Annotated in this window: 47 protein-coding genes (2 of these 47 cut by a window edge); 27 read left to right on the top strand and 20 right to left on the bottom strand. The window is 55.2% G+C overall.

The annotated features are described in order from the left end of the window. A protein-coding gene (locus tag D9N13_RS21095; RefSeq protein WP_290593948.1) for a penicillin-binding protein 1A crosses the window boundary here: on the bottom strand, window positions 1-609 show its 5' portion. Its footprint begins 1,908 nt before the window's first position; the window shows 609 of its 2,517 coding nt (coding positions 1-609); its start codon is at window positions 607-609; its stop codon lies off the left edge, out of view. A 209-nt stretch (window positions 610-818) separates the two neighbouring features. Here D9N13_RS21095 and D9N13_RS21090 point away from each other — a divergent pair, with 209 nt between their 5' ends. The 11 genes from D9N13_RS21090 (at window position 819) to hemE (ending at window position 16,374) form a co-directional block, all read left to right on the top strand. Next, the gene (locus D9N13_RS21090; RefSeq protein ID WP_290593947.1) at window positions 819-1,883 is read left to right on the top strand and encodes a pilus assembly protein PilM; all 1,065 of its coding nucleotides are present in this window, start codon (window positions 819-821) and stop codon (window positions 1,881-1,883) included. Then, on the top strand, window positions 1,883-2,440 hold the full coding sequence (locus D9N13_RS21085; protein WP_290593946.1) for a PilN domain-containing protein: 558 nt from the start codon (window positions 1,883-1,885) through the stop codon (window positions 2,438-2,440). Before D9N13_RS21090 ends, D9N13_RS21085 begins: the two co-directional genes overlap by 1 nt. A 2-nt stretch (window positions 2,441-2,442) precedes the next feature. Beyond that, window positions 2,443-3,036 (top strand): type 4a pilus biogenesis protein PilO, encoded by a 594-nt coding sequence (locus D9N13_RS21080; RefSeq protein ID WP_290593945.1) that lies wholly within the window; start codon window positions 2,443-2,445, stop codon window positions 3,034-3,036. A 1-nt stretch (window position 3,037) separates the two neighbouring features. Then, window positions 3,038-3,568 (top strand): pilus assembly protein PilP, encoded by a 531-nt coding sequence (locus D9N13_RS21075; protein ID WP_290593944.1) that lies wholly within the window; start codon window positions 3,038-3,040, stop codon window positions 3,566-3,568. A gap of 71 nt (window positions 3,569-3,639) precedes the next feature. Continuing rightward, window positions 3,640-5,703: a type IV pilus secretin PilQ gene (locus tag D9N13_RS21070; protein WP_290593943.1), complete on the top strand. Its 2,064-nt coding sequence runs from the start codon at window positions 3,640-3,642 to the stop codon at window positions 5,701-5,703. Window positions 5,704-5,706: 3 nt separating this feature from the next. Next, the gene (aroK, locus tag D9N13_RS21065; RefSeq protein ID WP_290593942.1) at window positions 5,707-6,228 is read left to right on the top strand and encodes a shikimate kinase AroK; all 522 of its coding nucleotides are present in this window, start codon (window positions 5,707-5,709) and stop codon (window positions 6,226-6,228) included. 112 nt (window positions 6,229-6,340) lie between these two features. Further along, window positions 6,341-7,426 (top strand): 3-dehydroquinate synthase, encoded by a 1,086-nt coding sequence (gene aroB / locus D9N13_RS21060; RefSeq protein ID WP_290593941.1) that lies wholly within the window; start codon window positions 6,341-6,343, stop codon window positions 7,424-7,426. A gap of 8 nt (window positions 7,427-7,434) precedes the next feature. After that, a complete protein-coding gene (locus tag D9N13_RS21055) occupies window positions 7,435-8,976 on the top strand; it encodes an SPOR domain-containing protein (RefSeq protein ID WP_290593940.1) in 1,542 nt (513 codons plus the stop codon). Between the two features lie 223 nt (window positions 8,977-9,199). Beyond that, window positions 9,200-13,657, top strand: a complete 4,458-nt coding sequence (gltB, locus tag D9N13_RS21050) for a glutamate synthase large subunit (RefSeq protein WP_290593939.1) — start codon at window positions 9,200-9,202, stop codon at window positions 13,655-13,657. Between the two features lie 48 nt (window positions 13,658-13,705). After that, window positions 13,706-15,124, top strand: coding sequence for an FAD-dependent oxidoreductase (locus D9N13_RS21045; RefSeq protein WP_290594285.1), 1,419 nt, complete (start codon window positions 13,706-13,708; stop codon window positions 15,122-15,124). 185 nt (window positions 15,125-15,309) lie between these two features. Further along, window positions 15,310-16,374, top strand: a complete 1,065-nt coding sequence (hemE, locus tag D9N13_RS21040; protein ID WP_290593938.1) for a uroporphyrinogen decarboxylase — start codon at window positions 15,310-15,312, stop codon at window positions 16,372-16,374. A 103-nt stretch (window positions 16,375-16,477) separates the two neighbouring features. Here hemE and D9N13_RS21035 read toward each other — a convergent pair whose 3' ends face one another. Then, on the bottom strand, window positions 16,478-16,927 hold the full coding sequence (locus D9N13_RS21035) for a PaaI family thioesterase (RefSeq protein WP_290593937.1): 450 nt from the start codon (window positions 16,925-16,927) through the stop codon (window positions 16,478-16,480). A 109-nt stretch (window positions 16,928-17,036) separates the two neighbouring features. Here D9N13_RS21035 and D9N13_RS21030 point away from each other — a divergent pair, with 109 nt between their 5' ends. Beyond that, window positions 17,037-18,122: a polysaccharide deacetylase family protein gene (locus D9N13_RS21030; protein WP_290593936.1), complete on the top strand. Its 1,086-nt coding sequence runs from the start codon at window positions 17,037-17,039 to the stop codon at window positions 18,120-18,122. Window positions 18,123-18,212: 90 nt separating this feature from the next. Here the strand turns inward: D9N13_RS21030 and D9N13_RS21025 are convergent, their stop codons facing one another. Together D9N13_RS21025 and D9N13_RS21020 are read right to left on the bottom strand one after the other, a co-directional pair. After that, window positions 18,213-19,013 carry a crotonase/enoyl-CoA hydratase family protein gene (locus tag D9N13_RS21025; protein ID WP_290593935.1) on the bottom strand — a complete coding sequence of 267 codons (801 nt, stop codon included), beginning with the start codon at window positions 19,011-19,013 and terminating at the stop codon, window positions 18,213-18,215. An 86-nt stretch (window positions 19,014-19,099) separates the two neighbouring features. After that, on the bottom strand, window positions 19,100-19,744 hold the full coding sequence (locus D9N13_RS21020) for a TetR/AcrR family transcriptional regulator (RefSeq protein WP_290593934.1): 645 nt from the start codon (window positions 19,742-19,744) through the stop codon (window positions 19,100-19,102). A gap of 205 nt (window positions 19,745-19,949) precedes the next feature. Between D9N13_RS21020 and D9N13_RS21015 the strand changes: the two genes are divergently transcribed. Together D9N13_RS21015 and D9N13_RS21010 are read left to right on the top strand one after the other, a co-directional pair. After that, window positions 19,950-21,173 carry a DAPG hydrolase family protein gene (locus tag D9N13_RS21015; protein ID WP_290593933.1) on the top strand — a complete coding sequence of 408 codons (1,224 nt, stop codon included), beginning with the start codon at window positions 19,950-19,952 and terminating at the stop codon, window positions 21,171-21,173. 107 nt (window positions 21,174-21,280) lie between these two features. After that, window positions 21,281-22,114 (top strand): alpha/beta hydrolase, encoded by an 834-nt coding sequence (locus tag D9N13_RS21010; RefSeq protein WP_290593932.1) that lies wholly within the window; start codon window positions 21,281-21,283, stop codon window positions 22,112-22,114. Here the strand turns inward: D9N13_RS21010 and D9N13_RS21005 are convergent, their stop codons facing one another. The 9 genes from D9N13_RS21005 to D9N13_RS20965 form a co-directional block, all read right to left on the bottom strand. After that, window positions 22,115-23,680 (bottom strand): SpoVR family protein, encoded by a 1,566-nt coding sequence (locus D9N13_RS21005; protein ID WP_290593931.1) that lies wholly within the window; start codon window positions 23,678-23,680, stop codon window positions 22,115-22,117. A gap of 16 nt (window positions 23,681-23,696) precedes the next feature. Continuing rightward, window positions 23,697-24,986, bottom strand: coding sequence for a YeaH/YhbH family protein (locus D9N13_RS21000; protein WP_290593930.1), 1,290 nt, complete (start codon window positions 24,984-24,986; stop codon window positions 23,697-23,699). Window positions 24,987-25,013: 27 nt separating this feature from the next. Next, entirely contained in the window at window positions 25,014-26,936 is a 1,923-nt protein-coding gene (locus D9N13_RS20995) for a PrkA family serine protein kinase (RefSeq protein ID WP_290593929.1), read from the bottom strand. 399 nt (window positions 26,937-27,335) lie between these two features. After that, the gene (locus tag D9N13_RS20990) at window positions 27,336-28,145 is read right to left on the bottom strand and encodes a symmetrical bis(5'-nucleosyl)-tetraphosphatase (protein ID WP_290593928.1); all 810 of its coding nucleotides are present in this window, start codon (window positions 28,143-28,145) and stop codon (window positions 27,336-27,338) included. Beyond that, window positions 28,145-28,531: a Co2+/Mg2+ efflux protein ApaG gene (apaG, locus tag D9N13_RS20985; RefSeq protein WP_290593927.1), complete on the bottom strand. Its 387-nt coding sequence runs from the start codon at window positions 28,529-28,531 to the stop codon at window positions 28,145-28,147. Before apaG ends, D9N13_RS20990 begins: the two co-directional genes overlap by 1 nt. Window positions 28,532-28,598: 67 nt before the next feature. Beyond that, entirely contained in the window at window positions 28,599-29,420 is an 822-nt protein-coding gene (gene rsmA, locus D9N13_RS20980; RefSeq protein ID WP_290593926.1) for a 16S rRNA (adenine(1518)-N(6)/adenine(1519)-N(6))-dimethyltransferase RsmA, read from the bottom strand. Next, on the bottom strand, window positions 29,413-30,405 hold the full coding sequence (pdxA, locus tag D9N13_RS20975) for a 4-hydroxythreonine-4-phosphate dehydrogenase PdxA (protein ID WP_290593925.1): 993 nt from the start codon (window positions 30,403-30,405) through the stop codon (window positions 29,413-29,415). The genes rsmA and pdxA overlap by 8 nt, the downstream gene beginning before the upstream one ends. Then, entirely contained in the window at window positions 30,406-31,698 is a 1,293-nt protein-coding gene (locus tag D9N13_RS20970) for a peptidylprolyl isomerase (RefSeq protein WP_290593924.1), read from the bottom strand. Window positions 31,699-31,737: 39 nt separating this feature from the next. Continuing rightward, window positions 31,738-34,161 carry an LPS-assembly protein LptD gene (locus D9N13_RS20965; protein WP_290593923.1) on the bottom strand — a complete coding sequence of 808 codons (2,424 nt, stop codon included), beginning with the start codon at window positions 34,159-34,161 and terminating at the stop codon, window positions 31,738-31,740. Window positions 34,162-34,285: 124 nt separating this feature from the next. On the opposite strand from D9N13_RS20965, the gene D9N13_RS20960 reads away from it, so the two are divergent. From D9N13_RS20960 to djlA, 3 genes are read left to right on the top strand one after another with little or no spacing between them, the layout of a single operon-like run. Next, window positions 34,286-35,353, top strand: a complete 1,068-nt coding sequence (locus D9N13_RS20960) for an aminoglycoside phosphotransferase family protein (RefSeq protein WP_290593922.1) — start codon at window positions 34,286-34,288, stop codon at window positions 35,351-35,353. Beyond that, the gene (murU, locus tag D9N13_RS20955; RefSeq protein ID WP_290593921.1) at window positions 35,350-36,018 is read left to right on the top strand and encodes an N-acetylmuramate alpha-1-phosphate uridylyltransferase MurU; all 669 of its coding nucleotides are present in this window, start codon (window positions 35,350-35,352) and stop codon (window positions 36,016-36,018) included. The genes D9N13_RS20960 and murU overlap by 4 nt, the downstream gene beginning before the upstream one ends. Beyond that, the gene (gene djlA, locus D9N13_RS20950; RefSeq protein ID WP_290593920.1) at window positions 36,015-36,848 is read left to right on the top strand and encodes a co-chaperone DjlA; all 834 of its coding nucleotides are present in this window, start codon (window positions 36,015-36,017) and stop codon (window positions 36,846-36,848) included. The genes murU and djlA overlap by 4 nt, the downstream gene beginning before the upstream one ends. Before the next feature lie 6 nt (window positions 36,849-36,854). Here the strand turns inward: djlA and D9N13_RS20945 are convergent, their stop codons facing one another. Further along, the gene (locus D9N13_RS20945) at window positions 36,855-37,847 is read right to left on the bottom strand and encodes a DUF3530 family protein (protein WP_290593919.1); all 993 of its coding nucleotides are present in this window, start codon (window positions 37,845-37,847) and stop codon (window positions 36,855-36,857) included. Window positions 37,848-37,944: 97 nt separating this feature from the next. Between D9N13_RS20945 and rpe the strand changes: the two genes are divergently transcribed. The 5 genes from rpe to D9N13_RS20920 all read left to right on the top strand — a co-directional run bounded on the left by rpe (window position 37,945) and on the right by D9N13_RS20920 (window position 43,283). Beyond that, window positions 37,945-38,613, top strand: a complete 669-nt coding sequence (gene rpe, locus D9N13_RS20940) for a ribulose-phosphate 3-epimerase (RefSeq protein ID WP_290593918.1) — start codon at window positions 37,945-37,947, stop codon at window positions 38,611-38,613. Further along, the gene (locus D9N13_RS20935) at window positions 38,614-39,312 is read left to right on the top strand and encodes a phosphoglycolate phosphatase (RefSeq protein WP_290593917.1); all 699 of its coding nucleotides are present in this window, start codon (window positions 38,614-38,616) and stop codon (window positions 39,310-39,312) included. Window positions 39,313-39,655: 343 nt separating this feature from the next. Continuing rightward, entirely contained in the window at window positions 39,656-41,140 is a 1,485-nt protein-coding gene (trpE, locus tag D9N13_RS20930; RefSeq protein WP_290594284.1) for an anthranilate synthase component I, read from the top strand. A 3-nt stretch (window positions 41,141-41,143) separates the two neighbouring features. Then, on the top strand, window positions 41,144-41,722 hold the full coding sequence (locus D9N13_RS20925) for an anthranilate synthase component II (RefSeq protein WP_290593916.1): 579 nt from the start codon (window positions 41,144-41,146) through the stop codon (window positions 41,720-41,722). 82 nt (window positions 41,723-41,804) lie between these two features. After that, the gene (locus tag D9N13_RS20920; protein WP_290593915.1) at window positions 41,805-43,283 is read left to right on the top strand and encodes an ArnT family glycosyltransferase; all 1,479 of its coding nucleotides are present in this window, start codon (window positions 41,805-41,807) and stop codon (window positions 43,281-43,283) included. On the opposite strand, the gene D9N13_RS20915 is transcribed toward D9N13_RS20920, so the two are convergent. After that, window positions 43,237-43,593 (bottom strand): lipid-A-disaccharide synthase N-terminal domain-containing protein, encoded by a 357-nt coding sequence (locus D9N13_RS20915; protein ID WP_290593914.1) that lies wholly within the window; start codon window positions 43,591-43,593, stop codon window positions 43,237-43,239. The two genes, D9N13_RS20920 and D9N13_RS20915, sit on opposite strands and share 47 nt — an antisense overlap. Then, window positions 43,590-44,300 carry a glycosyltransferase family 2 protein gene (locus D9N13_RS20910; RefSeq protein ID WP_290593913.1) on the bottom strand — a complete coding sequence of 237 codons (711 nt, stop codon included), beginning with the start codon at window positions 44,298-44,300 and terminating at the stop codon, window positions 43,590-43,592. The genes D9N13_RS20915 and D9N13_RS20910 overlap by 4 nt, the downstream gene beginning before the upstream one ends. Window positions 44,301-44,679: 379 nt before the next feature. Between D9N13_RS20910 and trpD the strand changes: the two genes are divergently transcribed. From trpD to D9N13_RS20890, 4 genes are all read left to right on the top strand, one after another. Then, entirely contained in the window at window positions 44,680-45,717 is a 1,038-nt protein-coding gene (gene trpD / locus D9N13_RS20905) for an anthranilate phosphoribosyltransferase (RefSeq protein WP_290594283.1), read from the top strand. Beyond that, window positions 45,710-46,519, top strand: coding sequence for an indole-3-glycerol phosphate synthase TrpC (trpC, locus tag D9N13_RS20900; protein WP_290593912.1), 810 nt, complete (start codon window positions 45,710-45,712; stop codon window positions 46,517-46,519). The genes trpD and trpC overlap by 8 nt, the downstream gene beginning before the upstream one ends. Before the next feature lie 192 nt (window positions 46,520-46,711). Next, the gene (locus D9N13_RS20895; protein WP_290593911.1) at window positions 46,712-46,915 is read left to right on the top strand and encodes a hypothetical protein; all 204 of its coding nucleotides are present in this window, start codon (window positions 46,712-46,714) and stop codon (window positions 46,913-46,915) included. Between the two features lie 146 nt (window positions 46,916-47,061). Continuing rightward, window positions 47,062-47,223: a hypothetical protein gene (locus D9N13_RS20890; RefSeq protein ID WP_290593910.1), complete on the top strand. Its 162-nt coding sequence runs from the start codon at window positions 47,062-47,064 to the stop codon at window positions 47,221-47,223. An 87-nt stretch (window positions 47,224-47,310) separates the two neighbouring features. On the opposite strand, the gene D9N13_RS20885 is transcribed toward D9N13_RS20890, so the two are convergent. Together D9N13_RS20885 and D9N13_RS20880 are read right to left on the bottom strand one after the other, a co-directional pair. Beyond that, complete coding sequence (locus D9N13_RS20885) at window positions 47,311-50,793, bottom strand: translocation/assembly module TamB domain-containing protein (RefSeq protein WP_290593909.1); 3,483 nt, start codon at window positions 50,791-50,793, stop codon at window positions 47,311-47,313. Next, window positions 50,790-52,499: an autotransporter assembly complex protein TamA gene (locus D9N13_RS20880; RefSeq protein WP_290593908.1), complete on the bottom strand. Its 1,710-nt coding sequence runs from the start codon at window positions 52,497-52,499 to the stop codon at window positions 50,790-50,792. Before D9N13_RS20880 ends, D9N13_RS20885 begins: the two co-directional genes overlap by 4 nt. Window positions 52,500-52,718: 219 nt before the next feature. Between D9N13_RS20880 and D9N13_RS20875 the strand changes: the two genes are divergently transcribed. Then, window positions 52,719-54,281, top strand: a complete 1,563-nt coding sequence (locus D9N13_RS20875; RefSeq protein ID WP_290593907.1) for a carboxylesterase/lipase family protein — start codon at window positions 52,719-52,721, stop codon at window positions 54,279-54,281. A 91-nt stretch (window positions 54,282-54,372) separates the two neighbouring features. On the opposite strand, the gene D9N13_RS20870 is transcribed toward D9N13_RS20875, so the two are convergent. Both D9N13_RS20870 and D9N13_RS20865 read right to left on the bottom strand, forming a co-directional pair. After that, window positions 54,373-56,733: a hypothetical protein gene (locus D9N13_RS20870; RefSeq protein ID WP_290593906.1), complete on the bottom strand. Its 2,361-nt coding sequence runs from the start codon at window positions 56,731-56,733 to the stop codon at window positions 54,373-54,375. A 310-nt stretch (window positions 56,734-57,043) separates the two neighbouring features. After that, a protein-coding gene (locus tag D9N13_RS20865) for a hypothetical protein (RefSeq protein ID WP_290593905.1) crosses the window boundary here: on the bottom strand, window positions 57,044-57,671 show its 3' portion. Its footprint extends 1,739 nt past the window's final position; the window shows 628 of its 2,367 coding nt (coding positions 1,740-2,367); the start codon falls outside the window, past its right edge; its stop codon occupies window positions 57,044-57,046.

The raw sequence follows: 57,671 nt of genomic DNA, 5'->3' as shown, positions 1-57,671 counted from the left end.
GATGGTGGCCAATTGCGCCAGGCTGAGTTCCTGCACCGGTTTACCGTAGTAAACCTGGGCGGCGGCCTGGATACCGTAGGCGCGATGTCCCAGATAAATCTTGTTGATGTACAGCTCTAGAATCTGCTCTTTGCTGAGCTTGCGCTCCATGTCGAGAGAAAGCAGTATCTCATTGAATTTTCTAAGAAAAGTTCGCTCTCTGCTGAGGAAGTAGTTTTTCGCAACCTGCATGGTGATGGTGCTGCCGCCGGTTTGGATCGAGCCTGTGGTGAGCAGTTCCAGGGTAGCCCGGGTGAGGCCCTTAATGTCCACGCCATGATGGCTGAAGAAACGAGCGTCCTCTGCCGCCAGTACCGCGTGAATGAAATCCTGGGGAATATCTTTGTAGAAAATAGGAGAACGTTTTTTTTCGCCGAACTCTGCAATTAGCTTTCCTTCACTGGAATAAATCCGTAAAGGCGTCTGTAATTGTATATCAAGGATCTGCTCAACTTGCGGCAGTTTAGGGCCAAGGTAGAGCAATGTTGCAGTGAGCACCATGGAGCCGGCGCTAATGGCGAGCAGTAGAAGCCACAGCGAAAGTCGTAAAATCGGATGAGTTTTAGGCATGTGTCAGGCTTAACGTCTGTCTGAGTGAGTCGATTGAGATGGTAATAATTTGTTCAGAGTGTGAATTATACGACGATATTGCAGGCGCGATCTAATTGCGTGTTCTAATATTGTGGTATTTAATGTAAATAGACACAATGTTTTTGTAAGTGTGCAGAACTGCACAAAATTCATAATTAAAGCAGAACTACAAAACAGGACAGGAAGATATGCTGCCCTTCCTCAGTAAGAAGGCTTCAACAGCCAAATTGGGAATCGATATCAGCTCGACTTCGGTCAAGCTGCTCGAGCTCAGTCGAAGTGGAAATCGCTACAAGGTCGAAGCCTATGCGGTGGAGCCGCTGCCAGCGAACGCCGTAGTCGAAAAAAACATCAATGATGTGGAAGGCGTGGGTGAAGCAATTGCCCGCGTGGTTTCCCGAGCCAAAAGCGGCGTCAAAAACGCTGCGGTGGCGGTGGCCGGTTCTTCCGTGATCACCAAGGTCATTGAGATGGATGGCAAGCTCTCCGATGATGAAATGGAGAGCCAGATCAAGGTGGAGGCGGACCAGTATATCCCGTATCCCCTGGATGAAGTTGCCATCGATTTTGAGGTCCAGGGCACGGTGGATGGCTCCGCTGATATGGTGGAAGTGCTGCTGGCGGCCTGTCGTAACGAGAATGTTGAGTTGCGGGTGGATGTGCTGGAAATTGCCGGCTTAACCGCCAAGGTGATGGATGTGGAAGCCTACGCCATGGAGCGCGCATTTGGCCTGGTGGCGGACCAGATTGATGGTGGTGAAGAGCAGACTGTCGCCATTGTCGACATCGGCTCCACCATGACCACACTGAGCGTGCTGCATGATGGCCGCACTATCTATACCCGGGAGCAGCTGTTCGGCGGTAAGCAACTGACTGAGGAAATACAGCGCCGCTACGGCTTATCCTTCGAGGAAGCGGGCCTGGCCAAAAAGCAGGGCGGCCTGCCGGATGATTATGAAACCGAGGTGCTGGAGCCGTTCAAGGAAGCCGTGGTTCAGCAGGTCACCCGCTCGTTGCAGTTTTTCTTCTCCTCCAGCCAGTACAATGATGTCGACCATATTTTGCTGGCCGGCGGCACCGCCTCCATCTCCGGTCTGGCTGAAATGGTGCAGGATAAGGTGGGCACCACCACTTCCATCGCCAATCCGTTTGTGGATATGGCTCTTTCCTCCAAAGTTAACGCGTCTCTACTCAGCGCCGATGCGCCATCATTGATGATCGCCTGTGGCTTGGCGTTAAGGAGTTTTGACTAATGACCAAGATTAACCTCCTACCCTGGCGCGAAGAACGGCGCCAGGAACTCAAACAGCAGTTTTTTGTGGTGCTGTTTGGGGTGCTTTTGATTGGCGCCGGCAGTGTGTATCTGGTGGACATGGGGGTTCAGACCCGCATTGAATATCAGAATCAGCGAAATCAGTTCATCGTTGGCGAAACCAAGAAACTGGAGCAGCAAATCAAGGAAATTGAGGAACTCAAGAAAAAGCGGGAATCCCTCATTGAGCGCATGAAGGTCATCCAGGATCTGCAGGGTAATCGCCCCGAGATTGTGAAGGTGTTTGATGAAATGGTGCGCACCCTGCCGGATGGTGTGTACTACAAGCAGATAAAAGCCACCGGAGACATCCTCAGCATGACTGGCTTGGCGGAAAGCAACAACCGGGTCTCCAATCTGATGCGAAATCTTGATGCTTCTGAATTGTTCGAAGCGCCCAACCTGTCCAAGGTTCAGGCCGCCTCCAAAGAACAGTCTGTCAATGAGTTTGATCTGACGGTCAAGCGACAGAAAAAGCTAGCTGAGGAGGAGGGCTGATTATGGACGTTAAAGAGTTTTTTGAGTCCTTTAATAATCTGGATCCGGAGAATATTGGCGGATGGCCGCTCCCGATCAAATTGTTTATCTGGATAGTTGCCAGTGTTGTGGCAGGGTTCCTGGTATTTCATTTGATGTTGTCAGACTCTCTCGGGCAGCTGGATCGGGTGGCTTCCGAAGAAAACAAGTTGATGAAAGAGTATGAGGACAAGGCTTTTAAAGCATCCAACCTGGAGGCTTATAAAGAGCAAATGAAGGAAATGGAGAATACCTTCGGCGCTTTATTGCGGCAACTGCCCAGCGATACTGAGGTTCCCGGACTGCTTGAAGACATCAGCCATACAGGGCTTACGGCGGGTTTGACCTTTAATACCATCGAGCTGGCGCCTGAGAATTCCAAAGAGTTCTATGTTGAGTTGCCCATTGATATTGAGGTCAAAGGTGGATTTCATGCCTTCGGTGCCTTTGTCAGTGCGGTCGCTGCTTTGCCACGTATTGTTACGTTGCATGACTTCGAGATTGCCCCAACCAAAGAGGGCACCCAAGAACTGGTGATGAAAATTCGCGCCAAAACTTACCGCTATAAGGAAAATTGATATGAGAAGCGTAAGTTTTTTTGGAATTGCAATTCTTGGTCTATTGCTGAGTGGGTGTGGTGGTGATACGTCGTTTAGCGACATCAAAGCCAAAATGGCGGAAGTCAAGAGCCGACCTAAAGGCCGAATTGAGCCGCCGCCGGAATTTAAAATTTACAAGGCTTTCTCCTACAGTGCTGCTGCTCTACGTAGCCCGTTTGATCGTCCCATGGATGTAGAGCTGTTGGCAATTCCGCAGAAAAGAAGCAATGTTAAGCCTGATTTTAATCGCCCTAAAGAGGTTCTTGAACAGTATGGGATCGATTCGCTGGCGATGGTGGGTACGCTCACCCGCCCCGGTTCCTCGCTGTTTGCCTTGGTGAAAGACCCGGATAATGGGTTACATCGGGTGAAAGAGGGTAATTATCTGGGTCGCAACTTTGGTAAGATAACGTCGATCACTCCCAGCAAGGTTGATGTTATAGAGATTGTGTCCGATGGTCAGGATGGTTGGGTTGAGCGTCCACGCACCCTAGTGTTGCGTGAAGAGTGAAGCGTGGGAGACAATTCATGAAAAGGTTTCAGATTTTCATTCAAACGATAACAAGCAAGCAGGTAGCTGCAATGAAATTCAAGTTCTGTTGGGGTGCTGTGTTTGCCCTGTTGTCATCTCCGCTGTTCGCCGCAACCCTGACGGGTGTTGAATCAGCAGCCATGCCGGGTGATGCGGTGGAAATCAAACTCAAGTTTGATGGTGCGCCACCTGAGCCGACCGGGTATACCACGGATTCGCCGGCGCGAATCGCTATAGATCTGGATGGTGTTACCAACGGCCTGTCGGAGAAATACCATACCCTGGGTAACGGCAATGTTCGCAGCATGACGGTGATGGGGGCAGGAAGTCGAACCCGTCTGATCGTGAATCTGACGTCTTTGACCGGTTACAGCACGAAAGTGGTGGGTAATAATCTGCTGTTGACTGTAGGTGACGGAGAAGCGTCCGCAGCGGCTCCCGCCGCTCAGGCATCGATTACATCAACCGTCTCTTCAAAACCGGTCAGGTCCAGCAAGGGTGTGCAGGAGATCGACTTCCGGCGTGGTGAGCAAGGCGAAGGTCAGGTCATTATCACTTTGAGCGATGCCAATGCACCGATTGACCTGTCTGAGGAAAGTGGAAAGATTGTTGCCGACTTTGTCGGTGTGGCACTGCCGGAGCAGTTGCAACGGCGTCTGGATGTCGTGGATTTTGCCACCCCGGTCAAGTTGATTGACGCCAGCACTGTGTCGGGTAATGCTCGAATTTCAGTGACACCAACAGGTGAATATGAGTACATGGCGTATCAGACTGATAAGCAATTCACTATCAGCGTGAAACCAATCAGCACTGCCGAACTTGAGCGTAAGCGAAAAGAAAAATTCCAGTACACGGGCGAAAAACTGTCGCTTAATTTCCAGGATATCGAAGTGCGGTCTGTGCTACAGCTGATAGCCGACTTCACTGAGTTGAATCTGGTTGCCAGTGACACCGTGCGTGGGCGTATCACCTTGCGTTTGCAGAATGTGCCCTGGGATCAAGCCTTGGATCTGATTCTCAAGACCAAAGGTTTGGACAAGCGTAAAGTGGGTAACGTCATGTTGGTCGCCCCCGCCGATGAGATCGCTGCCCGGGAGAAACTGGAGCTGGAGTCGCAGCGCCAAGTTAAGGAATTGGCGCCATTGCGCACCGAATATCTGACCGTCAACTATGCCAAAGCTTCGGAAGTGGCGGAGTTAGTGACCACCTCCGGGTTCCTCAGTGAGCGTGGTAGCATCACAGTAGATGAGCGTACAAATGTGTTATTGATTCAGGATACTGGTTCTAACATTGATGAAGTGCGCTTCATGCTGGAGCAACTCGACATACCGATAAGGCAGGTGATGATTGAGGCCCGCATCGTAATTGCACGGTCTGATGCAGCCGAAGAATTGGGTGTGCAGTGGGGTATTGCGCACTACGAAGTGGGCGATGATTCCAACACGGGAGTCTTGATCCAGGGTAATCGCGGTGGCCTGACCGAGGCGCTGGATGATCCGCAATCCATTGAGTTCGGGGATAACTCTTTGTCAGTGGATCTGGGTGTTGCGGGTGAACAGGTTAGCAGGATCGCGCTGGGTGTATTCGATTTCGGCGAGCATGGCTTGGTGGATCTGGAGCTGTCAGCTCTGGAGTCAGACGGTCGGGCGGATATTGTGTCCACACCCAAGGTGTTAACTGCGGATCAGCAAACGGCAAAGATTCAGTCCGGTACTGAAGTTCCCTATCAGGAAGCCTCCTCCAGTGGTGCGACCTCGACTTCCTTTAAAGAGGCAGTGCTTTCCTTGGAAGTAACCCCCCAGATTACACCTGATGGTCGTATCATAATGGATCTTAAAGTGAATCAGGATTCAGTGGGTGAGATCTTTAACGGTGTTCCCTCTATCGACACCAATGAGATTGAAACCAGCGTGGTGGTGGATAATGGCCAAACAGTGGTGCTGGGTGGTGTATTCCGCTCAGAGGATGTGGAGGCAGTAGTCAAAACTCCGTTCCTGGGTGATCTGCCGGTGCTGGGCCGACTGTTCCGGCGCACTACCAGTACCAGCGAAAAAGCCGAGTTGTTGGTCTTCATCACACCTCGTATCGTTAATGATGTGCTTGCTGCCCAGTAACGCATGTCGAAACACGGTAATGTGATTCTGATTGGCCCGATGGGAGCAGGAAAAAGCACCATCGGGCGTCAGCTGGCTCAAATTCTGCACTATGAATTCGTCGACTCCGATCATGAAATTGAAGCTCGGACGGGCGCCGATATTCCCTGGATATTTGATGTGGAAGGGGAAGAGGGCTTTCGGCGCCGCGAGGAAAACGTGATCGATGAGCTGACTCAGCGCGATGGCGTGGTGCTGGCTACTGGCGGCGGTGCCGTTATGCGTGAGGCCAATCGGAGGGTTATATCCGCGCGCGGTATTGTGATCTACCTGAAAACCTCCATTGAGCAGCAATTGGCGCGAACGGCCAAGGATCGCAAGCGGCCATTGTTGCAGCACGCCGAACCCCGCAAAGTGTTAACGGAGCTCATGAAGCATCGGGAACCGTTGTATCTGGAAGTAGCGGATCACGTGGTGGATACCGATGCCTCCAATATTCGCGATGTGGCCTCCCGGATCGCCGAATTAGTTTCACAACCTCTCTGAGTAACCTTCTTTATAGCCTGCGTTAAGGGCCCGAGTGGGCCCCTGGCATAGTCCGTTTCCCATGGATTGCTGTTACAATAGCGGCCGTCGAACATGAGTGAATGGAATGTCAATGGAAACACTTGGTGTAGATTTGGGGGATCGCAGCTATCCCATCTATATTGGCTCCGGACTGCTGGATAGGCTGGGGGATTTGCTTCCCACCCTGGCGGGGAAGCAGGTTCTGGTGGTTACCAATACCACCATTGCCCCGTTGTACCTGGATCGGGTTATGGCCGGTCTGGAGGGTTTGCAGGCCTGCAGTTTGATTTTGCCCGATGGCGAGCAGTATAAGACCCTGGATACTCTGAACCTGATATTTACAAAATTGCTGGAACAGAAGCACAGCCGTACCACCACCCTGGTGGCCCTGGGGGGCGGGGTGATCGGTGACCTCACTGGTTTTGCTGCGGCTGCCTATCAGCGGGGTGTGGATTTTGTCCAGATTCCCACTACCTTGCTGTCCCAGGTGGATTCCTCCGTGGGCGGCAAAACCGGGGTGAACCATGCCTTGGGTAAGAACATGATAGGTGCTTTTCACCAACCGAAGGCTGTGATCGCCGATACAGAAACCTTGTCTACCCTGCCCGCGCGCGAGCTGTCGGCGGGATTGGCGGAAGTGATCAAATATGGGTTGATCCGGGATGAGGCGTTTCTGCACTGGATGGAAGATAACATGAGCAGACTGGTGGCCCGGGATAGTGCCGCGCTCACCCATGCGATCAAGCGTTCCTGTGGGGTGAAGGCTGAGGTGGTCGCTGCCGATGAGCGTGAAGGCGGTTTGCGCGCCATACTCAATTTGGGGCATACCTTTGGCCATGCGATCGAGGCGGTCCAAGGCTATGGGCGCTGGCTGCACGGTGAGGCGGTGGGTGCCGGCATGGTGATGGCGCTTGACCTTTCCTGCCGCATGGGGAATGTGCCGGCAAGCGCTGTGGCAAGAGGCCGTAATATTATTGCGGCGGCGGGGTTGCCGGTGCTTGGCCCAGCCGATATGTCCGTGGACACCTATCTGGAAAAGATGGCCGTGGATAAAAAGAACGTTGATGCGCGCATCCGCCTGGTGTTGCTTGAGCGGGTGGGCAGTGCCATAGTGACAGCCGATTTTGACCCGGGCATGCTGCGTGCTACCTTGCATGACTGCACCGCCCCGACCTGAGCTCCCTTATGACGATGACGTCGAATCGTACCTCCCCCTTTATCGATGGCGCAGTGGATGGGCTGTTCTTTCCCGGTGCCGGCCGGCAGGATGCAGTGCAGCAATTGACGCACCTGCTGCGTTACGGGCCGGCGTTACTGTTGCTGTATGGTGATGAGGGCATCGGAAAGCATTTCGTGATCGACCGTTTGCTCGCTGAACTGGATTTTGATTTATTTGATGTAGCCATGGTGCAGGCCGACGTGCTGATGAATTCAGACAGCATATTGAGCAGGCTGGATGGCCCCTGGCATTGTCCAACCGGCTTTTCCCAGGACAATTTACAGGCCCAGTTGATTGACTGCGCCACTTTGGCTGACGATGAATCCAGGGTGCTGCTATTGGTGGTGCGCCATGCCCAGTACCTGGATGACTCCAGTATCGAGCTGTTATCCCTGATGTTGGCTTCCAGCGCCGGTTTGCCGGTTAAAATCCTGTTGGTGATGGATGCCGATGATCCTGACCAGCTCGATCAGTTCGGGCCGCTGTTTGACCGTGTCCCTGACCATTTTCGTCTGTCGCTTGCCCCCTTTACCCAAGGGGAGACCCGGGCATACGTGGAGTATCGTATGCGCACCGGAGGTATGGGTTCTGCGCGTTTCAGTGATGACCAAATGCAACGCATTTTCAATCTTAGCCTGGGGAACGCGCGGCGCATCAATGAGGTGGCAGGTGAACTGTTGCAGGCGGCGCTGGATAGCCCTCAGGGGGGCGCTAACAAGCCGGCCATCCCCTGGATGCACGTAGGTGCCTTGGGCACTGTATTTCTGCTGTTGGCGATATTGATTTTCTCCCGCGGTGAAGTGGAACCAGGGACTTCAGCGGAGGTTGGGGCGGAGCCCGGGCCCCGGAATATTGCCCGCTCAGAACTGTCCCCCGGGTCAGAGCCTTCTGCCCAGGCAGAGCCTTCCGCTGAGCAAGAGCCTTCCGTTCAGCAAGAGCCTTCTACCGGAACGCAGAAAGACGAGACCGGGCTGACTGAAAAACTGCCAGCGCCGGTTGCGGCTTCTGCTCCCGCGGTAAAGCCCTCCGGCACCAGCGTCAACGAATCTCAATCTAACGGTGAGTCAAAGGCAGATCAGCAGGCGCCGACGCAAGCAGCGGAGCCGGCCCGAACGGCTACTCCGGTCACCAGCGACAAGGCATCAAAGCCGGTAGTGGGGCAAAAGCCGGTAGCGGCGCAAAAGCCAAAACCGGTGGTTACCGCACCCAAAGTGGACTCACGTACCGCCTGGATACGGTCATTGCCCGGCGATCATTATGCTTTACAGCTGTTGGGTGCCCGGGAAAAAGCCACGGTTGATGCGTTTTTGGCAGACTACCCGAGTGTTCAGAAACTAACCTACTATCAAACACAGCGTAATGGTGCGGCCTGGTATGTTGTGGTGCAGGCCAGCTTCTCCGACTATGAGCAAGCGAAGGCTGCCGTGGCAAAATTGCCGCAAAAACTGCAAAAACAGGGCCCTTGGATCCGAAAAATCGAAGCAATTCAAAAAGATCTAAAAAACTGACGGGTCATTGTTAACTTCTTCATTTCTGGACTGTTTTTTGCGTGCCTAATGAAGCTTTGGCAGGCAAATACAGCATTGAAAGGCCCTTCGGTCACGGGTTGGGTTTGTTCCAAGGGGGGTTCGCATGTAAAATGGCTCTCCATTTTTGCCCGGCCCAACATTAAGGCCTGCGAGAATCGCTATTAAACCTTTGAATTCACTGGAAAAAGGGCTTTCGCTTGTGATGAGTGTACAGAGTGGTGGGCTCTACCATCCTGACCAGTTTAGAGACAACTGTGGCTTTGGCTTGATTGCCCATATGAAGGGCGAAGCCAGCCACAATCTGCTGCAGACCGCTATCGAAGCGTTGACCTGCATGACGCACCGTGGTGGCATCGCTGCCGACGGCAAGACCGGCGATGGCTGTGGCCTGCTGTTGAAAATGCCGGAAGCCTTCTTTCGTTCTGTTGCCAAAAAAACCTTTGGTCAGGAACTCTCTGCTGCGTTTGCAGTGGGCATGGTGTTCCTGTCCAGGGATGCGGACAATGCTGCCCGTGCCCGTTCCGCGCTGGAACAGGAAATCACCAAGCAGGGGTTGGACACAGTGGGCTGGCGTACCGTGCCGGTGGACAGCTCCGTGTGCGGCAGCATCGCTCTGGAAAGCTTGCCGACTATTGAGCAGCTTTTTATCAACAGTGCGGGGATGTCCGAGCAGGAGCTCAATCGCCGCCTGTTCTTTGCGCGCCGTCGTGCCGAAGTGGTACTGCAGCAAGACCGCGACTTTTATATATCCAGTCTGTCCGCCTCCGTGGTGTCCTACAAAGGCCTGGTGATGCCGGCCGACTTGCCATCTTTTTATCAGGATCTGGCAAACAAGGACATGGGTACAGCGATCTGTGTGTTCCACCAGCGCTTTTCCACCAACACCCTGCCACGTTGGCCGTTGGCGCAGCCTTTCCGTTATCTGGCCCACAATGGTGAAATCAACACCATTATGGGGAACCGTAATTGGTCAGTGGCACGCACCAGCAAGTTCAAATCGGACCTGTTACCGGGCCTGGATGAAATTACTCCGTTGGTGAACCGCACCGGTTCCGACTCATCCAGCCTGGATAACATGCTGGAACTGTTGCTGGCAGGTGGCGTGGACATCTATCGGGCTGTGCGCATGATGGTGCCTCCCGCCTGGCAAAACGTGGAAACCATGGACGCCGACCTGCGTGCATTCTACGAATACAACTCCATGCATATGGAACCCTGGGATGGCCCCGCCGGCCTGGTGATGACCGATGGCCGTCATGCCATCTGTATGCTGGACCGAAATGGTCTGCGCCCTGCCCGCTGGGTGATCACCAAGAACGATTACATCACCTTGGCTTCTGAAATCGGCGTGTATTCCTACAAGCCGGAAGATGTTGTAGCCAAAGGCCGGGTGGGCCCCGGTCAGATTCTGGTGGTGGACACCGAAACCGGTGATGTATTGCACACCCGGGATGTGGATGAGCGTCTCAAGCAGGGTCAGCCCTACAAGCAGTGGCTGAAGGAAAACGCCATTCGTATCCAGGATACGTTGACCGACGAAACCCGCTCCATCGAGCAGCTGGATCCGGCGGCCATTAAAACCTATCAGAAACTGTTCCAGGTCTCGTTTGAAGAGCGTGATCAGGTGATTCGCCCCATGGCGGAGAATGGCCAGGAGGCGGTGGGTTCCATGGGTGACGATACCCCCATGGCGGTGCTGTCTGCCAAAGTGCGCCCATTGTACGATTTCTTCCGCCAACAGTTTGCCCAGGTAACCAATCCGCCGATCGATCCGCTGCGGGAGTCCATCGTTATGTCGCTGGAGACCTGCGTGGGGGCGGAACGCAACGTGTTTGAGGAAACCCCTCAACATGCTGATCGTGCCATTCTGACTTCGCCGGTATTGTCCCACAGCAAGTTTCAGCAACTGCTGTCCATAGAGCGCGATGGCTATGCCGTACAGAAAATTTCCCTCAACTATGACGCGGCCATCAGCCTGCGCCAGGCGGTGGAAAATGTCTGCAAGGAGGCAGCAGAAGCTGCCCGCAACGGCAAGGTCATCCTGGTACTGAGCGATCGTGATATCGATCAGGGTAAATTACCCATCCCGGCCCTGATGGCCACCGGTGCCGTGCATCACCACCTCACCAATAACGCCTTGCGCTGTGAAAGCAATATCGTGGTGGAAACCGCATCGGCCCGTGATCCTCATCATTTTGCCTGCCTCATCGGCTTTGGTGCGACCGCGGTATACCCGTATCTGGCTTTTGATGTGATCTGTGACCTGGTGCGTACCGGGGAAGTATTGATGGATCCCATCGACGCCCAGAAGAATTTCCGCAAAGCCATCGATAAGGGCTTGCTGAAAATTCTGTCCAAAATGGGGATTTCCACCATTGCCTCCTATCGGGGAGCGCAGTTGTTCGAAGCGGTGGGTGTTTCCCGTGATGTGGTGGACAGTTGCTTCTGCGGCGTGCAGAGCCGTATCCAGGGTGCCGGCTTTGCTGATTTCGAAGCCGATGCCAAGCGCCTGGCAGTGGATGCCTGGAAAGCTCGTAAATCCATTGAGCAGGGTGGCTTGCTGAAGTTTGTACACGGTGGTGAATACCACGCCTTTAATCCGGATGTGATCGCTGCATTGCACAAGGCGGTTCAGTCCGGTGACTTTGAGGCTTACCGTGAATACGCCGCCCTGACTCAGGACCGGCCTGTAGCCGCGATCCGTGATTTGTTGTCCCTGAAGACCGACGTGAGCCCAATCAAAGTGGACGAGGTAGAGCCTCTGGAGGCTATCCTGCCGCGCTTTGATTCTGCGGGTATGTCGTTGGGCGCCTTGAGCCCGGAAGCGCACGAGGCCATCGCCATGGCCATGAACCGTTTGGGCGGCCGCAGTAACTCAGGTGAAGGCGGTGAAGATCCTGTCCGCTTTGGTACCGAGCGCGTTTCCAAGATCAAGCAGGTTGCCTCAGGCCGTTTCGGTGTGACGCCACACTATCTGGTGAATGCGGAAGTGCTGCAGATCAAAGTCGCACAAGGGGCCAAGCCCGGTGAGGGTGGGCAATTGCCCGGTGGTAAGGTGAACGAGCTGATTGCCCGTTTGCGTTACTCGGTGCCCGGCGTGACCCTGATTTCGCCGCCACCCCATCACGACATTTATTCCATCGAAGATCTGGCGCAGCTGATCTACGACCTCAAGCAGGTGAATCCGGATGCGCTGGTATCGGTAAAACTGGTTTCCGAACCGGGTGTGGGCACCATTGCGGCGGGTGTGGCAAAAGCCTACGCTGATCTGATTACCATCTCCGGCTACGATGGTGGCACCGCCGCCAGTCCACTGACCTCAATCCGCTATGCCGGGTCACCCTGGGAGCTGGGCCTGAGCGAAGCCCACCAGGCGCTGCGCGGGAATGATCTGCGTGACAAGATCCGTCTGCAAACCGATGGCGGCCTCAAGAACGGCCTGGACGTGGTGAAAGCGGCGATCCTGGGCGCGGAAAGTTTCGGCTTCGGCACCATCCCGATGATTGCTCTGGGCTGTAAGTACCTGCGCATCTGTCACCTGAACAACTGTGCCACCGGTGTGGCCACCCAGCAGGACAAACTGCGGCAGGATTACTTCATCGGTGCCCCTGAGATGGTGATGAACTTCTTCAAGTTCGTGGCCCAGGAAACCCGTGAGTGGATGGCACGCCTGGGGGTCAGTAAGTTGGAAGAGCTGGTGGGTCGTACGGATCTGCTGGAGGTGTTGGAAGGGGTTACCGAAAAGCAGCGTAATCTGGATCTGACGCCGATACTGTCCAGTGCCCATGTGCCGGCGGACAAGCCCCATACCTGCCAGGTTCCCAAGAACGTACCCTTTGATAAAGGTGAATTGGCCGAGCGCATGGTGAAAGAAACACTGGCGGCCATCGACGCCATGGCCGGTGGTGAGTTTGAATACCGCATCACCAACTGCGACCGCTCAATCGGTGCCCGGATTTCCGGTGAGATTGCCAAGCGTCACGGTAATCAGGGCATGGCCGAACAACCGATTACCATCCGCTTTAACGGCACCGCCGGGCAGAGTTTTGGGGTGTGGAACGCTGGTGGTTTGAACATGTACCTGGAAGGGGATGCCAACGATTACGTTGGTAAAGGAATGACCGGCGGCAAGCTGGTGATTCGTCCACCCAAGGGCAGCCCGTTCAAGAGCCAGGACACCTCGATCATCGGCAACACCTGCTTATACGGTGCCACCGGCGGTAAATTGTTTGCCTCGGGTTCCGCCGGTGAGCGTTTCGGCGTGCGCAACTCCGGCGCCCATGCGGTGGTGGAAGGGGTTGGTGATCACGGCTGTGAGTACATGACCGGTGGTTTGATTACGGTGCTGGGTCGAACCGGCTACAACTTCGGTGCCGGTATGACCGGTGGTTTCGCCTATGTACTGGATGAAGACAAAACCTTCGTCGACAAGTACAACCATGAACTGGTGGAGATCCAGCGCATCAACAGTGAAGAGATGGAAGCCTACCGCCATCATCTGGTGAGCGTAATCGAAGAGTTTGTGGCTGAAACCGGCAGCAGTTGGGGCCAGTCGATCATTGATAACTTTGATGATTATGTGGGCCAGTTCTGGCTGGTGAAACCGAAGGCGGCCAGCGTGCAGAAACTGTTGAACAGCATAAGACACCGTCCTGAGTAAGAAGGATGTGATGGGAGCCTGGCTCCGGATCCATGAAAGAGGTTAATGATGGCAGAACGTTTAAGTAACGACTTCCAATTTCTGGATGTGCCCCGCAACGATCCTTCCAAGAAGGACATCGGGGTAAGACGTTCTCAGTACGTTGAGATCTACAGTCCATTCCAGCCGGAGCAGGCCGCGTCTCAGGCCCACCGGTGCCTGGAGTGCGGCAACCCCTATTGTGAATGGAAGTGCCCGGTGCACAACTACATTCCCAACTGGCTGAAACTGGTATCGGAAGGCAATATTCTGGAGGCTGCTGAGCTGAGCCACCAGACCAACACGTTGCCGGAAGTCTGTGGTCGGGTGTGCCCTCAGGATCGTTTGTGTGAAGGGGCTTGTACACTGAACGACGGTTTTGGAGCGGTTACCATCGGTTCGGTGGAGAAGTACATCAGCGATACCGCGTTGGCTATGGGCTGGCGCCCGGATATGTCGGACGTGGTGTGGACCGATAAAAAAGTGGCGGTGATCGGTGCCGGACCAGCGGGATTGGGCTGTGCGGACGTACTGGTACGCAATGGTGTGAAGCCGGTGGTATTTGACCGCAATCCTGAGATAGGCGGCTTGCTGACCTTTGGTATTCCGGAATTCAAGCTGGAAAAGCCGGTGATGCAGCTGCGCCGTGAAGTGTTTGAGGGCATGGGTATTGAGTTCCGCTTGAATACGGAAATCGGCAGGGATATCACCATCGACGACCTGCTCAGTGAGTACGATGCGGTGTTTATGGGCATGGGCACTTACACCTATATGAAGGGTGGCTTTCCCGGTGAAGATCTGGACGGTGTCTACGAAGCCTTGCCGTACCTGGTGTCCAACGTGAATCGCAACATGGGATTCGAGCAGTCGGCCGACGATTTCATTAACATGAGCGCTAAGAAAGTAGTGGTGCTGGGTGGTGGTGATACCGCCATGGACTGTAACCGGACGGCCATTCGCCAGGGTGCCGATAAAGTAATCTGCGCTTACCGCCGCGATGAAGCCAACATGCCCGGTTCCCGCCGTGAAGTGGCCAATGCCCGCGAAGAAGGGGTCGAATTTCTCTTTAATCGTCAGCCCATTGCCATTATTGGTGACAACAAGGTGGAAGGCGTAAAGGTGGTGGAAACCCGCCTGGGTGAGCCGGATGCCCGTGGCCGTCGCAGCCCGGAACCCATCCCCGGTTCCGAGCAGATTCTGGATGCCGATGCGGTGATCATTGCCTTTGGTTTTCGTCCCAGCCCCCAGCCCTGGTTTGAAACAGCCGGTGTGAGCACGGACGATGGTGGCCGGGTGCTGGCGCCGGAGCAGGCTCAATTCCAGTTCCAGACCTCCAACCCCAAGATTTTTGCCGGTGGTGATATGGTGCGGGGCTCGGACCTGGTGGTGACCGCCATCTGGGAAGGCCGCAAGGCGGCCGAAGGTATCCTGGATTACCTGGACATCTGATCGGTCACACTGCTGAACAATTTGGTAACACCGTTGCAACGGGTGGAGTAATGGCGAGCGAATCGTTGTACACTTCCACCCGTTTTTTATGTTGCAATTGCGTGTTAGTCGGCTGCCGTACCGAAATGCCACAACTCTTTACGCGCAAGATGCTCATTTAGGTGAACCAAGACAATAGGCCCAACATGTCCAAACTGAAGAACGATCGATTCCTGCGAGCCCTGATGAAACAACCGGTGGATGTCACCCCTGTGTGGATGATGCGGCAGGCGGGTCGTTATTTGCCTGAGTACAAGGCCACCCGGGCCCAGGCCGGGGATTTTATGTCCCTGTGTAAAAATGCCGAACTGGCTTGCGAAGTCACCCTGCAGCCGCTGGAACGGTTTGAGTTGGACGCCGCGATTCTGTTCTCAGACATCTTGACCATACCCGATGCCATGGGCTTGGGCCTGTATTTTGAGCAGGGGGAAGGCCCCCGTTTCAGAAAAGTGGTACGCAGCGAGCAGGATGTGGCAGCGTTGCCGGTTCCGGACGCGGCGGTGGATCTGGATTACGTGATGAACGCGGTACGAACCATCCGTTCTGCGCTGGGGGGGCGGGTGCCGTTGATCGGGTTTTCCGGCAGCCCCTGGACGTTGGCTACCTACATGGTGGAAGGGGGTTCCAGCAAGGATTTCCGCACCATCAAGCGCATGATGTACGCCCAGCCTGAGGTGCTGCACGGATTGCTGGATAAGCTGGCGGACAGCGTCATTGATTACCTGAATCAACAGATTCTGGCCGGTGCCCAGGCTGTACAGATTTTTGATACCTGGGGTGGTGTGCTCAGCACCCAACACTATCAGGCGTTTTCACTCGATTACATGAAAAAAATTGTGGCCGGTTTGATCAAGGAGCACGACGGACGTGCGGTGCCCAGTATTCTGTTCACCAAAAACGGCGGACAGTGGCTGGAGTTGATCGCCGATGCAGGTGCCAACGCTGCCGGCCTGGATTGGACCATTGAGATCGGCGCGGCCCGTGAGCGGGTGGGTGACAAGCTTGCCTTACAGGGCAATATGGACCCTTCGGTTCTGTATGCCTCGCCCCAGGCCATTCGGGCGGAGGTTGCCCGCATTCTGGAAAGCTTTGGTCATGGGGATGGCCATGTGTTCAACCTGGGCCACGGTATTGCCCTGGATGCCGATCCGGACCACGCCAAAGTGTTTGTGGACGCGGTGCATGAGTTGAGTGCCCAGTACCACGCATAGACCCAGTCAGGCTTAACGGGTAATTGTTAAGCAGGCAGCCTTATGGAAGAAGCCCGGTTTGACCGGGCTTTTTTGTGCGACAGTCCGGTGACGCAATGTCGGTTCAGCGGCCGTGGGCACGGGCCTGATAACGACCGGTGGTGATGGCGCAGATTTCGCCGCTTTCGTCTTTGATTTCCTGTTCCAGGATGTAAACGGATTTGCCGTTTTCCGCCACTTCACGCTTCACCCGTTCAATTTCCTCATCGCTGATTCGGCACTCCACCGTGGCCGCGGTCTTGATGGGCTTTAAGAATTTGACACTCATTTCGGTCACGATGGGGTAGCACTGGGTGGGGTCGAAGGCGCTGAAGAACAGCGCGCCACCGGGTAATTCACCCAGGGTGAAAATGGAGCCGGCGTACATGATGCCGATGTGGTTGACGTTCTGTTCAAAGGGCATGGCCATTTTGACGTAGCCGCGCTCCATTTCAATGACCTCGGCCCCCACAAATTTCGCCAGAGGAATGGAGCCGGTGGTCATTTCATTTACTTTGTCTTTATCGAATTGCATCGGTACACCTTGGTTATGTTGGCTGAATCAGTTTAGGATGGTGATGTTGATTCAGGCGTTACTCTGAGTCCATCGCAGGATAATACCAAGGTCAATAGAGGTCGACTATATGGTCAAGCATGCTTTCAGCGCATTGTTGTGTCTGGTGAACGGGTTGTTAATTGCGGTTCATGGCTGGGCCGAGCCGGTTGCCAACAGCGCTCACCATGGTGTGATTCTCCAATATCATCATATTGCGACGGACACGCCAGCGTCCACTTCGCTCTCACCCAAGGTGTTTCGGCAGCATTTGGAGATCTTGAAAACAGAGGGCTACCACGTGTGGGGGTTGCCGGAACTGGTGACGGCATTGCGTGCAGAGCAGGCGGTACCGGACCGGGTGGTGGTAATCACGTTTGACGATGCCTATGACGACATAGCCACCACGGCGGCCCCTCTGCTGAACGAGTTCGGCTACCCGTTTACCGTGTTTGTGAGTACCGATTTTGTCGATCGCAAGCAGCACGGCTACATGACCTGGGACCAGTTGCGGGCCTTGCAGGCACAGGACGTGACCCTGGCCAATCACACACGCAGTCACCTGCATTTGCTGCGCAGGGATGAAGGCCTGTCCGATCGCGACTGGCTGCAAGCCCTGCGCCGGGAGATTGATGGGGCAGAACAGCGCATCAAAGCGGAAACCGGGCAGAACTGGCGCTATTTTGCTTATCCCTATGGGGAGGCGGATGCCGCCATCATTGACGCGCTGCAGGATTGGGGGTATCTGGGGTTTGGTCAACAATCCGGGGCCTTGGACAAGCGGCTGTTGGAATCCGGAATGGCGCCCCGGTTTCCCTTCAATGAACACTACCGTGAGCTGGCGGATTTCCGGGTTAAAGCCAGCAGCCTGCCCCTACCGGTGGTGCAGGAAACCTTCCCCGGTTGGGTGTTTGCAGAGGCGGTGATTCCCGAATTACGTTTGCAGCTTGCGGACCATAAAGGCCAGCTGACCTGCTTTGCCAGTGGTCAGGGCCCGATCAAGGTGCTCAGCAAACCACAGCATGTCTATGTGATTAAGGCCCCAAAACCGGTGGCGGTGGGGCGTTCACGTTACAACTGTACCTTGCCGGTGGCAGGTGAAGCAGGGCGTTTCCATTGGTATTCCCGAATGTGGATTCGTAAACGGGATGATGGCAGCTGGTATCCGGAGCCTTGAGCATCCGGCTGGTGTGCATGCGAATGGAGTAGGCCCCGGGCCTGTACCAGCGCAGCTGGTAAGGCGTTCGCTGCACCGTTGGGCGTCTTACTAATCGATGGTGCGATCGGTAAAGGGTATGGCCTCTTTTTTCTGATTGCGTTGCACGGAAATGCGCTGGTTCTTGGTGCCCATGACTTTGCGTTGCCAGAGCCGCTCAGCCCGTAAGGCGGCCCGATCCAAAGCCCGCCAGGCATCCTGCAACAGGAATTTACCGGCGGCGACGGCATCGGGTGAGCGCACCGAAATCTCTTCGATTAATGTCAGGGCGGTGTGCATTGGATCGTCGCTGACGTGAGTCACCAGTCCCAGTATTCTGGCATCATCAGCGCCGATAATGCGGCCTGTCATGGTGAGCTCCTTGGCCCTGTCCAGTGGCATGAGTTCCCGCATCAGCGCGACACCACCCATGTCAGGCACCAGCCCCCATTTGGCTTCCATCATGGAGAGCTGTGCGTCCGGGTGGCAAATACGGATATCGGCTCCCAGGCCCAGCTGCAGGCCGGCGCCAAAGCAGTTACCGTGCATCAGGGCAATGACCGGAACCCCTACCTCCCGCCAGCCAATACTCCAGGTCTGAAAATCGTTCTGAAAGGGTAACCACAGTTGCATATAGCTGGCGAACGCCGTGAGGGGCTTGGCCAGTACGCTTTTGAAATCCAGCCCGGCGCAGAATGAGGGGCCCTCGCCCTGCAGAATCACCGCCCGGATACCTTTCATCTTGCGGACTTTTTTCTGTGCGGCAATGACGCCTCGCAGCATATCCAGATCCATGCCGTTGTGCTTGTCGGCCCGGTTCAGGGTCACCGTGGCGATATGGTTGTTGACAGAGATGATAACGCGATCGTTCATGCTGGCTCCTTGGTGCGGTCAGTGCCCTAAGGTAGCGGTATCGCCAGCGAAAGTGAATACCAAGATTTTTAACCCGAATGCAGAGTCTATGGGCCGGAATGAACAGGTCCGAACAGGATGCCCATGATGCGCTCCACTTGTTGTTGTGGTGCTTTGCCGGGCTGTTTGTCGAGTAACTGCTGCACACCAGGTACGATCAAGGGAAAGAACGTGAGGCTTAACAGGGCGAGGAAAAAGGTGTCATTGGTGTGTTGGTTTAACCAGGGGCATTGTTCTCTGGCCCGTTCAAACAGCAGACCAATGGGGGTGTGCAGAGAGAGAAAGTTGGCCCTGACGTAGTCTGCGCGTTCATTGTCTGTGGCGGTCTCGCCCATCAACAGGCGGGCCAGCATCGGATCGGAATACGATACACGAATGAAGCTTTCCACCACCTGCTTGAAGGCCTGCAGGGGGGTTTCCATCTGCGTGGCATCCTGCAGGATCGGAAGCATGTGGGATTGGTAGTGCTCCAGAACGGTATCCGCCACCGCCCTCCATATGTCCAGTTTACTGCCGAAATGGTGCCGCAATGAGCCGTGAGTCAGCCCTGTTGCCTGGGCAATCCCGCGCAGTGTGGTGGCTTCGTAACCCTGCCTGGAGAAGCATTCGGTGGCTGCGGTGATGATTTCCTGCCGGGTGTGGGCGGCCGCTTCGGCGCTTTGTTTTCCCCTTTTACGGCGGTCGTTGGTCACGGGCGGGTGGTTCCTGCTGGTTGGTGTGGCGCTGAATGCATTCGGGGGGAAGTATAGCGGGGTGGCAAGGGGCTGAGAACCGGTGCAGTGGGCGATTGCTTTATATTATCCATATGGATAATATAAAGCATAAGGCCGATACGGAACAACGAATCATCCGCATCGAACATAACAAGTGCATAAAGTGATGAGAGGGGTAGGCACGATGCTATATCGCAGAGCATGGTTAGTGATCCTGGTATGGTGGGGGCTGGTGGCGTCGGCGCAGGCCCATTTGGGGGAATATCGCATGCCCGCCAATGGCGATCAGCAGGTGGTGGTGATAGAGCAGGTACTGGAGGGGGTCAGGCCGGAAATGCTCGACTGGTGGTGGAACAATATGGCGAGCAACGATTATTTCCAGCGCTGGCATCCACAGGCGAATCAGTCTGCGTATTGGCAAGTGCCCCCGGCCTCCTTTGAAACCCTGGACTATGCCGTGGGGGCAGTGCTGGATACCGTGCAGATGGTGGCCGGGCAAGCGGTGGAAGCGGAGTGGGCTTTCGCTGTGCCACCCGGCCCTACCCGCTGCCTGGATGAGGATCACCGCTTTATGGCGCGGATACGCTTTCCCGGTTACCCTGATCTGGGCGTGGGGTTACTGCGTTATGACTACGTGGCGGACCCGTATGGCAGGGGGACTGTGGTGCGTGTTAGTTATGCGTTACCTGCCATGATCGACGCTGCTTACCCAGGCTATAGTGCCGGGATCGGGGCCATTGTGGAAAGCAGCCTGGCAAACCTCAATGGTTTTTTGCCTGAAGCTTTCCAGCAGGAATACATCGAAGGCACGCTGTTAAGCCGGGGTAATGTTCGGTTTGAGGCTGACGGTTGGCTCAAAAAGCGCATTATTGTGGAACAGGAAATCGCCGGTATCACAGCGGACATGCTGGACTGGTGGTGGGACAACATCAACTCCACTGCCCGCTACCAGCGTTGGCATCCCACTGCCCATGTGAGTTTCGAGTGGCTTGAACCGCCCGCTCAGGCCGATGAACTGGCGTATTCCGTCGGCGCCGTGCAATTGGTGAGTGAATACATCGGCCCCTATAAATCCAACTTGCTGATTACCTGGTTAGAAGCGGAGGGTGCAATCGGGCAAGTGGAATACGATCACTGGATCTATGCCAAGACCGATCTTAAGGCGTTAAGGGGGATTTTTCCCCAGCGGATGATTCATGAGTATCAGGATAATGAATCTGGAGATGGTATTGTGATGCGCTCCATTTTTACTGTGCCGAGTTTCTTTGACCTGGTGATGCCGGGGTTTTCCCGCAGCCTGGGGGAACATGCTATTCAGGAGATGCAGTTTTTACCACGCTTCTTACCGGAATTGTTTCGGCGAGAGTTTGAAAGAGACTGGAGTGACTGTGGTCTTTGTACCGAATAACCATGGGTGATTGGCCGGGCCGACGAGGGCACCGGGGCGTTGCAGCAATGTGCTTGCTGCCGGCGCCCCATTAGACTGACGTTTTCGTGTTTAAAGCAGGAAGCGTTATGTGGTCAAGGATATCGTTTCAATCGTTGAGTGGTTATGTCTGTAATCTCTACTCACTTGAATCAGGTGAAGCGGGTGATCGTGGTACTGTCCTGTTTTTGCATGGCTGGGGCGATCACGGTGGCCGCTATCACTCAACCGGGGAACGAATACATCAAGCCGGCTTCCGGGTACTGATTCCCGAGTTCACAGGCCACGGACTCTCATCTGGCCCCCGCGGGCGGGTGGATGACTTTTCCATATTAATCGAGGATCTGCACAGCCTGGTGAAATCCCTTGCTGGACCGGTCTTTCTGGTGGGCCACAGCATGGGGGGTTGTCTGGCGTTTCATTATGCGTTGCGCTATCCAGAGCGGCTGACGAGCTTGGTGTTTAACAGTGCGGCCCTGGGGGTAAGCCCAAGAATTCCGCAGTGGAAGCGATGGTTGACCCGGCGCCTGGGTACCTGGGTGCCGCACGTCAAGCTGTTACAATTGAAGGCGGCCCACATGATGACGTCGGTACCGGCCCAGCAACGTGCCTATGATCAGGATTCGCTGCTCTACCATGGCAAGTTGGAATTCGGCACCGGACTGGCATTGATGCAGGCCAACAATGAGTGCGCTCAACAGCTGGAGGCTTTCTGCGCCCGTAACTTACCCATTCTGGTGTTGCAGGGCAGTGACGATGAATTGGTGGACCCCCATGCCGCGCAAAGACTGTATGCTGCGCAATCCCATCCCGGGTCACAAATGAAACTGTATGACGCGCGTCATGATCTACTGCATGACTATGTGGCCGAAGAGGTTACTCAACAGATGCTGGCGTGGTTGCTGCGCTGTACTGAGGCCTGATCAGACACGCTGAATCAGGCTCAGTTCCTCTTCATCCTCATCCACGTCTGTGGATTTTTTCTCAATGCCATTGGCACCGCATTTAATGGTATCCATAACGGTGTTGTCCTGTACGGACTCCAGCACGACATCGAATTTCCACAGTCGGTGCAGATGTTTCAGCACTTCTTCGGCAGACTCCTGCTCCAATGGTCGTCGATTATGGCGTACGTGGCGTAGTGTAATGGAACGGTCACCTCGAACGTTCACGTTGTAAACCTGAATGTTGGGTTCGTTCATCGACAAATTGTATTGCTTGGAGAGCGCTTCCCGCACATCGCGATACCCTGGATCATCATGAATTGCCGTGATGTGGAGATCCTTTTCCTTGTCGTCATCGTTGAGGGCAAAGAATTTAAATTCCCGAATGATTTTGGGTGACAGAAACTGCTGCACAAAGCTTTCGTCTTTGAAGTTCTGCATGGCAAAGGTCAGGGTTTCCTGCCAATTGCTGCCGGCGATTTCCGGGAACCACTTTTTGTCTTCCGGGGTGGGGTTTTCACAGATACGGCGAATATCCTGCATCATGTTGAAGCCCAGTGCATAGGGGTTGATACCACTGTAGAACTTGCTGTCGAAAGGCGGTTGGTAGACCACAGAAGTATGGGATTGCAGGAATTCCAGCATGAAGCCATCGGTGACCTTGCCTTCTTCGTAGAGCTTGTTGAGCAGTGTGTAGTGCCAGAAGGTGGCCCAACCTTCGTTCATGACCTGGGTTTGACGCTGTGGATAAAAGTACTGGGCAATCTTGCGCACGATGCGCACGACTTCCCGTTGCCAGGATTCCAGCAAGGGAGCATTTTTCTCAATAAAATAGAGCAGGTTTTCCTGTGGTTCTTCCGGGAAGCGTTTGATGTCGTGGCTGTCTTCCTTGTCGCCCATCAGCGGAATGGTTTTCCACAATTCATTGACCTGTTTCTGGAGGTATTCTTCACGCTCGCGCTGACGCTGTTTTTCCTGTTCCGCGGAAATTGGGTAAGGGCGTTTGTAGCGATCCACACCATAGTTCATCAGGGCATGGCAGGAATCCAGTATCGCCTCCACTTCATTCACACCGTAACGTTCTTCGCAGCGCATGATGTAATTCTTGGCAAATACCAGATAGTCGATAATGGATGAGGCATCAGTCCAGGTGCGGAACAGATAGTTGCCTTTGAAAAAGGAATTATGGCCGTAGCAGGCGTGTGCAATCACCAGGGCCTGCATCATCATGGTGTTTTCTTCCATGAGATAGGCAATACAGGGATTGGAGTTGATGACGATCTCATAGGCCAATCCCATCTGGCCGCGCCGGTAGTGTTGCTCGTTGCTGACAAAATGCTTGCCGTAGGACCAGTGGTTGTAGCCCACGGGCATGCCCACGGAAGAATAGGCATCGAGCATTTGTTCGGCGGAGATTATCTCGATCTGGTTGGGGTAGGTGTCCAGGCCAAAGTCTTTGGCAACGCGGCCGATTTCACGGTCGTAGTCCTGAATCAATTCGAAAGTCCAGTCTGACCCGGTTGAGATTGGAGTGCGTTCAGTCATAGGCAATCACAGTTTACTAACTGGCCCTTTTGGTTTCCTTGCGTTGAAACAGCTCACGAAACACCGGATAGATGTCACCGGGGTCACTGATTTGCTGCATGGCAAAGTGTTCAATGGTGGCTTCAATGGTTTCGTACTCCCGCCATAAAGCCTGATGTCGACGCGGGTTAATCTCAATGTATGAGTAGTATTGTACCTGCGGCAAAATATCCTTGATGAGAATTTCACGGCAGGTGGGGGAATCATCGTTCCAGTTGTCACCATCGGAGGCCTGAGCGCCATAAATATTCCACTCATCAGCGGGGTAGCGATCCTGCATGATGTCGCGCATCATCTTCAACGCGCTGGAGACGATGGTGCCGCCGGTTTCCCGAGAATAGAAAAACTCTTCTTCATCGACTTCCTTGGCGCTGGTGTGGTGGCGGATAAATACCACTTCAATTTTTTCGTAGTTGCGCTTCAGGAACATGTACAACAGGATAAAGAAGCGTTTCGCCATATCCTTCATGGCTTGATTCATCGAGCCGGATACGTCCATCAGGCAGAACATGACGGCCTTGGAGGTGGGTTTGGGTTGCTTCAGGTGCAGGTTATAGCGCAGATCGATGTCATCGATAAAGGGGATTTTGTTGATCCGGCGGCGCAGTTTGGCGATCTCTTCTTCCAGTTCCTGTTCTTTGCGTTTGTCCCGCAGTACGGGATCCTGTTCCTGCAGTGCCTGCAGCTCCTCTTCAAATTTGCGCAGGCGTCGTCGACTGGATGCGGACAGCGCAATGCGGCGACTGGTAGCCTGGCGCATGGAGCGTACCACGTTGATCTTGGCCGGATTGCCTTCATTCACTACCCCGGCGCGCACGTATTTGAAAGATTCAATGCCCTGCAACTGGCGCTTCACCAGATTGGGCAGTTCCAGGTCTTCAAACAGAAAATCGAGGAACTCATCCTGGCTGATCTGGAACACAAAATCATCGATACCTTCGCCGCTGTCGCTGGCATCGCCTTCGCCACCGCCACTGCCACCACCGCCACCCTGGGGGCGCTGAATGTGGTCGCCGGTAACAAATTCCTTGTTGCCGGGATGAACCATATCCCGCTTGCCGCCCTTGCCATGGTGGAAGAACGGTTCTGAGATATCCCGACGTGGAATGGAAATACTTTCGCCGCTATCCAGGTCGGTGATGCTGCGTTTGGTAACGGCTTCATCCACCGCTTTCTTGATGTGCTTGCGGTAGCGGTGCAGGAACCGTTGCCGGTTCACTGTGCTCTTGTTTTTACCGTTCAGGCGGCGATCAACAATATACGACACTGTTTCACCCTTAGCGGATGTTCCGCATTACTGCGATTTTCGAACCCGCAGGTACCATTCTGACAGCAGGCGTACCTGCTTCTCGGTGTAACCACGTTCCACCATACGTTTGACGAAGTCCTCGTGTTTCTTCTGATCCCCTTGTGATGCCTTGGGATTGAAAGAAATAACCGGCAGTAGATCTTCGGTGTTGGAGAACATCTTCTTCTCTATGACGGTGCGCAGTTTTTCATAACTGAGCCAGGAGGGATTTTTGCCGGCGTGGTTGGCGCGGGCCCTCAGTACAAAGTTCACCACCTCGTTACGGAAGTCTTTTGGATTGCTGATGCCGGCGGGTTTCTCGATTTTTTCCAGCTCATCGTTCAACGATTTGCGATCAAAGATTTCCCCAGTATCGGGATCACGGTATTCCTGATCCTGAATCCAGAAGTCAGCGTAGGTAACATAGCGGTCGAAAATATTCTGACCATATTCCGAGTAGGATTCCAGGTACGCGGTCTGGATCTCCTTGCCGATGAATTCCACGTAGCGGGGCGCCAGGAATTCCTTGATAAAACGCAGGTAGCGTTCCCGGGTTTCGGCCGGGAATTGTTCCTGGTCGATGGCGTTTTCCAGAACGTGCAGCAGGTGTACCGGATTGGCGGCTACTTCCGCATGATCGTAGTTGAATACCTTGGACAGTATTTTGAAAGCGAAGCGGGTGGACAAACCATCCATGCCTTCATCAACACCGGCGGAATCCCGGTATTCCTGATAGGACTTGGCCTTGGGGTCTGTGTCTTTCAGGTTTTCCCCATCGTAGATACGCATCTTGGAGTAGATGGAGGAATTTTCCGGTTCTTTCAGTCGCGACAGTGTGGTGAACTGGGCCAGCATACGCAAGGTATCGGGTGCACAGTGGGCATTGGACAGGGAACTGTTCTGCAGCAACTTTTCATAAATCTTGATTTCTTCGGTGACGCGCAGGCAGTAGGGCACTTTCACGATGTAAATTCGGTCGATAAAAGCTTCGTTGTTTTTGTTGTTGCGAAATGCCTGCCATTCCGATTCGTTGGAGTGTGCCAGGACAATGCCGTCAAACGGGATAGCGCCCATGCCTTCCGTACTGTTGTAGTTGCCTTCCTGAGTAGCGGTCAACAACGGGTGCAGGACTTTAATGGGTGCCTTGAACATCTCCACAAATTCCAGCAGACCCTGATTGGCTTTGCACAACCCACCGGAGAAGGCATAACAATCGGGATCATTTTGCGCGAATTCCTCCAGTTTGCGAATATCCACTTTGCCCACCAGGCTGGAAATGTCCTGGTTGTTCTCATCACCCGGTTCAGTTTTGGCAACTGCAATCTGATCAAGAATGGATGGGTACAGTTTTACCACTTTGAATTTGGAAATGTCGCCGTTGTATTCATGCAGGCGTTTTACCGCCCAGGGCGACATGATGCCTTTCAGGTAGCGTCGGGGTATGCCGTACTCTTCTTCCAGAATGCCTGCGTCCTCTTCCGGAGCGAACAGATTCAGGGGCGATTCATTGACCGGAGAATCCTTGATGGCATAAAAATGTATTTTTTCGATCAGGTGTTTTAATCGTTCTGCCAGTGAGGATTTACCACCGCCCACCGGGCCCAGTAAATATAGAATTTGTTTTTTCTCTTCCAGGCCCTGAGCAGCGTGGCGGAAGTAAGAAACGATTTGTTCGATGCATTCCTCCATGCCGTAAAATTCACTGAAGGCCGGATAGCGACGAATAATTTTGTTGGAAAAAATGCGGGAGAGTCGCGGGTCCATAGAGGTATCGACTAGTTCAGGTTCGCCGATGGCTTTCAGCATGCGTTCGGGTGCGCTGGCGTAGGCAGAAGGGTCGTTCTTACAAATATCCAGATATTCCTGGAGGGTGTATTCTTCCTCTTGCGAAACTTCGTACCGGGTCTGGTAGTGACTAAATATGCTCATAGGTCTACCTCATGTTACCGCGATTGGTCTTTACAATTTGAGTTTTTGAGACGGCATAGGTTCCAAATCAAATTCCTTCCTATTTATATCTTAGTATGAAAAAGTAAAAACGCTTGAAAGAAAAGAACTTATTTTGATTTTTCCAAAAAAAAATAATTTCAGTCGAGAAATATTACCCAGCGTAGTGACATGCATTCGGCAACGTTTTAAGCTGGTCCGGCAATGGGTTTTCATCGGCCAACAAGCCCGTTTGGGTTGTGTAATCGATCACTTGAAAGCGCCCCGAGTGCCGGCAGGTGGGTGTAGCGATCGGGCACCGGTTTTCATAAGCAGTGATGGAATAAAGCTGGTGATGCTTATATGAAAATCAGGCTGTGGATAACCCTGTTAGTCACCCGTTCAGTGCCGACAGTCACAACGGGTCCATTGCCCTGTTTCCAGACAATAGGCGCTTAGTTGATTGCCCCAGACACAGCCGGTATCAAGCCCGATGATGTTGCGATCTTCCGTTTTGCCCTCCAGGGCCGCCCAGTGACCAAACAGCAGACCTTTTTCGATCGGCACCCGATTGTGCCATTTGAACCAGGGGCTGAACCCGGTTGGTGCATCGGTCAGGGATTCCTTGTACTGGAAATCCATGTTACCGGCATCGTCGATCAGCCGCATGCGGGTAAAAAAGTTGGTGATGGTCCGCCATCGGTCCGGTCCCTGCAGGGATTCGTCCCAATGGGCGGGTTCGTTACCGTACATATGGGCAAAAAACACCTGCCTTTGCTGGGGGCTTTGTAATACCGCTTCCACTTCTCGGGCGCAGCGCCGGGCGGTTGCCAGATCCCAGCCGGGGTAGATCCCGGCGTGACTCATTACCCATTCCTGGTTCTCGTGCATTAATGGGCATTGATGCAGCCATTGTGCCAATACATCCCGGCGCCCGGATGCCATAACATCCTGGAAGGTGTCTTTGCGTTTGGGCTTGAGGCTGCCCTCCAGTACCGCCAGCATGTGTAGATCGTGATTGCCCAGCACCGTCACCAGGTTATCCCGCAGGTCATGGCAGTATTGGAGGGTTTTGAGGGAATCCGGCCCGCGGTTCACCAGATCCCCCGCCAGCCAGAGCTGATCGCGGTCAGGATTGAACTGCAATTGCTGCAGCAGACAGCGGAAGGCCTCATAGCAGCCCTGCAGGTCACCGATGGCATAGGTTGCCATTAATGCAGAGCCCGGGGCGTCGCCAGGGTGAACACGGGAATCCTGGCGTCAAACTTGAGGCCGGTGGCATCGATCATCTGGTAGGAGCCCTGCATGCTGCCCACCGGGGTTTGCAGTACGGCCCCGCTGCTGTATTCGTAGGTTTCACCGGGCATGATGGTAGGCTGCTCACCGATAACTCCTTCACCACGGACCTCCTGTACTTTCTGGTTTCCATCGGTGATAACCCAGTGGCGGGACAGCAGTTGGGCCGGCAGGTTGCCGCAGTTTTCAATAATTACGTGGTAGGTGAACACATAGCGGTTCTCATCCTGACTGGACTGATCCGGTACGTATTCGCTTTTCACCTGTACCTGAATGCCGTTGGCTGCCTGCTCGCTGTGCATGAAATATATGGCTCCTGAGTGTCGTAACGGTCTTCACTGTGGTGACGGCAGAAAAACGGTTTATGGGTTAGCCGTCTCTCAGCAAGGTGAGATCCGTGAGGTGGGCATACTGTGCCAGAGATACCTGCTCGGGTCGAACCTCCGGGCGGATGCCTGCTTCCTCCAGTAGTGCGTCATCTGCATATGATTTTAAGGCATTTCGAATGGTTTTGCGCCGTTGGTTGAATGCCGCTGTGACGATTTTGTTGAGGCTGCTGGTGCAGCGGGTGGTCACCGGCAGGGTGGTGTGGGGCACCAGCCGGACGATGGCCGAATCCACTTTGGGCGGTGGATTGAACGCGGTGGGCGGCACCTGGAACAATGGGCTGACCTGGCAATAGTACTGAATCATGATGCTCAGCCGACCATAGGCACTGTCTCCAACTCCGGCCGCCATTCTGTCCACCACCTCTTTCTGCAACATAAAGTGCATGTCGTGGATGTGGTCATGGTAATCGATCAGATGAAAGAGCAGGGGGGTGGAGATGTTGTAGGGCAGGTTGCCCACAATGCGCATCTTCTGTTCACCCAGGTCGTCAATAATACGGCCGTAGTTGAATTTGAGCGCATCCCCTTCATAAATATGAAAATTATTACGGGTGGCGAAACTGATGCGTAGATTGGGAATCAGATCCCGGTCCAGTTCCACCACCGCCAATTGCCCGACCTGATCAATGAGGTGCTCAGTGAGTGCCCCCAGGCCGGGGCCGATTTCCACCATCAGATCCTCCGTCTGGGGGGCGATGCACTGGATGATGTTGTCAATCACTCCAGGGTCCTGCAGAAAATTCTGACCGAATCGCTTGCGTGGCTGGTGCTTGCTGAAGCCGGGTTTCCTGCCCTTAGCCATGCTGTGCTCCTCCGTGGGGAGTGGAATGGCCCCGGGATGCGGCCATGGACAGGGCGTAGCCGATGGCGGTGGCAAGGCTGCCGGTATCGGCCCTGCCGCTGCCCGCCAGATCCAGAGCCGTGCCGTGATCCACCGAGGTGCGGATAATGGGCAGACCCAGGGTGATGTTGACGGCATTGCCGAATCCCATGTGCTTCAGTACCGGTAGCCCCTGATCATGGTACATGGCCACCACTGCGTCCGCCTGTTGCAGGTAGCCGGGGGTGAACAGGGTGTCGGCGGGGAGGGGGTGGCTCAGGTCCAGACCTTCGGTCTGCAGCTGCTGCAAAACCGGAATCATGATGTCGATTTCTTCGCGCCCCAGATGGCCGGATTCGCCGGCGTGGGGGTTGAGTCCGCATACCAGAATTCTGGGGTTGGGGATGGCAAACTGGGTTTGCAGGCTGTGATGTGTGACGCGCAGTACCTGTTCCAGGCTTTCTTGGCTGAGCGCGTCTGCCACCTGGCGCAATGGTAAGTGCGTAGTGGCCAGTGCCACCCGCAGTCCGTCTGTGGCCAGCATCATCACCACCTTGCTTACTCCGCAGCGCTGTTGCAGATACTCGGTATGGCCACTGAAGGCGATACCGGCTTCATTGATGACGGATTTTTGCACCGGACAGGTGACCAGGGCGGCAAACTGCCCCTGGCGACAACCATCAATGGCCTGATCCAACGTGGCCAGCACATAGGGGGCATTGTTGGGGTTGAGCTGACCGGGCTGACAGGGCTCTGCCATGCTCACCGGCAACACGCGCAGAGCATTTGCCGTTTTGGATTGCCAGTCCTGCAGGGCAATGGGAATGCCCAGGGCGCGGGCCCGCTGCTGCAGCAAGTCCGGGTCGGCGATCACCACCCAGCGGCTGTAATCCTGCTGTTGCGCCAGTTGCAGCACCAGATCCGGGCCGATGCCGGCGGGTTCCCCGGCCGTAATGGCAATATCCATTCAGAGTTTGATCTCAACATAGGCGTTCTGGCGGATTTCCCGCAGCCAGCCGTCCAGCTCTTCGTCAAAGCGGCGTTTTTGCAGCATTTGCCGGGCGCGGCTACGGCGGAACTCTTCACTCATGTCCTGGCTGCGACGCTCTTCCACCTGCAGGATGTGCCAGCCAAAGTCGCTGCGAAACGGCTGCGATATTTCGCCGATTTGGGCTGCCTGCATCTGCTGTTCGAACTCGGGCACCATGGTGCCCGGGTTGACCCAGCCCAGGCTGCCACCCTGCAGGGCGCTGCCCGGGTCATCCGAGTAGGTTTTTGCCAGGGTTTCGAACTGATCCGGATCCTGCTGTAATTGCCGGTAAATATCCTCGATCAGTGTGCGGGTTTCGGTTTCGCTGCGGATCTCGTTGGGCTTCACCAGAATATGACGGGCCTTGGTCTGCTGGACGATCTGCTCGGTGCCGCCCCGCAGTTCCAGTACCTTTATGATGTGGTAGCCACTGGCACTGCGAATCGGCGCGGATACGTCGCCTGCGCCCATGTCCAGCACTGTATCGGAGAACAGGGTGGGCAGTTGGGCGGCTTTGCGCCAGCCCAGGTCGCCCCCGGACAAGGCCGCATCACCACTCGAATACCGCACTGCCAGGGCGGCAAAATCAGCCCCGTCCTGCAGTTTCTGATACACCATCATGGCAGTTTCTTCGGCTACCTGGGGAGGGGTTTGGTTGTCAATGGCAATCAAGATGTGCCCCAGGCGATAGTCCGGGGCCAGATTGGTCTTGGCCACTTCTGAATTGAGAAAGTTGTCGACATCCTGGTCCGTAATCTGGATGCGACCGCCGACACGGCGCTGGCGCAGTTGGTTGACGGTCAGCTCCCGGCGGATCTGGTCCCGTAACGCGGGCCAGGACATGCCTTCACTGAGGACAGTCTCGCGAAAGGCTTCCGTGGTCATGTTGTTCTGGCGCGCGATGTTGGCCAGGGTTTCATTGAGTTGGTTGTCACTGACCCGGATGCCGGCCTTCTCAGCCATCTGCAGTTCGATGCTTTCTACGATCATGCGCTCCAGCACCTGTTCCAACAGCACATCGGTGGGTGGCAGTTGGGTTTGCTGGTCGCGCATGCGGGCACGAATGCTGGCGGTGCGCTCCAGCAATTCGGTTTCCATGATTATATCGTCATCCACAACCGCCACCACCCGGTCGAGTTCCCTGGGTTCGGCATGCAGGCCGGCAGCAAGCATAAGCAGTGCCGCCAACAGGCTGTGTAAGGTGACGCGGTGGTATGTTCTGGTTAGCAAAATCATCTGGGTATAAAACTCGGTTATTGCGAATTAAGGTTAATAAAAGTTGCTGGGGCGGGCTTCTTCCCGTTCCCGATAGCCGGAGATGGCATCATCCAGCATGCGGTCCACAGCGCCGCCCAGGCCACCTAAGCCTTTCAATTCAAACTGCAAAAAGATGCCCTGGGAGGCCTCAACGATCTCGTCTGCATCATTGGACTCTTTCAGGTAGCGTCGGTTCACCAGGCGCGCGCGCCAGCAGCAGCTCTCGTACTCTACGCCGACGATGTTATCGTAGGAGCGCTGTTGTTTCATATCGAAACCCCAGCGGCCGATGATGCCCCAGCGTTGGGAAACACTCCACATAAATGAGATATCGGACTGTTTGATGTCCTCCGATTCCGGGTCGGCGATGACCGCACCGCTGTCGTAGTAGTTGAAATTGATGTTGATCAGATTGTTGAATTCATCCCGGTAACGAAACCCGGTGACCACGCTGTCCAGATTGTTTTCCTGAGTGTCCAGCTGGGTTTCAGCGCGCCACGACCATTGTCGGTTGATCAACCAGCTCATGCGGGCCACGAAGGGGGACAGCGTGGTTTCTTCGACGTCATCGTCGGGTGACAATTGTACTTCCCGATCCCGCAGATAGAAAATCTGTCCCAGGCTGACATTCACCTCTTCTTCCCCCGTGTCATGATTGATCAGGCGCGAGGTTAACCCCACGGACACCTGGTTGGCGTCGCCGATACGGTCGCCGCCGGTAAAGCGGTTTTCGCGGAACAATTGTTCGAAACTGAAGCTGGTTTTGGCGGTATCGAACAGGGGCAGGTCATTTTGATCCCGGTATGGCGAATACAAATAGAAGATCCTGGGCTCCAGGGTTTGTAAATAATTGGTATTGTTGAAGGCGAAAGGCCGATCCAGGTACAGGCCGCTATCCAGGCTGAAGATGTTGTTGGTGAGGGTTGCTTCGTTGTCCACCAGATCCACCTGGTTCAGGTCATAGTAGCGCTGGTAGTTGGACAGTTTGGGAACCACAAAGCCCCAGGGGCGGCGGTAATTATAACTCAGGGAAGGAATTACCCGCACCCGCTCTGCGCTGGTGGGCCCGTTGACGATTTCCTCCGGATGATCGAAGTAGGTGTATTCGCCACTGATGCCCAGTTGCAGCCGATTGTCGTCGAATGGATAGCGGCCGCTGGCCCGCAGTTGCGGCAGCATGCGGTAGGGCAGGTCTTCGTCGTCAATCAGCTCATCGATGGTCTGGAACTGCCTGACCAGTACGTTGCTGTTCCAGTGATCACCAAAGTACTGCAGGCTGGCTTTCTGATCCAGATGGGTTTTGGCGCTGGTATTGAGCGTGGTGTCCAGATCCAGAAAATGATCGCTGTCCCCTACCCGGGTATAATCGACCCGATTTTCCCAGGCATCATTTTGATAAGTGCCCTTGTGCTGCCAGGTAAACAGCGAGCGGCTGTCGCCGTACTCCTGGTCATTGGGCATGTAACCCAGGCCAACGGTGCCCCCGGTGTGGTCCGACAGGTAGCGAAATTCCCCCTCCAGCATTTCACCGCGCTCCGCCAGATAGCGGGGGGTCAGGGTGGCATCGTAATTGGGTGCCAGGTTGAGATAGTAGGGTGTGGAGAAATCCAGACCGTTATCACCGCTGCCGATGCTGGGGAACAGAAAGCCGGATTGGCGGCGGTCGTCAATGGGGAATGTCCACCAGGGCAGATAGACGATCGGAACACCGCCCAGCTCTACGGTGGCGCCGGATACTTCACCCCAGCCGGATTCTTCATTCAGCTGGATTTCATCCGCTTTGATCACCCAGGCTTCGCTGCCCGGCTCGCAGGTGGTGTAGGTGCTGTTATCCAGCACCAGTACCCGCTCTTCCGGGTTATAGATGCGGCCGGCGGTGCCGTGCACATGGATGTTGTGAATCACGTACTCGGTGTTCTGCACATCCAGTTTTTTCTCATTGAGATTGATTTCGGCGCTATCCCCCAGAATCAACATGCCCTCCTGGCGAATTTTAACGTCACCCTTGAGCGAGGTGGCCCGGGTGATGCGGTTGAGGCGGATCTCTTCGCTGTACAGTTCCCGGTTGCCCTGTTTCAGCACCACCGCTCCACTGAGCACGTTGGTGCCGTCCGGCAGGGTGTCAAAGCGATCGGCGGAAGCCTCGATCTGGGACTGGGTGGGGTCACCCTGGGTCATGGCCGGAGCCAGATAGACCCCTTCGCAGATGCCGGTGAACCTCGGCCGCCGATCGGCGGGCATGGCAGCCAGATCAGCCGCCGTCACCCAATCCAGGTGGCGGTAGGGGTTGTCGCTGGCGGCTTCGGTTTGGGCGGACTGGTCCTGTTGGGCTGTGTTGGGTGGCGTGCTGCTGTCGCCAGCGCCCTCCTCGGCAGAGGCCGACGCGACGCTGACCGCCATCACCAGGAAGGCGGTGAAAATTCGTTTCCAATTCATGAACTAAGGTTCGGAATGTGATGTGGGTGCTTGACCCTGTTTTAAGTCTGGTGTGATGATACACGATCACATGATACGAGTCACAAATTTGCCATCCCCTATGGATCATCCATTGGATCAACGATTGAACGCACTCAGCACCTGGGTGAATCACCAACTTGCGGAACTGGATCTCTATCACGGCCCTGCGCTGACACTGGATACGGTGTCGGGCGATGCCAGTTTCCGGCGTTATTTCCGTTGTCGCTTTGCCGGCCGTCGGGGCCCGGGCTCCTGCATCGGTGTGGATGCCCCGCCGGATAAGGAGAATAACCCGGTGTTCATCAGGGTGGACCGGGTGTTTGCCGCCGCCGGGGTGCCGGTGCCCGCGGTGCTGGCCGCTGATCTGGAGCAGGGTTTTATGTTGCTCTCTGATCTGGGGGATACCCTGCTCAAGCAGGTGCTCAACGGGCATACCGCAGAGCACTATATTGATCAGGCCTTTCAGGTGCTGCAGCGCATTATGGCGGCTGATTTCAGCGCAGATCCGTTGCCGCCCTATGATTCTGCTTTGTTGCAACGGGAAATGGAGCTGTTCCGGGACTGGTTCTGCCGGCGCTTCCTGCAACTAGAATTGACCGAGGCAGAGCATACGCTGTTGTCTGAAGTCTTTCTGTTTCTTGAGCAACGGGCATTGCAGCAGACGCAGGTGCCGGTGCATCGCGATTACCATACCCGTAACCTGATGGTGCTGGCGGATGATTCCCTGGGCGTGATTGATTTTCAGGATGCCGTGCTGGGCCCGGTGACCTACGATGTGCTGTCGTTATTGCGGGATGAGACCTTTCCAGCCTGGGATCCACTGCGGGTGCGAGGCTGGGTGGATGGGTTTGCGGCCCGCCTGAGGCAGGGCGGAATCATTGCCATTGATAATGAGCAGTTCTGGCGGGATTTCAATGCCATGGGCGCCCAGCGTCACCTCAAGGTGGCGGGTATTTTCGCGCGCCTGCGCTATCGGGACAACAAAGCCGGTTACCTGGAGCACACACCCCAGTCCCTGCGTTACATCATGATGGAGATCGCCGCCTTGAAAGCACACGGCCCAGCGTGCCTGGGGCAATTTGAAGTGTGGCTAAAGCAGCGCATTGTGCCGGCTTTACTGGCGGCGCTTCCGGCAGCCCGCCTTACCCTGGTGCCGGAGTCACCCGCGTGAAAGCCATGCTGCTGGCGGCAGGGCGTGGGGAGCGCATGGGTGCGTTGACGCAAGAGTGCCCCAAGCCGCTGTTACCGGTGGCCGGTAAACCCCTGTTGCGCCATCATCTGGAGCGGTTGGCGCAGGCGGGCATTCGCGAGGTGGTGATCAATACATCCTACCGCGCCCGGCAGATCGAGCATTTTCTGCAGCAGCAATCGGATTTGGGCCTGGCTCTGCACGTCAGTCATGAGCCGGCGCGCCTGGAGACCGGTGGCGGTATTCATAATGCGCTACCCTTATTGGGTGATGCGCCGTTTTTGTTGATGAACGGCGATGTCTGGAGCGACTACCCGCTGCAGGCGCTGTCACTCCCGGCGCAGGCGTTGGCCTATCTGGTATTGGTGGCCAATCCGGAGCACAATCCCCGGGGTGATTTCGCCGTTCGGGGGCCGCTTGCCGTGGCCGAGGGTGAACCCCGTTATACGTTCAGCGGGATCAGCGTCCTTGACCCCAGGCTGTTCAGGGGATGCGCGGCGGGTCGTTTTCCGTTGGCGCCTCTGTTGCGGGAAGCCATGGGGAACAACCAGGTGCAGTGTGAAATTTACCAGGGGCTTTGGATTGACGTGGGCACACCCCAACGTCTGCAGGCCGTTGAACAACTCGTGCAGGAGCAGAGGCAGTGACTTCTTTGATCTGGATTGGTCCCGCGGTGGGATTGTTGGTGGGGTATTTTCTGGCCGGCGGCGGTGTGATCGGCGTGGTGGGCTCGGTACTGGGCGGCTGGCTCGGGCACCAGTTCGATTCCATTATTCAGCTCAGCAGCAGCGTCTATCAGATTGCCCAACCCAAACCGAAAGGGCGTGAATCAGAAATTCAAAAGGCGTTTTTTCGCGCCACCTTTGTTGCGCTGGGGCGGGTGGCAAAGTGCGATGGTGCGGTATGTGATGCCGAGATTCAGTGGACCACCGCGGTCATGAACCGGATGGGGCTGAGCCCGGAAAAAAAGCGGGAAGCCATTGACCTGTTCGAGCAGGGCAAATCCAGTCCGGATATTGCTGAAGAGTTAAATGAGCTGCGCAGTGCCTGCGGGCGTCGCAGCACTCTCTTACAGATATTTATGGAGATACTGGTGCAGGCGGCACTGGCGGATGGCAAGCTGGATCAGCAGGAATGGGCGACGTTATCACACATTGCCCAATCCATTCGCTATCGCATCACCTATCTCGAGAAGATCGTGCGCAGTGCCCAGGCCTATCAGGAATTCCGTGCGGCCGGGGATCAGGGGCCGTTGTCGGAAAGTGATGAGTTGTTGCGCGCTCACGAGATTCTGGGCGTGAGTCCGGATGCAGGGTTGCTGGAGGTGAAACGGGCCTACCGGCGCCTCATGAGTCAGCATCATCCGGACAAGCTGATTGCCAGGGGTATGCCCAAGGAAATGCTGGATATGGCCAAGGAAAAATCCCAGGCCATTCGCTCTGCCTACGATATCATCGCTCAATCCCGCAAGAAATAACGGCCGTCAGCGTTTAAAGCGGACTTCACCCCAGCCTCTGACGGCTTTCAGCACTTGGGTTTCTGCGTTGCGGAAATCCTGGTTGCTGCCCCGGATAATGCGTTGTTGATAGGCGTCTTGCTGCAGCCTGCGGGCGTTGTCGGCTCGGGCTTTGGGGTTGGCGCGGGGATTGAATTCCGGCGCCAGATCCAGCACGGGGATCCGCAAGTCCATGGCATCCAGTGTTTCGTCGTAGCCCTCCAGCCCCGGTAACGGCACCGGGTCTAGGATCACCAGTCCGTTGATGTCCTCCAGAAACAGCTCCTGAGCCTGTTTTGCCACCAGGGTGGCACTGCTGCCCACGGCGATGATCACCAATGGCAACGGGCTGTTGGTGTTCAGGGTCTGCGTAGCCAGTCGGATGCGCTGCTCCAACTGCTCCCCCGGAGGTGCTTCGGACGCGGAGGGCGGGGCGGCAGCGCCGCTTGCGGCCCGGGTGTCCTGCTCCAGAGTGGCCTCCGGTTCGGTGGCCTCCGTATCCAGTTCTGTGGTGATGGCGGAGCGCTGTTCCGGCAACGGCGGGATGGCTTTCACCGGCCGATAATCCGGAACCGCGATGCTGAGGGTGTTCCAGCCCACTGCAGCCAGCTCCTTGCGCAGGGTTCGCACCACGCCGGGCCAGTCCGGGTTTTGCTGGTTGTCGTGCAAAATCAGCGCATTAGCAAAGGTTTCACCACTGGTGTCCTGGCGCTTCAAACCCAGAAAGCGGGCTTTGCCCTGCCCCAGCCAGAGGCTTTCCGTGGCCTTGTCCGTCAGCGCCAATTGGGCTTCCACGGCCTGGTTGCGCAGGGTTTCATCCCGCTCCGGGGCCGGGCTTGGTAATTGGGACAGCTCCGTATCAGCGCCCTCGTCAGCGCCGGCTTCCGCCCACGCAGCTGAGCCAGTCATGGCATTGACGGCCAGGATCAGGCAGCAGCACAGAGGTCGGATCCGGGGTTGTATAGAGTGGTTGAGTCCCATAGATCGAATTAACCGAATTAGGAGAATGTGGTTGCCTTCAGTATAGACCCTGGTTGCAGTACAATGCGCGCTCTCTGAAACCGACCGGAAGATGACCATGGCCGATTACCTGATTGCACCCTCGATTCTGTCTGCTGACTTTGCCCGCCTGGGTGAGGAAGTGGACGCGGTACTGGCGGCAGGCGCCGACGTTATTCATTTTGATGTAATGGATAATCACTATGTGCCTAATCTGACCATCGGGCCCATGGTGTGCAAAGCACTGCGGAACTATGGCATCACCGCCCCCATTGACGTGCACCTGATGGTGAAGCCGGTGGACCGCATTATCGGTGATTTTATTGAAGCCGGTGCCAGCTACATTACCTTTCACCCCGAGGCCAGCGAACACATCGACCGCAGCCTGGCCATGATCCGGGAAGGGGGCTGCAAAGCCGGTCTGGTATTCAACCCCGCAACCCCCTTGAGCCATGTGGAACATGTGATGGACAAGCTGGATATGATTCTGTTGATGTCGGTGAACCCGGGCTTTGGCGGGCAAAAATTTATCCCCCAAACCCTGCAAAAACTGCGTCAGGCCCGCCAGCTGATTGATGACAGCGGCCTGGATATCCGCCTGGAAATTGATGGCGGTGTGGGGGTACCCAATATTCGCGAAATAGCCCAGGCGGGTGCGGATACTTTCGTGGCGGGCTCGGCTATTTTCGGAAAGGATGACTATAAAGCGGTTATTGACGCCATGCGGGCACAACTGGCGGAAGTGTGAATGCTGACCAAGATTACCGGCCATTTTCAGGGCCACCTGCCGCAACTGATTGCCTTTGATCTGGACGGTACCCTGGTGGACAGTGTGCCGGACATCGCCGTGGCCACGGACCGTATGCTGGCGGGCATTGGCCGCCCCGCGGCAGGGGAAGAAAAAGTGCGCGGCTGGGTGGGCAATGGCGCTGCGCAACTGGTGAAGCGGGCACTGGCCGACAGCCATGAGCCGGCGCAGGTAGCTCAGGTGACCCAGGCTGAATTCGACCCGGCCATGGGGTTGTTTCGGCAATACTATGCCGAGGAAAACGGCCGCCTGTCCCGCCTTTACCCCGGCGTTGCCGAGGTGCTGCAGGCATTGTATCAGCTGGGGCTGCCCCTGGTGGTGATCACCAACAAGCCCAAGGTGTTCGCCGATCCGTTGTTACGTTGCCTGAATATCGATTCTTATTTTCCGCTGGTATTGGGGGGGGAATGCCTGCCCCGGAAAAAACCCGACCCCATGCCATTGCACACCGCCGCCAGCCAGTTGGGTGCCAGTGCTCATCGCAGCCTGATGGTGGGAGACAGTCGCAACGATGTGGAGGCGGCCAAAGCGGCCGGTTGGATCAGCGCGGCACTTACCTACGGGTATAACCATGGTGAACCGGTAGCAAACAGTGAGCCCCACTGGCTGCTGGATGATTTTCGTGAATTGATATTGTAATCGCAGTTTTGTGAAATGCTTGGGGTTGGCAGAAGTGAAAGCCTGGTGTACAGTTCAGGATCATTGGAATCGAAATCGTGTGCTGAAAAAGTGAAACCATCATTTTCGAATCAACCTTCCTCCCTGATCACCGTCTTTCGCTGGCGATGGCGTTGGTGATGCTTGTCTCTGGCTGGCGTTGAACCTGTGCCCGGCCACCCCCTGTTTCAAGAATATGATTTAAAGATAAAACAGATTTTTCAGTAATACTGGAAAATCAGGCATTCCGGCCTTTGTGCCAGTGCTCCGTGGCGAACCTGCGTCCAGAGCCTGTGCAGTATGGCCTCAGTATGAGAACAAGATGATGACTCCGGAAACTTTCCAAGCCCTGGCGGCCCAGGGTTACACCCGAATTCCCCTGATGCGTGAAGCATTGGCGGACCTGGAAACGCCGTTATCCACCTATAAGAAACTGGCAGGACAGCCGTATACCTATCTGTTTGAATCCGTCCAGGGTGGGGAAAAGTGGGGGCGTTACTCGATCATCGGCTTGCCCTGCAGTGCTCGCCTTGTGGTGCGTGATCGGGAAATAACCCTGCTCAATGGGGACACCATTCTGGAGCAGAAGCAGGTGGATGATCCCTTGGCTTTTATTGAATCCTTTCAGGCTCGCTACAAAGTGCCTGAGGTGGACGGGTTGCCACGCTTTAACGGCGGTCTGGTGGGGTATTTCGGTTACGACATTGTGCGCTACATTGAGCAACGCCTGGATAAACCGGCCAAGCCTGATCCCATTGGTACACCGGACATCATGCTGATGGTGTCAGACGATATTGTTGTGTTTGATAATCTGCGTGGCTCATTGTATGTGATTACCCACGTTGATCCGGCGCAAAGCGATGCCTATGTGCTGGGCCAGGCGCGACTGGACGCCATCCTGCAACAGTTGAAACAACCGTTGCCGGTGCAGGAAGATCCGCACCGCTTCGATGTTCGTGAGAGCGATTTCAAATCCAGTTTTCCGCAGCCGGAGTTTGAACAGGCGGTGGAGGATATCAAAGAGTTTGTGTTGGCGGGGGATACCATGCAAGTGGTGATTTCCCAGCGCATGAGTATTCCCTATGATTTGCCGCCGCTGGATCTGTATCGTGCCCTGCGTTGCTTGAACCCATCCCCTTATATGTATTTTCTGGATATGGGGGATTTCCAGATTGCCGGTTCTTCACCGGAAATCCTGGCGCGGGTGGAACAGGGAGTGGTGACGGTGAGACCCATAGCCGGTACCCGGCGCCGGGGAAAAAATGCGGAAGACGATCTGGCCATGGAGGCCGAACTGTTGGCGGACCCCAAGGAAATTGCCGAGCACCTGATGTTGATTGATCTGGGCCGTAACGACGTTGGCCGCATCGCTGAAATAGGCACCGTGGCACTCACCGATAAAATGGTGGTGGAACGCTATTCCCATGTGATGCACATTGTTTCCAATGTGGAAGGCAAACTCAAACCGGAACACAGTTGCATTGATGTGCTGCGGGCCACTCACCCTGCCGGTACATTAAGCGGTGCCCCCAAAATTCGGGCCATGGAAATTATTCATGACATCGAGCCGGTCAAGCGCGGCGTTTACGGGGGCGCGGTGGGGTACCTCTCCTGGCATGGCGATATGGACACGGCCATCGCCATTCGCACAGCGGTGATCAAGGATGGCCAGCTGCATATCCAGGCCGGTGCGGGGGTGGTGGCGGACTCCGTACCCAGGCTGGAGTGGAAAGAAACGCAAAACAAAGCCCGTGCAGTGTTTCGTGCCATGGCCATGGCGGCCAACGGCCTGGTTCCGGTGGAGGAGTAACCCATGTTGTTGATGATAGATAATTACGATTCGTTCACCTACAACCTGGTGCAGTATTTCGGTGAGCTGGGGGCGAACGTGGTGGTAAAGCGTAACGATGCAGTGTCGTTGCAGGATATTGAGAAACTGGCACCGGAACGCCTGGTCATTTCACCGGGCCCCTGTTCACCCAACGAGGCCGGTATATCCATGGCGGCGATTCAACACTTTGCCGGTAAGCTGCCTATTCTTGGTGTGTGTCTGGGCCATCAAAGTATCGGCCAGGTGTTTGGCGGCAATGTGGTGCGGGCCGATGCCGTGATGCATGGCAAGACTTCACCCATCTACCACCGGGATGAAGGTGTGTTCAAAGGTCTGGACAATCCCTTCGAAGCCACCCGTTACCACTCTCTGGTGGTGGATCGGCAGAGTCTGCCGGAGTGTCTGGAAATAACCGCCTGGACCCAGCATCAGGATGGCTCCATGGACAAGATCATGGGCATGCGGCATCGAGAGTATGCCATCGAAGGGGTGCAGTTCCATCCTGAGTCCATCCTCACACAGTATGGGCATGAACTGCTGAAAAATTTTATGGAACTGTAATCGGGCCGACCATGTTTACGGTGTGCATTTATTGATAAGATTGCGCACCATAGAAATTATCGTTATTGGGAATTGAGATACTATGCTGTTGAATCGCGTTGTGACTTTGCTTTTGGCATTGGCCCTATTGATTGTTGTCGGAGCCAATGCTTTCCGTCATATCACGCAAAGCCAGTATCTGGAATACGACGAGTTCTATAGCCTTGAACGCTCTCATGGTTTCGATAAGTTCAACGACTGGCTTAGTGTCTATTCTCTGAATGAACCCACGGCCAAGAAGCCGCCACTGCAATATTGGCTGAATGCGGTGGCAATTAATCTGGGTATGCGGGATGTCACTGCGTTGCGCTTCTGGTCCTGGGTGTTCTTTTTGGGGCTTCTGCTGGTGACGGCCGTCACCAGCCTGTATTTGAAACCGGACAACCCCTGGGTCATGCCGGCTGCGATCCTGCTGCTGGCATCTTCCACCCAACTGACCGCACTGGCCCGTTCCGGCTTGCTGGATACGGGGATGGGCCTGCTTATGATGGCCGGCCTGCTTACCTTTTTGTATGCCAGGCATCAGCCCCGAATCTGGTTGTTGTGCGGGGTCGTGCTTGGGTTGGGTGCCCTGCAGAAAGCCCCCGTCGCTTTATTGTTCATTGCTGTGCTACTGCTTATCTTCCGTGTTAAAGGGGATACAGAGATACGGTGGCAGCAGTTGCGCCAAAACCGGTATTTCAATCGAGGCCTTTGGATCACGTTAATCCTGTTTCTGGCATGGCCCATTCTGCAGTCTTTCAAATACGGTGGTGACTACCTAAACGTGGCAATCAAGCAGCAGATGCTAAACCGCTTTTCGCCATTGCGGCCTGAGTCCGAAGTGCGCTCGGGTGCGTTTGATTGGGTGGGCTGGTTATGGGCGGATCTGCATTGGTTTGCCATTGTTGCCGGTTGTTGCACCTTGGCTGCAGTACTGTTGCCCCGCTGGCGTAGGCAAACGGATACCTTTGCCTACGCCGCCTTGGCGTTGCTGGTGATAGCGGCGTTCACTCTGGCGTCCGGCAAGATTTATTCGCGTTATCTGGCAGTGCTTACCCCTTTAATGGTCTGTGTGTCGGTGAAAGTAATGGCTGATCTGATTCCCTGGAAACCTGCTGTGTTTTTAATCGGTGCGGTGTTTTTTGCCATAGCTTTTCCGGATATAGACCGGATTATCGACGGGGAGGAGCGGGGCCATAATTATTTTGAGGTGCGCGACACAGTGGCCTATATCGATCGTTTTCGAGAGGATTCCGACTACGTTCTAATTAATTTGGGGCTGCTTCCACCTGGTGCGTACGGTTACTTCGGAGAGAGCCGTGCACCGTTTCGAGCGTACGATGAGATGGATGAAAAGCGAGTGGCAAAATACCTGGATAAACTGGACCTGGTGGCCCGAAACCTGTCCTTGCTGGGAATGGACAAAGTGGAAAGCCGGGCCCAGCTTGAGCAGGTGATGCCGGGGTTGCAGGTATTGGACATTGCCGGAGATACTATGATTTGGCGCTTTCGTCCATCGCCGGAGATGACCCTTGAGTGAAACCGGCGGCCTGGCGATTATTGCTGTATCGAATGTCCAAGTACAGGTTGTAACTGGCAATGGCCGCCGGAAACAGATTGGAGAGGATGCCGACGGAATCATTTTTGCCAAACACGAAATAGGATAACAGCATCAGGCTGCCTCCCAGGCTCATAATCCAGAACAAGCGTGGAAATGTTGGCGCTTTGGTCTTTGAGCTAGCCGCCAGTTGAATTAACCAGCGGCCGGAGAAACAGAGCACACCCAGGTAGCCGATGGTTTTCCATGGCGTTATTACAACGCCCCACAAAGTGATGATCGTCTCGTTCATTCCGCATCCAGTGTTGTGTTTACTTTTCGCTTCAGGTACCAGCTGACACCAATCAGGTCGTAAATGCCTCTGAGGGCACGGTCCAGATTGTTGTACTTCGAAATGCCTTCCACCCTGGGTCTGTGATTAACCGGGGTTTCGACTATTCGAAAGCCTTCAGCAACGAAAAAGGCCCCCATAAAACGGTGCAGGCCATTGAAAGGGGGCAGATACTGTACCATTTCCCGACGGAAAACTTTGAGTGAACAGCCGGTATCCTTGATGCCATCTTTCACAAATGCCCGCCGTATGGCGTTTGCAATCTTGGACGCCAGGCGCCGGTCCCAGGTATCTTTTCTTGTTTTACGAAAGCCGAATACAGCGTCACTTTTATCAATGAGGGCCACCATGCTGGCGATGTCCGCCGGGTCATTTTGCCCATCGCCGTCCATCACCACGCAGATGTCATGGCTAGCCTGCTTCAAGCCGGTCAGCATAGCGGCCGATTGGCCACGGTTTTTCTTGAGCCGGATTCCCCGTACCGCAGGTAAACTGGCAATTTTTTGCCAGGTCCCGTCACTGCTGCCATCATCCACCGCGATGACTTCGGCGCTGGGCTGGCAATCGATGATTTCGTTGAGTACCGTTTCAACGTTGTCAGCTTCATTGAAAAACGGTACCACGATGGAAATGGGCGGATTGGGGGCTGAAAGTGGTGAACTGGTCATGGTGTCTTCGCGTTGTCTCTCCAGGAATTAGGATTATGGTCGCCGCGGGTGCAAGAGGGCAGTCGACTGCTGTGGCTGAGATCAGTAGCAAGCATGCCGTTTTCAGCGCGCGCATAATGTACCTTAAAGTGCTCCGGTTTGCACCTTGAATTGGCCCCTGTATACACTGCCGTATATCCGGATTTCAGGTAGGGTGACACGGGGGGGCAGTGCCCCCGGGAGATTTCTAGCGGGCTAATCAGGGTAGGAAGCCACCGGGGCCATAGCGAATATTAACTCCCACCGATGGTGGCATTGCTCTGGGGCTATCGCGGGGGTTACAAGCCCTGATTTATGGTAGGATTGCGGCAAATTTATCGTGTACGAGTACGTGTCCAGCATGAACATCCAGCAAGCCATCAAGCAGGTAATTGAGCGTCAGGATCTGACGGAAGCCGAAATGTCAGAGGTGATGAACCAGATAATGACCGGACAGGCCACCCCGGCCCAGATCGGTGGCTTTCTGGTGGGATTGTGCATGAAAGGGGAGACGGTTGATGAAATCACCGGTGCCGCCCGGGTCATGCGCCAGCTGGCCACCCCGGTTGCGGTGCAGGCGGATAACCTGGTGGATACCTGTGGCACCGGTGGTGATGGTTCCAGAACGTTCAATATATCCACCACGGTGGCCTTTGTGCTGGCGGCAGCCGGTGGCAAAGTTGCGAAACACGGTAATCGCTCGGTGTCCAGCGTCAGTGGCAGTGCCGACGTACTGGAAGCAGCCGGTGTCTACCTGGGCATCAGTCCACAGCAAGTGGCGCGCTGTGTGGAAACCATTGGGGTGGGCTTTATGTTTGCTCCCGCCCATCACAGCGCCATGAAACACGCCATCGGGCCGCGCAAGGAGATGGGCGTACGCACCGTCTTCAATCTGCTGGGGCCCCTCACCAATCCCGCGGGTGCCAAACGTCAGGTAATGGGGGTGTATTCGCGCCACTGGGTAGGTCCCATTGCCGAGGTACTGCAACGCTTGGGCTGTGAGCATGTGTTGGTAGTGCACGCAGCAGACGGTATGGATGAGATCAGTATCGGTGCTGAAACCTTTGTCGCAGAGGCTACTCCGACGGAGGTTAAGGAATATGTTATACAACCGGAAGATTTCGGTATGGCGCGTGCGTCATTGGACAGCCTGGCGGTGAGCAGCGTGGAAGACAGCCTGGCCACCATCAAAGCCGTGCTGGGCAAGGAGCCTGGCCCTGCCGCCGACATCGTTGCCTTAAATGCCGGAGCGGCCATTTATGTGGCGGGCCTGGCGGATTCCATCAAAGAAGGTGTCGCGTTGGCGCAGGATGCCATCGGCAGCGGTCTGGCTTATGCCAAACTGAATGAACTGGCGCAATTAAGTAAAGTGTTTCAACAGGAAAACGGCTGTGAGTAGCGTACACAACGACACCCCAACGGTACTGAAGAACATTGTGGCCCGCAAATGGGAAGAGGTGGCAGAACGTAAAGTTCAGCAATCTGAAGCTGCCCTGTTGGCAAAAATTCAGCGGGCCGATGCGCCCCGCGGGTTTGTGCAAGCCATGCAGAAAAACCTGCAGGCCGGGCGCTCAGCGGTGATTGCGGAAGCCAAAAAGGCTTCCCCCAGCAAGGGTGTGATCCGCCAGCAATTTGATCCCGCCGCCATTGCCAGATCCTATGAGGAGGGGGGCGCATCCTGTTTAAGTGTACTCACCGATCGGGATTTTTTTCAGGGTCATGAAACCTACCTGCAGCAGGCCCGGGCTGCCTGCTCCCTGCCGGTGATACGCAAGGATTTTATTGTTGATCCTTATCAGGTGTTGGAAGCCCGCGCCATCAATGCGGATTGTATTTTGCTGATTGCAGCCTGTTTGTCTGATCAGCAGATGAGCGATCTGGCGGCGGCCGCTGTTGAGTTGGGGATGGATGTGCTGATTGAGGTGCATGATCGCCATGAGTTGGAACGCTCATTGCCCCTGAACCAGACGCTGGTGGGCATTAATAATCGCAACCTGCATACTTTTGATGTCAGCCTCGATACCACTTTTGAGTTGTTGCCACATATTCCTGAACAGAGGATTGTGGTGACGGAAAGCGGTATACTGTCCCGCGATGACGTGGAGCAAATGCGCGCCCATGCAGTGGATGCCTTCCTGGTGGGTGAGACCTTTATGCGCGCGAAACAACCGGGTCAGAAACTGAAGGAGTTGTTTTTTTAGCTTAATAGGTTGGTAAACACCACTTTGGGACGATGAGTAGCCATTGCATCCGGGTTAAAATTTGGGTTATCAGTGTATACTAAGTCATTCTGTTGTTGATTTTGATCAGTCTCAAATCAGGTCAATCTGATAACGTTGCTGCATGGCGCAGTGACTTACAATAACGAATGAAAGCAAAGACGGGGAAAATACATGCAATTAATCGCAATACTGGGTGTGCTGGTGGCAGTGAATCTCGGCATCGTATACGTTGGGTCTGAGGCTGTCGACGAAAGTCAGCCGCAGGTTGAAGGTGTGGTGGAAGTGGAAGCGGTGGATGCCACTGAAGCGCCTGCCGCCGAACAGTCTATGGACGCTCAGCCAGCACAAGAAAGCAGCGATGCTGCGGCCCAGTAAACACTGCTGGTGAGACTGTTTAGTCAAACATAAAGTCCGGTATTTGTGGCCAAAATCCACATAGTTGGCGCCTTGAACACTGGTATATGGCGTGTATCTGGAGTATTTTGCCCGTTACCGCTCGCAGTATTCGATAGGAGAACATTATGGGACACGTAATCGCAATCTTTGGAACCCTGATTGCACTGAACCTTGGATTTGGGTACTGGCTGTCAGAGGAAAATGCGGCGGCTGAACCTGAGGAAGGCGTGGTTGAAGTTGAAGAAGTGCCTGTCGACGACGCGGTAGCGCCTCAGGAAGAGCAGTAGTACGGCAGCAGCAAGGTTAATCCCGATTATAAAAAAGCCCCGATCGAGATCGGGGCTTTTTTATTGCGCTGTTGAGTGCCGCGGTCGTCAATCCCGGTCAAACGACCAGAGGATATCAAAGGCGTTACTTTTGCCGCTGATCACTTCGGCATAGAGGTTTTTGTGTATGCGGTACTTCAATGTGAGGGTGTTCACGGACTCGAACATGCCCACGCCATAGCGAATCATCAAGTCCGATGTGATGTATCCGCTGAGCCCCACTTCACTGCGGTTTTCTGTGGAACCGGTGCTCAAGGTGAGATCCTGGATACCCAGTTTTTCCCCGGCTTTGCGGGTGAAACCACTACGGGATTCCAGCGCCATGGACAGTGCCGCCTCTGCGGCCACACTGGAAGAGTCCTGGTTGGGGTCGGTATTGGGCGCACGGCCGGTGAGCAGGTAGTGGAATTTTTCCTGTTGCGGCATTTCCGGAATGGAATAAATGGCAATCTCCGGATTTTTGGCACGGCCGGTAACCCGAATGCCCACCACCACATTGTCATTGATATTGTCTCGCGTCGCGGAGAGCCGCAATTGGGGGTTGTCCAGCTCATCGATGAAGATCAAGTCCCCATCGCTGATGCTGAGCGACTGGCCGTAAGCCTGGTAGGTTCCATCTTCCAGGCGAATAATGCCTTTAGCCCGCAAAAGGTCGGACTGTTGTTGATGGATGCTCATTTGCCCGGTGAGATTGGTTTCCAAACCATACCCTTTGAAGTGAACATCGTCCCCTAACGTCAGGTTGAGGCGGGTGGAAATGTCCAGTTCATTCTGTGTGCTGTTGTCAGCATCGACGATAACCGCATCCGAGGACACCGAAACGGCTTGCTCCGGCAGGGATTTCAGCGCAATGCGTGCTTTGGGCACTTGAATGTCGCCGTTAATGTTCAACGAATGCGGTGTGAGATTGAAACTGATGTCCGGCTTCACATAAATCAGAATGTCATCGGTGGGCTGATAAGCCAGGGTGTCTGAACGAAAGCTGACTTTGCTCCACCACTGAGGCTGTTGCCAATTGAATATACCTTGCAGTTGGCCTGGCTTGTTGTTGGCGGTGAATTGGCCGGACAAGCGCGCAATCCGCTGTTCAGTGGTGAGTGTAATACGAATATTTTCGATGGGCAGAGGCAACATGATGGTGTGAATCTCACCCTGTTCCAGCGTTGCCTGTCCTTCCACTGAGGGTGAATCCAGATTGCCGCCGATACGGAAGTCGCCCGCCACCACACCTTTGATGTGATCGCCTTCCTCTTCCAGCAACCAACGGGAAAACGGTTCAATGATAAACTCCGTCAGTGCGGCGTTACCTTTCAGTTGTCGGTTATCCATGGTCAGGATGCCTTCACTGTTGCCGGCATCGGATTCAATCAGCCAGTTGATGTCGGCTCGGTCGCCCACCATGGAGGCGCTGACTTGGGTGTGCGTTAGTCGCAGGGGCACGGAGTGGGATTGGTTATCGAACAGTGTCAGCCGGGTATCGTCACTGTTCAGGGTCGCTGTCACCGCCAGCTCCGGCGTTATCGCAATATCGGCGCTGAGATCCACCTGACCATCGAGCCCCATGCCCTGCGGCAACCAGGGTTTTAACCAGGCCAGATAAAGCCGGTTGCCCTGCAGCTTTATGGGGCTGGAGTGGCCGCTGCTGATACTGAAGGCTTCTTGCAGGCACAATGCGCTGCCTTCTAAGCGGTAACAGAACGGGGTCACCCGAATGCCGGCCTGCTGGCTTATGTCCACCTCAAATGATTGTTGCAGCGTCCAGGTTTGTGGGGGATCCAGATAAGCCACATCAAACGTGCTTTGGGTGCAGTTTGCGTGCCACTGGTCGAACTGGATCTGCGACGGGTTAACAGCTAGCTGGCCGTTGCAGTTCAGGGCCAGCCGGTTGCCTTGCTGTTCCTGTACCTGCAGGTAGGCTTTGTGTTGTTGCGCATGGCCGCGAAGCTTCAGGTCACCTTCAAGGATCAACTGGTCGGCCAGTTGCAGTGCCTGTACCTGAAGGTGGAGTCTGTTGGCGCGCTCTGACAATGGAGCCCAATCGATATCGGCCCATGCCCGGCCGAGCGTGAGATCGTTGTACTGTATCTGGCGGGCGGTTAAGGTGCCCTGGATGGTGGGCATTTGCAGGGCGCCCTTTAGCTTCAGATTGGCGTGCAGAGAGCCCTGCAGTTGCGGCAGTATCTGCGCCAGGGAGTCCAGTTCCAGCTTCACCTGCAGGTTACTGTCACCAGCCAGGGACAGGGTACCGTTGGCCTGGGCTCGGTTGCGGTCCTGCTGGATATCAATGTTGTTCAGGTTTATCTCATTACCCTTCAGATTGAGGTTGCCGTCCAGCTGCCAGGGGGTCTCAAACAGCGAACCGGTGAGCTGATCCAGGTCGATGTCCACCTGCAGCGTATCGTCGGCCAGCTGACCCTGGTGCAGGATGCTGCCACTGGCCTGCCCCTGCAGTTGATCAGTGAACTGGGCAAACGCAACGCTGTCCATCCGGCTTTCTGCCTGCCAGGAGAGCGTGGGTGAAAACAACACAGTGCCCTGGGTGGCGACATCGCCCTGCGGCAACTGCAGGCGCAGGCTTTTAACATCCAGCTGTTGCATCGTTGCCGCCAAGTCAGCCGAGGATTGCAGGGGCGAGGGGAACAGCGGGCTGCTCAGTTCCGCCTGCAGTTTGGCCGTAACCTTGTCCAGTGTACCCTCGGCATCGATATGGGCGCTGTTGAGGGTAATGGCATCCTGTTCCAAGGGGTAGGTAAACGGGCTCAGCAGGGACAGCCGTGCCTGGAACGGAAGCTTGTCAGCAAGCAGGGCCAGTTGCAGGTTAAGCTTGCTGCTGAGCTCGCCCTGGGTTGTCGCCCTCACGCTCAGCGCGTCCAGGTCACCGCTGGCCTTCGCCGTAATCCGGGTAAAAGGATAGTGTGCTGTGTCGCACTGCAGGGTGAGACGCAACGGGTAGCGACGGGTTAAGCGGATGCTGCTCTCACCTTGCCAGCGACAAAGGTCATCTTGTGCCTGAAAGCCGTGCAGGCTGATGCGGTTGTGAATGGCCTCGGCCGCCAGCGTAATCGCCTGCGCCTGATAGAGTGTTGCATCCTGCTGGCGGATACTCAGTTGTTGGATGTTGAGTTGGTTCAGGCTAACCGGGACAGGGATGGAGACGCTGGGTAACTGCACAGGTTTGTCATCCGCGGCGGCGGGCTCCCTGTGCAGCAACGTCACGGTAAGGGATTCTATGGTAAGGGATCGAAGGCAAACGGCCAGTTGCCACAGGCAGCCGGGGCGAATATGCAACGCGGCCGTTTCCACCTGGACGTCGGTCATCTGATCCTGATAGCGCAGGTCAAAGCCAAGCCCCCCAGCCAGCGAGCCCTGTACGTTGTTGATGTCCAGCGCAGGTACGCGGTTGGCGATTTCTTGCAGCAGCAGCTGGTTGGCGCGGGGGCTGTAACTGATCCAGATCAGTGATGCCAGCAGCGCCAGCATCAGGGCCAGTATAACCACCACAATCCGAAAACTGATTCTGGCCGCGCTCATAGCAGCATCCCCAGATAGATATGCACGCGCGGTGAGGATTTATCTTCACCGGTGATGGGTTTGGCGATATCAAAGGAAAACGTGCCTATGGGTAAGTGCCAGCGCAGACCGAAACCCGCCCCGGAGTGGAAGGGATCGTGGCTGGAAATAAAGGTACGGCCGGTGTCGGCGAAGGTGGCCAGGCTCCATTCTTCATTCAAGGCGTATTGGTATTCAACGCTGAACACATTGAGAAACTGGCCGCCCAGCAAATCGCCGTCTTCATCTTCCGGTGCCAGTGAATTGTATTTATAGCCGCGCACGGTCTGGTCACCACCTGTATAGAAGCGTTTCGACAGGGGTACGCTGTAGAAATTGTTGGTCATGATGCCACCCAGTTCAAAGCGGGTGGCGATGGTATGGAGGCTGGTGATGTGCCAGGTGTAAGACGCACCAATGGCAGTGGACAGGAACTGGGTATCTTCCTGCAGCACGTTAAAACCCAGTGACGCATCCAGCCAGTATTTCAAGATGGCGGTTGGGTTGTTGCGTTCTCCAAACAACAGCCGCTCCATGTAGTGATAGTTGGGAAGCAGGTAGGTGATGCTTTCTTCCGGGTTGTCCCCCTGGCGATAGTTTTCGTTCTCCAGGTTGACGCCCACACTGTACTGCCATTGTTTGCGCAGAGAGCGCTTCAAGGCAATACCGGTGGTGAACACCGAAGATTCACGGTCGGTGGTTTCTTCGCGTTTCCAGCCGGTTTCCAGGCTCAGGTAGCGTTCCAGGGGGTGAGGCCAGGGAATGCGGTATTGCAGCGAAATCTCTTCGCCGATTTGTGAAACCTGCAGATTGCTATAGATGTCATCACCACGATTATTGACCCGCGACCGGGTCCAGCCCAATTTGCCCCGCGCACCGGTGTTGGTGCCATAGCCGATACCGGTGGTGAACTGATCCTTTGGCTGATCTTCCAACTGGAGGTTCAGGGTGGCTTGGTCCGGTGGTGTTTTCTCCACATCAATTACCGCATTTTTAAAATAACCAGTGGTAAGCAGGTCTTCATACAACAGGCCGATTCTATCAGCGTTGTAGTACTCACCTTCCTGTATTTTTACCAGTGCCATGGTGGTTTTATCGGATAAGCCACTGCCCTGGGTGCGAATCTCGGTAATGCGATAGCGTTGCCCGGGGCTCATGTGCAGTAACACGTCCGCATGCTGCTCCTCAGTGTTGATCAGTAACTGGCTGCGCTCCCAGGTGGCATCCAGAAATCCCTGTTGGCGTAGCCTCACCAACAGATCCTTTTTGTAGTTGTCGTAGCTGCTGTGGTTGATCGGCTGGCCGGCTTTGAAAGGCGGGGAGCGCAACAGTTTCATGGTGGCGTCGTTGAGGTCGTGTTCCGGCAGGGGCACCGTTATCTGAATGTGGCGCCATACCACCGGCGTGCCGGGATCGATGTTCAATTGCACCGAGGACGCTGTCCATTCACTCTGGATACTTGGCTCGTAGTAGCCGTAGGGCTGCAGTGCTTTGGTAACGGCATTGTGCAGCGTACGGCGGATGCTGTCGTCGTCTCCTCTGGGTAAGGATTCATAGCGGGATAAGTGCAGCTCAACGTTCTCCCGCAATTTGCCTCCCACGCCACTGATGTTGATCTCCAGCTTGGCCTGGACATAACAGGGCATCAGCAACAGGCCCACCAGCAGCCAGACGGGGAGTCTCTGCATCAGCTTAAAGCGTCTCAAGTGGCCGTTCGACGATGGAAAGATGAGATTGTCTGAGAATGGAAATAGCACAGCCCTGTGTTGAATGTTATTCGGTCACCACCATGGTCTACATGGCCAAATAGGGATAGTCCGCCTGCCATTTTAGTCGTTGGCGGATAGCATGTACATGGATGCCCGTTCCCGGGTTCAGACAATAACAAAGAAAATAGAGGTGGCAATATGGAAGCGCAAAATGAGCGTGCTACATGGCAGCGCTGGTTGGGTGTCATGTCGTTAATGGCAGCCAGCCTGCTGTTCAGCGGCTGTCATGACGAACTGCATGTGAAGGTTAAGACCGGTGGCTGGGTAACCGGTATCTGGCACGATGGAGAAGAAGGCGGGGCGCGGGCGTTCCTGGGCATTCCCTATGCGAAGCCACCGCTGGGTGAGCTGAGGTTCCAGCCGCCAGAACCGGCCGCGCGCTGGCGTGGAGAGTGGCAGGCCACTGAGTTTGGACCATCCTGCATGCAGAATCCCGGTGCACTGTCGGCCACCGGTGAACTCAGTGAAGATTGCCTGACCGTTAATGTGTACAGCCCCCAGAACCCGGACTATGGCAGTTTGCCGGTGATGGTGTTCATACATGGGGGGGCCTTTGTGGCCGGGGGGTCGAATCAGTACGACGGCTGGCGGCTGGCGGAAGAGTACGGGACAGTGGTGGTGACCCTTAACTATCGTCTTGGTGCCCTGGGTTTCCTGTCTCACCCTGAACTGGATCTGGAAATGGGTGTGCCGCAATCGGGCAACCTGGCGCTGAAAGACCAGCAATTGGCGCTGAAGTGGGTACAGCAGAATATTGCCGCCTTTGGTGGCGATCCGGCGCGGGTGACTCTGTTTGGTGAATCCGCCGGTTCCATGAGTGCCTGCGTGCACATGGTGGCGCCGGGCAGCCAGAATCTGGCCAGTGCGTTTATTCTGGAAAGTGCCGTCTGCGTGGGTGGGCTGCCCCTCAACAGCAAGCCACAATCGGATGCCGTAGGTGAGGCCCTGATGCAGAATTTCTGCGCTGAAGCAGCGGACCCACTGGCCTGTCTGCGGGAGGTACCCGCCGCGGAGCTGGTGGCCTGGGGTGCCGATGCCGGTATATTCGGTGCCGGATGGGCGCCGACGGTGGTGCCGGAAAGCGACATACTGCCGGCGCCGCCGGTGGCGCTGATTGAGGCCGGCCAATATAACCAGGGGCCGGTGATTGTGGGTACCAATCGCAACGAGTGGGGTTTGTTCCAGCTGATTGGTGCCGCCGATAGCGTGGCCGATACGGCGGGCCTTTACCAATACATCGATGGTACTTATCCGCCGGCGCTGGCGACACCGTTGAAAGCTCTGTACGCACCGCCTTCGGATGCCCTTGCCAACGCCAAACTGGTTGAGCTGATCACAGATCAGGTGTTTCGATGTCCTGCCCGGGAATTTGCACGGCGGGTTCAGGCCATGGGATCGGATGTGTGGTTGTACAGCTTTGATCACTTGCCGGCCTTTCACGCCATGGAACTGCCTTATGTGTTCGGTAATCCCAGTGCGACGTTGGCGCCGGTATTGAATGAAGCCGTACGGGTTGCAGTGCAGGGATACTGGACTCAGTTTGCCTACAGCGGTGACCCCAATCAGCCGCCGTTGCCACTGTGGCCCAAGTATGATGCGCAGTCCGATATGAGCATCAGCCTGCAGGAGACACCGGTGGTGGAACAGGGGTTGGCAGCCGGCACCTGTGATTTCTGGAGTGCGTTGTCTGCAGGGCAGTAACCGCGGCAAGGTTTTTGGCCTTGCGGGATAGCCAAGCATAAAAAAACCGGCCACCAGGGCCGGTTTTTTTATGCTTGGAAGAAAGCGCGCTTTACTCTGTGACTTCCTCTGTCGCTTCCTGTGCCACCTCTGTGGTGAAGGTCACCACCGGGCAGGACAGTTCACGTTTCAACAGTGGTGTACGGGAGCAGACTTCCACAGTGTGCTCACCGGCCAGCAAGCGGCTCAGACGAATCTCGTCACGACGCTTCCAGATGGACCAGCCACCGCCGTCAACCCGGTAGCGGTATTCCAGGAAGCCCAGATCCGGGTTGGGGTTGAGACCGTCAATGTCGATGGTGACTTCACCATTGTTGACGGTGACCGCGTTTGAAGTGACCACACCCAACTCGTTAACAGATTCAACTTCAACAGTCACATCTTCGGTGACTACGTCTTCCACTGTGGTGGAGGGCGCGGCAGCCGCCTGGGTTACGCTCACCGGAATCAGATCACCGGCCAGAGACAGGTTGTTGTTACCGGAACCGGCAATCCAGAAGTCACGCATATAGAGGGTATGTTCGTAAATGCGCGGCAGCGGTACCACTTTCAGTTTTTCTGCCAGGCGCGGCATTACGGCCGGCATGAAGAAATCCAGTGTGGAGTTGATGAAGCCCGGTGGCAGCAGAATCATGCCGGTGGCATCGGTTTCCGTGATGTAGATGATCGGTAGTTGTTCGATACCGATGCTCAGGAAGCCATCTTCGGTGGAGTTCACTTCGAAAGGCACTTCCAGATTAAAGGTAACACCGAACAAGGTGCGGTACTCGCCCCATTCTGCTTTGTACAGATCGAAGGTGAGTTTAACGTCGTACCAGGCAAAGACACCGGCTGCGCCATCGGCTGGCATCAACTTGATATAAGGCGCAGAGGCCGGCTCGATACGCATGCCGATCTGATCAGCGGAATCAATTTCAGAGTCCGCCGGCGTGTACACGGCGATACCATCGGGTGTGGCGTTGGCGTAGAAGCCGGGGCTGATGTCCATGGTGGTGACGCCGGCTTCATGTGCTGCGTGCAGGGCCTGGTTGATTACGTTGGAAGAAATGGAGGCGCCGAAATGGAAAGGCTCGCCATCCGGTGTGGTGGCACCCATGGTGGGGGTTTCACCTTCAACATACAGTGAACCCAGCGCGCCGGGAATGCCTTCCGGAGGCTCCGGTGCCCAGATGCGGGTGCCCAGATCAACAGACACACCGTTTTCCTTGGAATCGAGGAAGAAAGGCAGGGCACGGATATTCAGGGTTTCACCATCATCCAACGTGACCAACTGCAGCGTGATGGGGATGTCTTTAATGAAATCCGACACGATGGGAATAATGATCTGTTCCAGAATATCGATGAACAGGTTTTCGAACAGCGGTGCCAGGATAGCAACGATGGCGCTGGTAATGTCATCGAAGATATTCAGAATGCCGCTGGTGTTGGTGAAATCAATATTGGGATAGGTGTGATTGATCTGGGTGCCGGACAGGTTGATGTCCAGATCCGCGTCGACAATATCCAGCAACAGGTCGGTGCCCAGGTCCACTTCGTCAAACTGCAGGGTGCCGCCACTGCTGTAAGGAATCAGGAAACCGATGGTACCGTTCAGATTAATACCGAAAATAAAGTTGTCGACATAGATGTCGGTGTCCAAGCGCTCGTTATCCAGCACCGTCAGGTCGATGTCCACATCGTCAAAGTAGAAGTCGGTGATGCGCAGGTTCAGGTTGAACAGGCCGAAGGTGTTGATCAGTTCGATGTTGCCAATGCCGTCCACGATGTCCTGGAAGTCAGCACCATTCAATTCCTGCTCAAGTACGCTGATCAGAAAATCAAAGCCGCCCTGGTTCAGGCGCGCGGAAATCCCCACAAATTCATTGTCGCCACGGGCATACTCAGTGGTTTTACTCTGGCCGAAACCGTCCACCGCAACAAACGTGTTGAAAGGCTGGTCGGTAAACGAGGCTGTGAAACTGTTGCCCGCCCCCAATTCCAGGGCAACACCATCCAGCATCACGCTTTCCACGCCGCCGGGATCGGATACATAACCGGTGACGGTCAGGGCGTCACGGTCGGTATCCATAATGTGAATCTCGGGGCCTTCCGTATCGTAGTAGAAGGCCACCTGCTTGATCTGGTTATAGCCTTTGACCCGGAAGATATTGCGACCAGGGAACACCTGATCCGCCAGTAAGCTGCCGTCGGCGGTGGCACCCGTATCCGTGACCGTAAAGGCGCTGGTTACATCAGCGGTGTTGAGCTGGATGGCGAGATCCGAAGGTGCAACACTGCCGGTAAAAGCGATCTGAAAAGAGAGAGGTTTTTCGGTGGAAACTGCGTTGTTGGAGGGAGCTACAATGTTGGCTTGCTCACAGGCAGCCAGCCCCAATACCGCAACCAGAAAGAGTATGCGTTTAAAAGTATTCACGTTGAGTGCCTCGATACTTTGTATTATTGGTATAAGAGTTAACGTTATTTTATGTGGCGATTCCGCTCTTGTTACTGACATTGGCGAATGCGCAACTGGTAATCCCCAACCCGACTTCCGAGGGTACCTTTAACCATCGTACTAGATTCGTACGGACAGTAAATAGTCTTTTTGTATATTGATAAACCTATAGGTGTTTACCGGTGCCGATTTTTTGGCGATTTGTAACGCAAATAACCATTGGCTAACACTTCAGCAACAAAAAAGCCGGCTGACGCCGGCTTTCGATAATAGATCTATAAGTGGTGGGTTATTCTGCGACGGTGGTGGTGAATTCCACCACCGGACAGTCGGTTTCCTCTTTCATCAGCGCACTGCGGGAACAGATCCGCACACTGTGGTCACCGGCCAGGAAACTGTCGATGTCGATGCTGCTGCGTTCCTTCCAGGCACTCCAGCCGCCGCCATCGATCTTGAACCGGTACTGCAGCCCCCCGTATTCAGGGTTGGGGTTGGTGCCGGAAATACGGATATTGACGGCGCCGTTGTTCAGGGTGACGGAATTGGTGCTGACGATGCCGCCGGTGACGGATTCCATCTCAACGGTGGTTTGCCGATACGTTACGTCATCAATATTGGTGGTGGGGGCCGCCGCATTCTGCACCAGGGCGATGGGTATCAGTTTGCCGGCCAGCGCCAGGGTATTGTTACTGTCGCTGCCGCCTTCAACCCAGAACTCTTCCATGAACAGGGTATGGTCGAAGATGCTGGGCAGGGGAATGACCTGCAGTTGGTTGGCCAGCAGCGGCAGTACCATCGGTATCACGTACTCTACGGTGCTGTTGATAAAGCTGGCTGGCAGCGGCAGGATGCCGGAGGCGTCGGTCTGGGTGACTTCGATGATCGGCAGTTGCTCTATTGAGAGCGCCAGGTAGCCT

Source organism: Ketobacter sp. GenoA1 (assembly GCF_003671475.1).
In the GTDB taxonomy this organism is placed as follows: Bacteria; Pseudomonadota; Gammaproteobacteria; order Pseudomonadales; family Ketobacteraceae; genus Ketobacter.
Note: the sequence above shows the minus strand (reverse complement) of the source record. Positions and strands in the feature narration are given on the sequence as shown.

Excerpts from the sequence above, each read along its gene's own strand:
- D9N13_RS21090 (WP_290593947.1), top strand. The coding sequence starts at position 819 with ATGCTGCCCTTCCTCAGTAAGAAGGCTTCAACAGCCAAATTGGGAATC.
- D9N13_RS21085 (WP_290593946.1), top strand. The coding sequence starts at position 1,883 with ATGACCAAGATTAACCTCCTACCCTGGCGCGAAGAACGGCGCCAGGAA.
- D9N13_RS21080 (WP_290593945.1), top strand. The coding sequence starts at position 2,443 with ATGGACGTTAAAGAGTTTTTTGAGTCCTTTAATAATCTGGATCCGGAG.
- D9N13_RS21075 (WP_290593944.1), top strand. The coding sequence starts at position 3,038 with ATGAGAAGCGTAAGTTTTTTTGGAATTGCAATTCTTGGTCTATTGCTG.
- D9N13_RS21070 (WP_290593943.1), top strand. The coding sequence starts at position 3,640 with ATGAAATTCAAGTTCTGTTGGGGTGCTGTGTTTGCCCTGTTGTCATCT.
- aroK (WP_290593942.1), top strand. The coding sequence starts at position 5,707 with ATGTCGAAACACGGTAATGTGATTCTGATTGGCCCGATGGGAGCAGGA.
- aroB (WP_290593941.1), top strand. The coding sequence starts at position 6,341 with ATGGAAACACTTGGTGTAGATTTGGGGGATCGCAGCTATCCCATCTAT.
- D9N13_RS21055 (WP_290593940.1), top strand. The coding sequence starts at position 7,435 with ATGACGATGACGTCGAATCGTACCTCCCCCTTTATCGATGGCGCAGTG.
- gltB (WP_290593939.1), top strand. The coding sequence starts at position 9,200 with ATGAGTGTACAGAGTGGTGGGCTCTACCATCCTGACCAGTTTAGAGAC.
- D9N13_RS21045 (WP_290594285.1), top strand. The coding sequence starts at position 13,706 with ATGGCAGAACGTTTAAGTAACGACTTCCAATTTCTGGATGTGCCCCGC.
- hemE (WP_290593938.1), top strand. The coding sequence starts at position 15,310 with ATGTCCAAACTGAAGAACGATCGATTCCTGCGAGCCCTGATGAAACAA.
- D9N13_RS21035 (WP_290593937.1), bottom strand. The coding sequence starts at position 16,927 with ATGCAATTCGATAAAGACAAAGTAAATGAAATGACCACCGGCTCCATT.
- D9N13_RS21030 (WP_290593936.1), top strand. The coding sequence starts at position 17,037 with ATGGTCAAGCATGCTTTCAGCGCATTGTTGTGTCTGGTGAACGGGTTG.
- D9N13_RS21025 (WP_290593935.1), bottom strand. The coding sequence starts at position 19,013 with ATGAACGATCGCGTTATCATCTCTGTCAACAACCATATCGCCACGGTG.
- D9N13_RS21015 (WP_290593933.1), top strand. The coding sequence starts at position 19,950 with ATGCTATATCGCAGAGCATGGTTAGTGATCCTGGTATGGTGGGGGCTG.
- D9N13_RS21010 (WP_290593932.1), top strand. The coding sequence starts at position 21,281 with ATGTGGTCAAGGATATCGTTTCAATCGTTGAGTGGTTATGTCTGTAAT.
- D9N13_RS21005 (WP_290593931.1), bottom strand. The coding sequence starts at position 23,680 with ATGACTGAACGCACTCCAATCTCAACCGGGTCAGACTGGACTTTCGAA.
- D9N13_RS20995 (WP_290593929.1), bottom strand. The coding sequence starts at position 26,936 with ATGAGCATATTTAGTCACTACCAGACCCGGTACGAAGTTTCGCAAGAG.
- D9N13_RS20990 (WP_290593928.1), bottom strand. The coding sequence starts at position 28,145 with ATGGCAACCTATGCCATCGGTGACCTGCAGGGCTGCTATGAGGCCTTC.
- apaG (WP_290593927.1), bottom strand. The coding sequence starts at position 28,531 with ATGCACAGCGAGCAGGCAGCCAACGGCATTCAGGTACAGGTGAAAAGC.
- rsmA (WP_290593926.1), bottom strand. The coding sequence starts at position 29,420 with ATGGCTAAGGGCAGGAAACCCGGCTTCAGCAAGCACCAGCCACGCAAG.
- pdxA (WP_290593925.1), bottom strand. The coding sequence starts at position 30,405 with ATGGATATTGCCATTACGGCCGGGGAACCCGCCGGCATCGGCCCGGAT.
- D9N13_RS20965 (WP_290593923.1), bottom strand. The coding sequence starts at position 34,161 with ATGAATTGGAAACGAATTTTCACCGCCTTCCTGGTGATGGCGGTCAGC.
- D9N13_RS20945 (WP_290593919.1), bottom strand. The coding sequence starts at position 37,847 with ATGGGACTCAACCACTCTATACAACCCCGGATCCGACCTCTGTGCTGC.
- rpe (WP_290593918.1), top strand. The coding sequence starts at position 37,945 with ATGGCCGATTACCTGATTGCACCCTCGATTCTGTCTGCTGACTTTGCC.
- D9N13_RS20935 (WP_290593917.1), top strand. The coding sequence starts at position 38,614 with ATGCTGACCAAGATTACCGGCCATTTTCAGGGCCACCTGCCGCAACTG.
- trpE (WP_290594284.1), top strand. The coding sequence starts at position 39,656 with ATGACTCCGGAAACTTTCCAAGCCCTGGCGGCCCAGGGTTACACCCGA.
- D9N13_RS20925 (WP_290593916.1), top strand. The coding sequence starts at position 41,144 with ATGTTGTTGATGATAGATAATTACGATTCGTTCACCTACAACCTGGTG.
- D9N13_RS20920 (WP_290593915.1), top strand. The coding sequence starts at position 41,805 with ATGCTGTTGAATCGCGTTGTGACTTTGCTTTTGGCATTGGCCCTATTG.
- D9N13_RS20915 (WP_290593914.1), bottom strand. The coding sequence starts at position 43,593 with ATGAACGAGACGATCATCACTTTGTGGGGCGTTGTAATAACGCCATGG.
- D9N13_RS20910 (WP_290593913.1), bottom strand. The coding sequence starts at position 44,300 with ATGACCAGTTCACCACTTTCAGCCCCCAATCCGCCCATTTCCATCGTG.
- trpD (WP_290594283.1), top strand. The coding sequence starts at position 44,680 with ATGAACATCCAGCAAGCCATCAAGCAGGTAATTGAGCGTCAGGATCTG.
- D9N13_RS20895 (WP_290593911.1), top strand. The coding sequence starts at position 46,712 with ATGCAATTAATCGCAATACTGGGTGTGCTGGTGGCAGTGAATCTCGGC.
- D9N13_RS20890 (WP_290593910.1), top strand. The coding sequence starts at position 47,062 with ATGGGACACGTAATCGCAATCTTTGGAACCCTGATTGCACTGAACCTT.
- D9N13_RS20885 (WP_290593909.1), bottom strand. The coding sequence starts at position 50,793 with ATGAGCGCGGCCAGAATCAGTTTTCGGATTGTGGTGGTTATACTGGCC.
- D9N13_RS20880 (WP_290593908.1), bottom strand. The coding sequence starts at position 52,499 with ATGCAGAGACTCCCCGTCTGGCTGCTGGTGGGCCTGTTGCTGATGCCC.
- D9N13_RS20875 (WP_290593907.1), top strand. The coding sequence starts at position 52,719 with ATGGAAGCGCAAAATGAGCGTGCTACATGGCAGCGCTGGTTGGGTGTC.